The organism is Streptomyces boetiae (genome assembly GCF_031845405.1).
Classification (GTDB): Bacteria; Actinomycetota; Actinomycetes; order Streptomycetales; family Streptomycetaceae; genus Streptomyces; species Streptomyces boetiae.
The window spans coordinates 1-57,671 of record NZ_JAVREN010000026.1 but is presented as its reverse complement, the minus strand read 5'-3'; the positions used below and the strand labels follow the sequence as shown (position 1 = coordinate 57,671).

General features: G+C 74.6%; 54 protein-coding genes (1 of these 54 running past the window's edge). 48 read left to right on the top strand and 6 right to left on the bottom strand.

From position 1 onward, the window contains the following. On the bottom strand, window positions 1-1,572 hold the 5' portion of the coding sequence (locus tag RM780_RS17830; protein WP_311631750.1) for a hypothetical protein. 105 nt of this gene lie to the left of the window's left edge; only the first 1,572 of its 1,677 coding nucleotides appear in the window; the start codon lies at window positions 1,570-1,572; the stop codon falls past the left edge of the window. 274 nt (window positions 1,573-1,846) lie between these two features. On the opposite strand from RM780_RS17830, the gene pgsA reads away from it, so the two are divergent. The 15 genes from pgsA to RM780_RS17755 all read left to right on the top strand — a co-directional run bounded on the left by pgsA (window position 1,847) and on the right by RM780_RS17755 (window position 17,841). Then, entirely contained in the window at window positions 1,847-2,581 is a 735-nt protein-coding gene (pgsA, locus tag RM780_RS17825; RefSeq protein ID WP_311631749.1) for a phosphatidylinositol phosphate synthase, read from the top strand. After that, window positions 2,578-3,504 (top strand): phosphatidylinositol mannoside acyltransferase, encoded by a 927-nt coding sequence (locus RM780_RS17820; RefSeq protein ID WP_311631748.1) that lies wholly within the window; start codon window positions 2,578-2,580, stop codon window positions 3,502-3,504. Before pgsA ends, RM780_RS17820 begins: the two co-directional genes overlap by 4 nt. After that, the gene (locus RM780_RS17815) at window positions 3,501-4,661 is read left to right on the top strand and encodes a glycosyltransferase family 4 protein (protein WP_311631747.1); all 1,161 of its coding nucleotides are present in this window, start codon (window positions 3,501-3,503) and stop codon (window positions 4,659-4,661) included. Before RM780_RS17820 ends, RM780_RS17815 begins: the two co-directional genes overlap by 4 nt. A 133-nt stretch (window positions 4,662-4,794) precedes the next feature. After that, window positions 4,795-5,355: a LemA family protein gene (locus RM780_RS17810; protein ID WP_311631745.1), complete on the top strand. Its 561-nt coding sequence runs from the start codon at window positions 4,795-4,797 to the stop codon at window positions 5,353-5,355. A gap of 292 nt (window positions 5,356-5,647) precedes the next feature. Continuing rightward, window positions 5,648-6,496, top strand: coding sequence for a pyridoxal 5'-phosphate synthase lyase subunit PdxS (pdxS, locus tag RM780_RS17805; protein WP_394813003.1), 849 nt, complete (start codon window positions 5,648-5,650; stop codon window positions 6,494-6,496). Continuing rightward, window positions 6,493-7,104: a pyridoxal 5'-phosphate synthase glutaminase subunit PdxT gene (gene pdxT, locus RM780_RS17800; protein ID WP_394813001.1), complete on the top strand. Its 612-nt coding sequence runs from the start codon at window positions 6,493-6,495 to the stop codon at window positions 7,102-7,104. The genes pdxS and pdxT overlap by 4 nt, the downstream gene beginning before the upstream one ends. 71 nt (window positions 7,105-7,175) lie before the next feature. Beyond that, window positions 7,176-7,928 carry a YebC/PmpR family DNA-binding transcriptional regulator gene (locus RM780_RS17795; protein ID WP_311631743.1) on the top strand — a complete coding sequence of 251 codons (753 nt, stop codon included), beginning with the start codon at window positions 7,176-7,178 and terminating at the stop codon, window positions 7,926-7,928. Between the two features lie 446 nt (window positions 7,929-8,374). Next, on the top strand, window positions 8,375-8,908 hold the full coding sequence (gene ruvC, locus RM780_RS17790) for a crossover junction endodeoxyribonuclease RuvC (protein WP_311631778.1): 534 nt from the start codon (window positions 8,375-8,377) through the stop codon (window positions 8,906-8,908). Continuing rightward, window positions 8,905-9,513 carry a Holliday junction branch migration protein RuvA gene (gene ruvA, locus RM780_RS17785; RefSeq protein ID WP_311631742.1) on the top strand — a complete coding sequence of 203 codons (609 nt, stop codon included), beginning with the start codon at window positions 8,905-8,907 and terminating at the stop codon, window positions 9,511-9,513. The genes ruvC and ruvA overlap by 4 nt, the downstream gene beginning before the upstream one ends. A 207-nt stretch (window positions 9,514-9,720) precedes the next feature. Next, window positions 9,721-10,779 carry a Holliday junction branch migration DNA helicase RuvB gene (gene ruvB / locus RM780_RS17780; RefSeq protein WP_311631741.1) on the top strand — a complete coding sequence of 353 codons (1,059 nt, stop codon included), beginning with the start codon at window positions 9,721-9,723 and terminating at the stop codon, window positions 10,777-10,779. A 197-nt stretch (window positions 10,780-10,976) separates the two neighbouring features. Beyond that, window positions 10,977-11,456, top strand: a complete 480-nt coding sequence (yajC, locus tag RM780_RS17775; RefSeq protein ID WP_311631740.1) for a preprotein translocase subunit YajC — start codon at window positions 10,977-10,979, stop codon at window positions 11,454-11,456. Window positions 11,457-11,547: 91 nt separating this feature from the next. Further along, the gene (gene secD, locus RM780_RS17770) at window positions 11,548-13,446 is read left to right on the top strand and encodes a protein translocase subunit SecD (RefSeq protein WP_311631739.1); all 1,899 of its coding nucleotides are present in this window, start codon (window positions 11,548-11,550) and stop codon (window positions 13,444-13,446) included. A gap of 1 nt (window position 13,447) precedes the next feature. Continuing rightward, a complete protein-coding gene (gene secF / locus RM780_RS17765) occupies window positions 13,448-14,614 on the top strand; it encodes a protein translocase subunit SecF (RefSeq protein WP_311631738.1) in 1,167 nt (388 codons plus the stop codon). Further along, the gene (locus RM780_RS17760) at window positions 14,611-15,174 is read left to right on the top strand and encodes an adenine phosphoribosyltransferase (protein ID WP_311631737.1); all 564 of its coding nucleotides are present in this window, start codon (window positions 14,611-14,613) and stop codon (window positions 15,172-15,174) included. The genes secF and RM780_RS17760 overlap by 4 nt, the downstream gene beginning before the upstream one ends. A gap of 216 nt (window positions 15,175-15,390) precedes the next feature. Further along, entirely contained in the window at window positions 15,391-17,841 is a 2,451-nt protein-coding gene (locus RM780_RS17755) for a RelA/SpoT family protein (RefSeq protein WP_311631736.1), read from the top strand. Between the two features lie 51 nt (window positions 17,842-17,892). On the opposite strand, the gene RM780_RS17750 is transcribed toward RM780_RS17755, so the two are convergent. Continuing rightward, a complete protein-coding gene (locus RM780_RS17750; protein WP_311631735.1) occupies window positions 17,893-19,122 on the bottom strand; it encodes a DUF349 domain-containing protein in 1,230 nt (409 codons plus the stop codon). A gap of 222 nt (window positions 19,123-19,344) precedes the next feature. After that, complete coding sequence (locus RM780_RS17745; protein ID WP_311631734.1) at window positions 19,345-20,193, bottom strand: peptidylprolyl isomerase; 849 nt, start codon at window positions 20,191-20,193, stop codon at window positions 19,345-19,347. A 191-nt stretch (window positions 20,194-20,384) separates the two neighbouring features. Between RM780_RS17745 and RM780_RS17740 the strand changes: the two genes are divergently transcribed. The 4 genes from RM780_RS17740 (at window position 20,385) to RM780_RS17725 (ending at window position 24,579) form a co-directional block, all read left to right on the top strand. Next, window positions 20,385-21,098, top strand: a complete 714-nt coding sequence (locus tag RM780_RS17740; protein WP_311631733.1) for an MBL fold metallo-hydrolase — start codon at window positions 20,385-20,387, stop codon at window positions 21,096-21,098. An 11-nt stretch (window positions 21,099-21,109) separates the two neighbouring features. Then, complete coding sequence (hisS, locus tag RM780_RS17735) at window positions 21,110-22,372, top strand: histidine--tRNA ligase (protein WP_311631732.1); 1,263 nt, start codon at window positions 21,110-21,112, stop codon at window positions 22,370-22,372. Between the two features lie 101 nt (window positions 22,373-22,473). Next, complete coding sequence (locus tag RM780_RS17730; RefSeq protein WP_311631731.1) at window positions 22,474-23,115, top strand: vitamin K epoxide reductase family protein; 642 nt, start codon at window positions 22,474-22,476, stop codon at window positions 23,113-23,115. Between the two features lie 93 nt (window positions 23,116-23,208). After that, window positions 23,209-24,579, top strand: a complete 1,371-nt coding sequence (locus RM780_RS17725) for a replication-associated recombination protein A (RefSeq protein ID WP_311631730.1) — start codon at window positions 23,209-23,211, stop codon at window positions 24,577-24,579. A 49-nt stretch (window positions 24,580-24,628) separates the two neighbouring features. On the opposite strand, the gene RM780_RS17720 is transcribed toward RM780_RS17725, so the two are convergent. Then, a complete protein-coding gene (locus RM780_RS17720; protein ID WP_311631729.1) occupies window positions 24,629-25,420 on the bottom strand; it encodes a DUF2470 domain-containing protein in 792 nt (263 codons plus the stop codon). A 56-nt stretch (window positions 25,421-25,476) separates the two neighbouring features. On the opposite strand from RM780_RS17720, the gene rpsD reads away from it, so the two are divergent. Continuing rightward, the gene (gene rpsD / locus RM780_RS17715) at window positions 25,477-26,088 is read left to right on the top strand and encodes a 30S ribosomal protein S4 (RefSeq protein ID WP_311631728.1); all 612 of its coding nucleotides are present in this window, start codon (window positions 25,477-25,479) and stop codon (window positions 26,086-26,088) included. Here the strand turns inward: rpsD and RM780_RS17710 are convergent. Further along, a complete protein-coding gene (locus RM780_RS17710; protein WP_311631727.1) occupies window positions 26,076-28,325 on the bottom strand; it encodes an ATP-binding protein in 2,250 nt (749 codons plus the stop codon). The genes rpsD and RM780_RS17710 overlap by 13 nt on opposite strands. A 219-nt stretch (window positions 28,326-28,544) precedes the next feature. On the opposite strand from RM780_RS17710, the gene RM780_RS17705 reads away from it, so the two are divergent. The 14 genes from RM780_RS17705 to nusB all read left to right on the top strand — a co-directional run bounded on the left by RM780_RS17705 (window position 28,545) and on the right by nusB (window position 41,799). Beyond that, window positions 28,545-28,994, top strand: coding sequence for a DUF948 domain-containing protein (locus tag RM780_RS17705; protein WP_311631726.1), 450 nt, complete (start codon window positions 28,545-28,547; stop codon window positions 28,992-28,994). A 7-nt stretch (window positions 28,995-29,001) separates the two neighbouring features. Beyond that, window positions 29,002-29,376, top strand: a complete 375-nt coding sequence (locus tag RM780_RS17700; protein ID WP_311631725.1) for a DUF6167 family protein — start codon at window positions 29,002-29,004, stop codon at window positions 29,374-29,376. Further along, window positions 29,363-32,032, top strand: coding sequence for an alanine--tRNA ligase (gene alaS, locus RM780_RS17695; RefSeq protein WP_311631724.1), 2,670 nt, complete (start codon window positions 29,363-29,365; stop codon window positions 32,030-32,032). Before RM780_RS17700 ends, alaS begins: the two co-directional genes overlap by 14 nt. Further along, window positions 32,032-32,496, top strand: coding sequence for a Holliday junction resolvase RuvX (gene ruvX / locus RM780_RS17690; protein ID WP_311631723.1), 465 nt, complete (start codon window positions 32,032-32,034; stop codon window positions 32,494-32,496). Before alaS ends, ruvX begins: the two co-directional genes overlap by 1 nt. A gap of 87 nt (window positions 32,497-32,583) precedes the next feature. Further along, complete coding sequence (gene mltG / locus RM780_RS17685; RefSeq protein ID WP_311631722.1) at window positions 32,584-34,308, top strand: endolytic transglycosylase MltG; 1,725 nt, start codon at window positions 32,584-32,586, stop codon at window positions 34,306-34,308. Next, the gene (locus RM780_RS17680) at window positions 34,305-35,138 is read left to right on the top strand and encodes a shikimate dehydrogenase (protein ID WP_311631721.1); all 834 of its coding nucleotides are present in this window, start codon (window positions 34,305-34,307) and stop codon (window positions 35,136-35,138) included. The genes mltG and RM780_RS17680 overlap by 4 nt, the downstream gene beginning before the upstream one ends. Before the next feature lie 147 nt (window positions 35,139-35,285). Then, window positions 35,286-36,473, top strand: coding sequence for a chorismate synthase (gene aroC / locus RM780_RS17675; protein ID WP_311631720.1), 1,188 nt, complete (start codon window positions 35,286-35,288; stop codon window positions 36,471-36,473). After that, on the top strand, window positions 36,470-36,997 hold the full coding sequence (locus tag RM780_RS17670; RefSeq protein ID WP_311631719.1) for a shikimate kinase: 528 nt from the start codon (window positions 36,470-36,472) through the stop codon (window positions 36,995-36,997). Before aroC ends, RM780_RS17670 begins: the two co-directional genes overlap by 4 nt. Continuing rightward, a complete protein-coding gene (gene aroB / locus RM780_RS17665; protein ID WP_311631718.1) occupies window positions 36,994-38,106 on the top strand; it encodes a 3-dehydroquinate synthase in 1,113 nt (370 codons plus the stop codon). Before RM780_RS17670 ends, aroB begins: the two co-directional genes overlap by 4 nt. A gap of 112 nt (window positions 38,107-38,218) precedes the next feature. Then, the gene (gene aroQ, locus RM780_RS17660; protein WP_311631717.1) at window positions 38,219-38,671 is read left to right on the top strand and encodes a type II 3-dehydroquinate dehydratase; all 453 of its coding nucleotides are present in this window, start codon (window positions 38,219-38,221) and stop codon (window positions 38,669-38,671) included. A gap of 172 nt (window positions 38,672-38,843) precedes the next feature. After that, window positions 38,844-39,542: an AAA family ATPase gene (locus RM780_RS17655; RefSeq protein ID WP_311631716.1), complete on the top strand. Its 699-nt coding sequence runs from the start codon at window positions 38,844-38,846 to the stop codon at window positions 39,540-39,542. A gap of 77 nt (window positions 39,543-39,619) precedes the next feature. Next, window positions 39,620-40,738: an aminopeptidase P family protein gene (locus RM780_RS17650; protein WP_311631715.1), complete on the top strand. Its 1,119-nt coding sequence runs from the start codon at window positions 39,620-39,622 to the stop codon at window positions 40,736-40,738. 66 nt (window positions 40,739-40,804) lie between these two features. Further along, window positions 40,805-41,371, top strand: coding sequence for an elongation factor P (gene efp / locus RM780_RS17645; protein ID WP_311631714.1), 567 nt, complete (start codon window positions 40,805-40,807; stop codon window positions 41,369-41,371). Window positions 41,372-41,373: 2 nt separating this feature from the next. After that, window positions 41,374-41,799 (top strand): transcription antitermination factor NusB, encoded by a 426-nt coding sequence (nusB, locus tag RM780_RS17640; protein ID WP_311631713.1) that lies wholly within the window; start codon window positions 41,374-41,376, stop codon window positions 41,797-41,799. 75 nt (window positions 41,800-41,874) lie between these two features. Here nusB and bldD read toward each other — a convergent pair whose 3' ends face one another. Beyond that, window positions 41,875-42,375: a transcriptional regulator BldD gene (gene bldD, locus RM780_RS17635; protein ID WP_077062573.1), complete on the bottom strand. Its 501-nt coding sequence runs from the start codon at window positions 42,373-42,375 to the stop codon at window positions 41,875-41,877. A gap of 196 nt (window positions 42,376-42,571) precedes the next feature. On the opposite strand from bldD, the gene pyrR reads away from it, so the two are divergent. The 14 genes from pyrR to RM780_RS17565 form a co-directional block, all read left to right on the top strand. Then, on the top strand, window positions 42,572-43,147 hold the full coding sequence (gene pyrR / locus RM780_RS17630; RefSeq protein ID WP_311631712.1) for a bifunctional pyr operon transcriptional regulator/uracil phosphoribosyltransferase PyrR: 576 nt from the start codon (window positions 42,572-42,574) through the stop codon (window positions 43,145-43,147). Between the two features lie 72 nt (window positions 43,148-43,219). Then, a complete protein-coding gene (locus tag RM780_RS17625; RefSeq protein ID WP_311631711.1) occupies window positions 43,220-44,212 on the top strand; it encodes an aspartate carbamoyltransferase catalytic subunit in 993 nt (330 codons plus the stop codon). Continuing rightward, a complete protein-coding gene (locus tag RM780_RS17620; protein ID WP_311631710.1) occupies window positions 44,209-45,513 on the top strand; it encodes a dihydroorotase in 1,305 nt (434 codons plus the stop codon). The genes RM780_RS17625 and RM780_RS17620 overlap by 4 nt, the downstream gene beginning before the upstream one ends. Window positions 45,514-45,649: 136 nt before the next feature. Further along, complete coding sequence (locus tag RM780_RS17615) at window positions 45,650-46,264, top strand: PH-like domain-containing protein (RefSeq protein ID WP_394813000.1); 615 nt, start codon at window positions 45,650-45,652, stop codon at window positions 46,262-46,264. After that, complete coding sequence (carA, locus tag RM780_RS17610) at window positions 46,261-47,424, top strand: glutamine-hydrolyzing carbamoyl-phosphate synthase small subunit (protein WP_311631709.1); 1,164 nt, start codon at window positions 46,261-46,263, stop codon at window positions 47,422-47,424. The genes RM780_RS17615 and carA overlap by 4 nt, the downstream gene beginning before the upstream one ends. After that, entirely contained in the window at window positions 47,417-50,740 is a 3,324-nt protein-coding gene (gene carB / locus RM780_RS17605; RefSeq protein WP_311631708.1) for a carbamoyl-phosphate synthase large subunit, read from the top strand. The genes carA and carB overlap by 8 nt, the downstream gene beginning before the upstream one ends. Further along, on the top strand, window positions 50,737-51,915 hold the full coding sequence (locus RM780_RS17600) for a quinone-dependent dihydroorotate dehydrogenase (RefSeq protein WP_311631707.1): 1,179 nt from the start codon (window positions 50,737-50,739) through the stop codon (window positions 51,913-51,915). The genes carB and RM780_RS17600 overlap by 4 nt, the downstream gene beginning before the upstream one ends. A 38-nt stretch (window positions 51,916-51,953) precedes the next feature. Further along, window positions 51,954-52,757, top strand: coding sequence for an orotidine-5'-phosphate decarboxylase (gene pyrF, locus RM780_RS17595; RefSeq protein ID WP_394813002.1), 804 nt, complete (start codon window positions 51,954-51,956; stop codon window positions 52,755-52,757). Between the two features lie 229 nt (window positions 52,758-52,986). Next, window positions 52,987-53,310 (top strand): integration host factor, encoded by a 324-nt coding sequence (locus RM780_RS17590; RefSeq protein ID WP_311631704.1) that lies wholly within the window; start codon window positions 52,987-52,989, stop codon window positions 53,308-53,310. 71 nt (window positions 53,311-53,381) lie between these two features. Next, entirely contained in the window at window positions 53,382-53,933 is a 552-nt protein-coding gene (gene gmk / locus RM780_RS17585) for a guanylate kinase (protein WP_311631703.1), read from the top strand. A 45-nt stretch (window positions 53,934-53,978) separates the two neighbouring features. Continuing rightward, window positions 53,979-54,251: a DNA-directed RNA polymerase subunit omega gene (gene rpoZ, locus RM780_RS17580; protein WP_311631702.1), complete on the top strand. Its 273-nt coding sequence runs from the start codon at window positions 53,979-53,981 to the stop codon at window positions 54,249-54,251. A gap of 132 nt (window positions 54,252-54,383) precedes the next feature. Next, complete coding sequence (gene coaBC / locus RM780_RS17575; RefSeq protein WP_311631701.1) at window positions 54,384-55,604, top strand: bifunctional phosphopantothenoylcysteine decarboxylase/phosphopantothenate--cysteine ligase CoaBC; 1,221 nt, start codon at window positions 54,384-54,386, stop codon at window positions 55,602-55,604. Between the two features lie 217 nt (window positions 55,605-55,821). Further along, complete coding sequence (metK, locus tag RM780_RS17570) at window positions 55,822-57,045, top strand: methionine adenosyltransferase (protein WP_311631700.1); 1,224 nt, start codon at window positions 55,822-55,824, stop codon at window positions 57,043-57,045. Between the two features lie 121 nt (window positions 57,046-57,166). Next, the coding region (locus RM780_RS17565) for a primosomal protein N' family DNA-binding protein (RefSeq protein WP_449657201.1) at window positions 57,167-57,671 on the top strand (505 nt) is incomplete at its 3' end.

Below are 57,671 nucleotides of genomic sequence, written 5' to 3'. Positions count from 1 at the left end.
CAGCACCCGCACCGCCGCCGCGTGCGCCACCCGCAGCACGGGCGTCGCCGTGCGCAGCACGTCGTCCACCATGAAGCGGTTGCGCCAGGGCGTCGTGGCCCACGTGTGCCGCAGCCCGAACGGCTCGGGCAGGGAGAGCGTTCCCCCCAGCTTGTCCAGCCGCCCGGGGAACCAGGTCAGCGGCGCCCGCGCGGCCAGCCGCACGACCTCCTGCGGGGTGACCAGCGGCAGCTCCTGCTCCTCCTTCCTCCAGGGCCGCAGCGGGTTGCGCACCTCGCGCTTCTTGGCCTCCGGGCCCTTGCGGAAGAAGCCGTGCACCGGGCCCAGCGCGTGCGCCGTGACCTCGATGCGCAGCGTGCGGTGCAGCACGGTCACCGTGATCATCATCGTGATCACCAGCTCGCCGTCCCACTGCACGAACTGCACGCCCAGGTAGTGCCGGTCGCCGCTGCCGAACTGCTGCTCGTTGCAGATCCGCTGCACCTCGATGTTGGAGAAGCTGTACCCGTCGGCGGTCGGGCCCTCCGGGCGCGCCACCTCCGAGGCGCCCTCGCCGACGTGCCGGACCACCCAGTGCGTTATCGAGGGCTGGGAGAAGCCGCCGGTGTGCAGCGGGCCGCGCTCCAGCAGCCGGAGCTGGTCGTGCATGGCGCGCGCCACGTCCCAGCTGCGGAAGGGGTCGATGTCCCGCCCCTCGTCCTTGGGCCGCAGCTCCTCCGCCAGCTGCCAGCTCGCCCAGCGCACGCCCATGCCCAGTATCCCCTTGGGGCCGGCGTAGTAGACGAGGTTGCTGCGCTGCTCGGCCGCCAGCCGGGCCAGGCCCACCCGCAGCCGCTCGGCCTCCGCGTCGTTCGGGTTGCGCGGGACCGCCTCGGGGATGACCGCGCCCGCCCCGCCCCCGCCGACCAGCGACTTCCACTGCCCGCGCAACTGCTTGGCGGTGCGCTCGCAGATCTCCCGGGCCAGGAACCAGCCGATGACCGGCGCCGGCAGCATGCTCCAGACGTAGATCCGCAGCACGCCGTCCACCGGCAGCCGCAGCGCCCCGAAGATGATCAGCGCCGTGAGCAGCACGAGCAGCGCCATCCCCAGCACGCCCGCGCGCCGGTCCTGGGACCCGGCGATCGTGCGCCGCAGCTGGAAGAGGCCCAGCCAGATCAGCACGCCCGGCAGGAAGAGCACCCCGCACACCAGCATGATCACCGTCAGCCGCCGGTCCCGCAGGCGCCGGATGCGCTTGGCCGCCAGCGCGTGCTCCACCACGGTCTGCGGCTCCGCGCCGAAGGACTGGATCAGCGGCTTGCGCTTCTCCCCGAGCATCCGCGTCTCCACGGCCCGGGTGAACGCCTCCCCGAGGTTGGGCTCCAACAGCGAGAAGCGGCCCTCCTTCACCGAGGCGCCGTCGTTCGGCTCGCATATGTCCTTCGGGTCGCCGTCCCGGTAGGCGACCGAGGCGATGGCGTGGCTCACCCCGGTCCGCCCGCTGTCCGCGCCGGACAGCGGAACCTGCGCGCCGGGCGCGAAGTCGAACTCCACCCCCGCCGCATTCCTCAGGTCGTCCAGCCCCGCCATCGGGACACCCCCAGCTCCTCGAACGCCATCCGCGCCGGCCGTCGAACGCCAGCCGCCCTCAGGGCAGTTCCCCTTCGGCGGGCGCGGCACACCTGCCCTCCGATCAGCCTAACGCCGCCACCCGTCCGGGCGCCCCCACCCCGGAGAACGCCGGCCCCCGGCGGCGGGACCCGCCCCCCGTCCCGCCCGGCGCCGCCGGTCTCCCGGCGTGATTACGATGGGGCCCTACGGAGGCCGCCCCTCGCGCGGCCCCGCTGCGACCCCTGGGAAGGACATGCTCAACAAGTACGCGCGTGCTTTCTTCACGCGTGTCCTCACGCCGTTCGCCGCCCTGCTGCTGAGGCTGCGGGTGACCCCGGACGCGGTGACGCTCATCGGGACGGCCGGGGTGATGGCCGGAGCGCTGGCCTGGTACCCGCGCGGCGAGTTCTTCTGGGGCACCGTCGTCATCACGCTCTTCGTCTTCTCCGACCTCGTCGACGGCAACATGGCCCGCCAGATCGGGACCTCCAGCCGCTGGGGGGCGTTCCTCGACTCCACCCTCGACCGGCTCGCCGACGCCGCGATCTTCTCCGGCATCGCCCTGTGGTACGCGGGCGGGGGCGACAACCTGGCGCTGTGCGCCGTCACGCTGTTCTGCCTGGCCAGCGGCCAGGTCGTCTCCTACACCAAGGCCCGCGGCGAGAGCATCGGCCTGCCGGTGAAGGTCAACGGCCTCGTGGAACGCGCCGAGCGCCTGGTCATCACGCTCGTCCTGGGCGGCCTGGCCGGCTTCGAGCGGACCTTCGACGTCCCCCACATCGGGATCCTGCTGCCCGTCGCCCTGTGGATCGTGGCCGCCGGCAGCCTCATCACGCTCGTCCAGCGCGTGGTCACCGTCCGCCGCGAGTCCGCCGAGGCCGACGCCGAGGCCCGCCCCGCCGGGACCGGCACCGCCGAGAGCCGCACCTCCGAGGCCGCGCCGCAGCGGGGCGTTGCCGCGCACCGGCGGCGAGGCGGCCCCGCGTGACGGCCCGCGACCGCGCCACCGAGGCGCTGTACGGCCTGGGCTGGACGGCCGTCAAACGCCTGCCCGAGCCCGCCGCCCGCGCCCTGGGCCGCGGCGTGGCCGACCGCGCCTGGCGCCGCCGCGGCGCCGGGGTCCGGCGCCTGGAGGCCAACCTCGCCCGGGTCGTTCCCCATGCCTCCCCCGAGGAGCTGCGGGAGCTCTCGCGCGAGGGGATGCGCAGCTACCTGCGGTACTGGATGGAGTTCTTCCGCCTGCCCACCTGGAGCCGGGAGCGGGTGCGCGACTCCTTCGCGGGCGAGGGCATGCACCACCTCACCGAGGGCCTGGACTCCGGGCGCGGTGTCGTCGTCGCCCTGCCGCACATGGGCAACTGGGACCTGGCGGGCGCCTGGCTCGGCGTCGGCCTGGGCGTGCCGTTCACCACCGTCGCGGAGCGCCTCAGGCCCGAGGGGCTCTACGACCGGTTCGTCGCCTACCGCGAGGGCCTGGGCATGGAGGTTCTGCCGCACACCGGCGGCGCCTCCTTCGGGCGGCTCGCCCGGCGGCTGCGCGCCGGCGGCCTGGTGGCGCTGGTGGCCGACCGCGACCTGTCCGCGAGCGGGACCGAGGTGACGTTCTTCGGCGAAACGGCCCGGATGCCCGCCGGGCCTGCCATGCTGGCCGTGCAGACCGGCGCCCTGCTGATGCCCGCCACCCTGTGGTACGACGAGTCGCCGGTCATGAAGGGGCGCGTCCACGCGCCCGTCCCGGTCCCCGAGACCGGCACCCGGGCCGAGAAGTGCGTCGCGATGACCCAGGCCGTGGCCGACACCTTCGCCGCCGGCATCTCCGCGCACCCGCGGGACTGGCACATGCTCCAGCGGCTCTGGGTCAGCGACACCGCCCCCGCCACGGAGGCGGCCGAGGGAGGGAGAGCGGCATGAGGGTCGGCATCGTCTGCCCGTACTCGTGGGACGTGCCAGGGGGCGTGCAGTTCCACGTGCGCGACCTGGCCGAGCACCTCATCCGGCAGGGGCACTCCGTCTCCGTCCTGGCGCCCGCCGACGACGACACCCCGCTGCCCGCTTACGTGGTCTCCGCGGGCCGCGCCGTCCCCGTTCCCTACAACGGCTCGGTCGCCCGCCTCAACTTCGGCTTCCTCTCCGCGGCCCGCGTCCGCCGCTGGGTCCACGAGGGCGACTTCGACGTCCTCCACATCCACGAGCCGGCCGCCCCCTCGCTCGCCCTGCTGACCTGCTGGGCCGCCCGCGGCCCGATCGTCGCCACCTTCCACACCTCCAACCCGCGCTCCCGGGCGATGATCGCCGCCTACCCGATCCTCCAGCCCGCCCTGGAGAAGATCAGCGCCCGCATCGCGGTCAGCGAGTACGCCCGGCGCACCCTGGTGGAGCACCTCGGCGGCGACGCGGTGGTCATCCCCAACGGCGTGGACGTGCGTTTCTTCGCCGAGGCCGAGCCCAAGGCCGAGTGGCAGGGGCAGACCATCGGCTTCGTCGGCCGCATCGACGAGCCCCGCAAGGGGCTGCCCGTGCTGATGCGGGCCCTGCCCGCGATCCTCGCGGCCCGGCCGGACACCCGGCTGCTGGTGGCCGGGCGCGGCGACCAGCGGGAGGCCGTGGCCGACCTGCCCGAGGCGATGCGCGAGCGCGTGCACTTCCTCGGGATGGTCAGCGACGAGGACAAGGCCCGCCTGCTGCGCAGCGTCGACCTCTACGTCGCGCCCAACACCGGCGGCGAGAGCTTCGGCATCATCCTGGTCGAGGCGATGTCGGCGGGCGCGCCCGTGCTGGCCAGCGACCTGGACGCCTTCGCCCAGGTGCTGGACGGGGGCGCGGCGGGGGAGCTGTTCCCCAACGAGAACGCCGAGGCGCTGGCCGCCGCGGCGGTCCGGCTGCTGGGCGACCCGGCCCGGCTGGCGGAGCTGCGCGAGCGGGGCAGCCGGCACGTGCGCCGCTTCGACTGGTCCACGGTGGGCAACGACATCCTCGCCGTCTACGAGACGGTCAGGGACGGCGCGGGGGCGGTGGCCACCGACGACCGCGCCGGCCTCCTGGGCCGCCTGGGCTTCGCCCGGGACTGAAGGCCGGGGCCGCACGTCCCGCGCCGCCGCGGGCGTTCGCACCTGGTGGACGTGTCCGGGACCTGTCCGGCCGGACGCCCGGGCAGGCCGCCGCGGGCGGAGCGGCCGTGTGGCCGGGGTAGGGTGACGCGGCGTGACCACCGTCATCTGGATCGCCGCCGTCGCGCTGCTGATCGGCCTCTACCTCAGCTGGACCGCGGGCCGCCTCGACCGGCTGCACGCCCGGATCGACGCCGCCCGCGCCGCCCTCGACGCGCAGCTCCTGCGGCGCGCCTCCATCGCCCAGGAGCTGGCCACCGCCGGGGTGTTCGACCCGGCCGCCTCCATGGTGCTCTACCAGGCCGCGCACGCCGCCCGGCTGGCCCGGGACGAGCAGCGCGAGGTCGCCGAGAGCGAGCTGAGCCAGGCGCTGCGCGCCGTCCTCGCCGAGCCCGCCCAGCTACGCGCCGTCCGCGACGCCCCCGGCGGGCAGGCCAGCGCCGAGGAGCTGGTCGCGGCCGTCCGCCGGGTGCCGATGGCCCGCCGCTTCCACAACGACGCCGTGCGCGCCGCGCGGGCCGTGCGCCGCCACCGCACCGTCCGCTGGCTCCGCCTGGCCGGGCACGCGCCGTTCCCCCTGGCGTTCGAGATGGACGACGAGCCGCCCGCCGCCCTGGCCGAGTACGCGAACGGGGCTGCGGAAGCGGGCCACTGAGCGGCGATTGGCCCTGTTCCCGTCGGGCCACTGTCCGGTTTCCTGCCTGGTGTGGCATTCGCCACCGCGGTCCCCCGGCCTTCGTTCCCCGGCCGGGGCCGGGCCTACGATGGGACGAGTCGCCCTGCCGACGTGACGACATGACGGCCCGGCGCCGTCCGGCCCTCCGCGGTGACGGACCGCCGACGTGTCGTCCCGAGCGCCCCGAGTGAGGTCAGATCCCGTGTCCACCGCGTCCGCAAGCCCCGCCCCCGCCCCCGCCGAGACCGGCACCGCGCGCGTCAAGCGCGGCATGGCCGAGCAGCTCAAGGGCGGCGTCATCATGGACGTCGTCACCCCCGAGCAGGCGAAGATCGCCGAGGACGCGGGCGCGGTGGCCGTCATGGCCCTGGAGCGGGTCCCCGCGGACATCCGCAAGGACGGTGGCGTGGCCCGGATGTCCGACCCGGACATGATCGACGGCATCATCGAGGCCGTCTCCATCCCGGTGATGGCCAAGTCCCGCATCGGCCACCTCGTGGAGGCCCAGGTGCTCCAGGCCCTCGGCGTCGACTACATCGACGAGTCCGAGGTCCTCACCCCCGCCGACGAGGTCAACCACACCGACAAGTGGGCCTTCACCACCCCCTTCGTCTGCGGCGCCACCAACCTCGGCGAGGCCCTGCGGCGCATCGCCGAGGGCGCCGCCATGATCCGCTCCAAGGGCGAGGCCGGCACCGGCAACGTCGTGGAGGCCGTCCGCCACCTGCGGCAGATCCGCGGCGACATCTCCCGCCTCAGGGGCCTGGACGGCGGCGAGCTGTTCGCCGCGGCCAAGGAGCTGCGCGCCCCCTACGAGCTGGTCCGCGAGGTCGCGGACCTGGGCCGGCTGCCCGTCGTGCTGTTCTCCGCCGGCGGCGTGGCCACCCCCGCCGACGCCGCCCTGATGCGGCAGCTCGGCGCCGAGGGCGTCTTCGTCGGCTCCGGCATCTTCAAGTCGGGCGACCCCGCCAAGCGCGCCGCGGCCATCGTCAAGGCGACCACCTTCTACGACGACCCCAAGGTCATCGCGGACGTCTCCCGCGGCCTGGGCGAGGCCATGGTCGGCATCAACATCGACACCCTGCCCGAGGGCGAGCGTTACGCCGCCCGCGGCTGGTGAGCGGGACGACCGCGCCCGTGCTCGGCCCCGTCATCGGCGTCCTCGCCCTCCAGGGCGACGTCCGCGAGCACCTCGCCGCGCTCGCCGGGGCCGGCGCCCGGACCCTTCCGGTGCGCCGCCCCGAGGAGCTGGCGGCCGTGGAGGGGCTGGTGATCCCCGGCGGGGAGTCCACCGCGATCTCCAAGCTGGCCGCCGCCTTCGGCGTGCTGGAGCCCCTGCGCGAGCGCGTGCGGGACGGCATGCCGGCCTACGGCTCCTGCGCGGGCATGATCATGCTCGCCGACAAGATCCTCGAGCCGCGCTCCGGGCAGGAGACCATCGGCGGCATCGACATGATCGTGCGGCGTAACGCTTTCGGGCGGCAGAACGAGAGCTTCGAGGCCGCCGTCGAGGTGGCCGGCGTGGAGGGCGGACCGGTCGAGGGCGTCTTCATCCGCGCCCCCTGGGTGGAGTCCATCGGCGCCCGGGCCCGGTCCCTGGCCGAGTACGGGGGCCGCAGCGTGGCCGTGCGCCAGGGGAACCTGCTGGCAACCGCCTTCCACCCGGAGCTGACCGGGGACCACCGCATCCACGCCCTGTTCGCCGAAATGGTGCGCGCGGCGGCCTAGGCCACTGCCGGTAGGATCACCACGTCGGTTGAAGTTCCGGTGACATCGGGTGACATCTAAGGAGCAGCGCTGTGTCCGGCCACTCCAAGTGGGCAACCACCAAGCACAAGAAGGCCGTGATCGATGCCAAGCGCGGCAAGCTGTTCGCGAAGCTGATCAAGAACATCGAGGTGGCGGCGCGGACCGGCGGCGGTGACCCGGACGGCAACCCCACCCTCTTCGACGCCATCCAGAAGGCGAAGAAGAGCAGTGTTCCCAACACCAACATCGAGCGGGCCGTCAAGCGCGGCGCGGGCCTGGAGGCCGGCGGCGCCGACTACCAGACGATCATGTACGAGGGCTACGGCCCCAACGGCGTCGCCGTCCTGATCGAGTGCCTCACCGACAACCGCAACCGCGCCGCCTCCGACGTGCGCGTCGCCATGACCCGCAACGGCGGCTCCATGGCCGACCCGGGCTCGGTCTCCTACCTCTTCCACCGCAAGGGCGTCGTCATCGTCCCGAAGAACGGGCTGGCCGAGGACGACGTGCTCGGCGCCGTGCTGGACGCGGGCGCGGAGGAGGTCAACGACCTGGGCGAGTCCTTCGAGGTGGTCAGCGAGGCCGGCGACCTGGTTGCGGTCCGCACCGCCCTCCAGGAGGCCGGCATCGACTACGACTCGGCGGACGCGGCCTTCGTCCCCACGATGCAGGTCGAGCTGGACGAGGACGGCGCCCGCAAGATCTTCCGCCTCATCGACGCGCTGGAGGACAGCGACGACGTGCAGAACGTCTTCGCGAACTTCGACGTGGCCGACGAGATCATGGCGAAGGTCGACGCGTAGGGCTTGCCGCCCGGGCTTGACCCGCCTCCTGGGGCCGGCGCCCCCGGGAACCCTCCGGGGCTGCTCCCCGGGCCCGCTGCGCGGGAGCGCGACCGCGGGGCCGGCGCCTTCGGCGGCTGCGCCGCAACGCCCTCCTGGGCTGCGCCCCGGGCGCCTTCGAGGGTTGCGCCCCCCGTCCGCTGCGTCTGGGCGTGGCCCGGGAACTCGCGCTCCGGGTGCCTTGCCCGCGGGCGGCGTCCCGCGAGCAATTCCGGGGCGGTGCGGCCCCTGCGCTTTCCGGGTGCCGGCGCCTCCCGGCTCCCCGGGGGCCGCGCCGCCGCCCGTCTCCCGGTCCTCCGGGGCGGGGTTCTGGCCCCGAGCGGCGCTGCCGGGAGGCGCCGCTTCCCGGGGTTGTCGGTGCGGGCCGGTAGCCTGCCGGGGTGGTTGGACTAGGGCGGGAGGGCCGGGTGCGGGTGCTGGGGGTTGATCCGGGGCTGACGCGGTGCGGTGTCGGGGTCGTGGACGGGGCGCCGGGGCGGGCGCTGGCCATGGTCGGCGTCGGCGTGCTGCGGACCTCTGCCGAGGAGGAGACGCCGCGGCGCCTGGTCCTCATCGAGCGCGGCATCGACGCCTGGCTGGACGAGCACCGCCCGCAGGCCGTCGCCGTCGAGCGCGTCTTCAGCCAGCACAACGTCCGCACCGTCATGGGCACCGCCCAGGCCAGCGCCGTCGCCATGCTCTGTGCCGCCCGCCGCGGCCTGCCCGTCGCCCTGCACACCCCCAGCGAGGTCAAGGCCGCCGTCACCGGCAGCGGCCGGGCCGACAAGACGCAGGTCGGCGCCATGGTCGCCCGCCTGCTGCGGCTCGACGGCCCCCCCCGCCCCGCCGACGCCGCCGACGCCCTCGCCCTGGCGATCTGCCACATCTGGCGCGCCCCCGCCCAGGACAGGCTCCGCCGGGCCGCCGCCGCGCTCCGCCCGGAAGGCACCACCGCACCGTGATCGCGTTCGTCTCGGGCACCGTCACCGCCCTGGCCCCCGACACGGCCGTCGTCGAGGTCGGCGGCGTCGGCCTCGCCGTCCGCTGCACGCCCGGCACCCTGGCCGGGCTGCGCGTCGGGCAGCCCGCCCGGCTCGCCACCGCCCTCGTCGTCCGCGAGGACTCCCTCACCCTCTACGGCTTCGCCGACGAGGACGAACGCCAGGTGTTCGAGCTGCTCCAGACCGCCAGCGGCGTCGGCCCGAGGCTCGCTCAGGCCATGCTCGCCGTGCACACCCCCGACGGCCTGCGCCTCGCGGTCGCCACCGGCGACGAGAAGGCCCTCACCGCCGTCCCCGGCATCGGCAAGAAGGGCGCCCAGAAGCTCCTCCTGGAGCTGAAGGACCGGCTCGGCGCGCCCCCCTCGGGCCCCGCCGCCCGGCCCGCCGCCGCGCCCGCGCCGGCCGGCTGGCGCGAGCAGCTGCACGAGGCCCTCACCGGCCTGGGGTACGCCCCCCGCGACGCCGACCGGGCCGTCGAGGCCGTCGCCCCGCCCGCCGGGGACGGCCCGCCCGACGTCGCCCGCCTCCTGCGCGCCGCCCTCCAGACCCTGAACCGCACGCGGTGACGCGTCCCCGCCCCGGAAGGGAGCCCAGCATGCCGCCGCAGGCCGCAGCCGCGAGGAGGCGTTCCCGGTGAGCGACGCTCCCCCGCGTGGGGGTCCCCCCGGGCGAAGCCTGGGGGCGGGAGGTACCCCCAGCGCGGCTGCCGGTCCGCGGGCGAGGACGATGGCCGCGCTGTGGCGCGCGGGCGGAGAAGCTTACGGGGAGGCACGGTGAGCCCCGGCGACGGTCAGGAGGAGGAGCGCCTGGTCGCCACCGCGGCCGACCGCGAGGACCAGGCGGTCGAGGCGGCCCTGCGCCCGCGCGACCTGGGCGAGTTCATCGGGCAGAGCCGCGTCCGCGAGCAGCTCGACCTCGTGCTGCGGGCCGCCCGCGCCCGCGGCGCCACGGCCGACCACGTGCTGCTCTCCGGCGCCCCCGGCCTCGGCAAGACCACCCTTTCGATGATCATCGCCGCCGAGATGGGCGCCCCCATCCGCGTCACCTCCGGCCCGGCCATCCAGCACGCCGGGGACCTGGCCGCGATCCTCTCCTCCCTCGGCGAGGGAGAGGTCCTGTTCCTGGACGAGATCCACCGGATGTCCCGGCCCGCCGAGGAGATGCTCTACATGGCCATGGAGGACTTCCGGGTGGACGTCGTCGTCGGCAAGGGCCCCGGCGCCACCGCCATCCCGCTGGAGCTGCCCCCCTTCACCCTCGTCGGCGCCACCACCCGCGCCGGCCTGCTGCCGCCGCCCCTGCGCGACCGCTTCGGCTTCACCGGGCACATGGAGTACTACGAGCCCGCCGAGCTGCAGCGCGTCGTCCACCGCTCCGCCGGGCTGCTCGGCGTGGAGGTCACCGCCGAGGGCGCCGCCGAGATCGCCGGCCGCTCGCGCGGCACCCCCCGCATCGCCAACCGGCTGCTGCGCCGGGTCCGCGACTGGGCCCAGGTCCGCGGGGACGGCGTCGTCACCCACGAGGCCGCCGTCAGCGCCCTGGCGGTGTACGAGGTGGACGAACGCGGCCTGGACCGGCTGGACCGCGCGGTGCTCGGCGCGCTGCTGCGCCTCTTCGGCGGCGGCCCGGTGGGCGTGGCCACTCTCGCCGTCGCGGTGGGGGAGGAGCGGGAGACCGTGGAGGAGGTGGCCGAGCCCTTCCTCGTGCGGGAGGGGCTGCTGGCCCGCACCCCGCGCGGCCGGGTGGCCACCCCCGCCGCCTGGCGGCACCTGGGCCTCACGCCCCCCGCACAGGCCCCGGGCGCCGGGCAGGACGGCCTCTTCGAGGGCTGAACGGCCTGCGCCCCCGACGTTGCCCCCTGCGCCCGCGGGCGAATTACCCTCGCGCGGAACTCCGATAGCATCTCGGACGTTGTTCCCCAGGCGTGGCCTCGCCTAGACTCCGCCGATGCCGTCCGCATCGAAGGAAGGCATGCTCGTCCCCCATACCCCGGCCGCGCCAGCAGCCAAACAAAGGAATCCCCTCCGCCGTGGACCCAACGATTCTCTTTCCGCTCGTCCTCCTCATCGGTGTCTTCTTCCTCATGAGCCGCTCCGCCCGGAACAGGCAGCGCCAGGCCATGCAGATGCGGGAGGCGATCGAGCCGGGAGCCGGCGTCCGCACGATCGGCGGCATGTACGCCGAGGTCAAGGAGGTCCGTGACGACACGGTCCTGCTGGAGATCGAGCCGGGGGTGCACGCGGTCTACGCGAAGAACGCCATCCACGCCGTGCTGGACCACGACGAGTACCGCCGCATCGTCAGCGGCGAGTCCGCCTTCCCGGACGAGGAGACCCCGGACGTTCCGGACGACGCCTCCTCGCTGACCGGCGACGCGGATCTTCCGGGGGAGGAGGCCGCCCCGGAGGCGAAGGACGGCAAGGCCGGCGGCAAGGACAGCGGCGAGGACGGCCGCGTCGAGCTGGGCAAGCCCGGCGAGGACGAGGGCGAGGACGGCCCCAGGTCCTGAGCCGGGCGGCTCGGCCCCCGATCGGACACACCCCTTCAGGCGCGCGGCGCTCACCGGGCGCGGGTCGTTAAGGACAGGAAGAGACGAGAAGGTGGCGACACCGAAGAAGGACCTCAGGTCCTCACGGAAGAGGACCATCGGGTCCCGGCGCGCCCAGGGCGGGAGACCGGGGCGCGCGCTGCTGCTGATCCTGCTCATCATGGGCGGGCTGACAGCCGGGATGTTCGCCTCGGGGCACACCCAGCCCCGCCTGGGCATCGACCTCGCGGGGGGCACCAGCATCACGCTCTCCGCGGTCGCCGAGGAGGGTGAAGAGGACGCGATCAACCCGACGAACCTCAACACCGCGGTCAACATCATCGAGCGCCGGGTGAACGGCCTGGGCGTCTCCGAGGCCGAGGTGCAGACCCAGGGCGACCGGAACATCATCGTCAACATCCCCGAGGGCACCGACGAGCAGCAGGCGCGCGAACAGGTCGGCACCACCGCCGAACTGGGCTTCCGCCCCGTGCTCACCATGGCCGCCGGGACCCCGGCCGAGGACACCGGCGGCGAGGGCGAGGAGGAGCAGCCCTCCGAGGAGCCCACCGACGAGCCGACGGACGAGCCCACCGGCGAGGCCACGGAGGAGCCGACGGAGGAGCCCTCGGACGAGCCCTCGGACGAGCCCACCGGCGACGAGGGCGCGGACAGCCAGAGCCTGCCTGCCCCCGGCGCGGCCGGCGACTCCGCCTCCACCGCCTCCTACGCCTCGTACACCTCCGAGACGGAGGCCCCGGCGACCGAGGAGCCCACCGAGGAGCCCACGGACGACTCCACCGAGGAGCCCGCCGAGGACTCCGGCGACGAGGGCACCGAGGAGGAGGACGCCGAGCAGCAGGCCGCCGACCTCCAGGCGCGGTTCGACGCGCTGGACTGCTCCAGCGAGGAGTCCCGGCTGGAGGCCGGCCGCGCCGCGGCCCAGGCGAGCGCCGAGGACACCGTCCCCGTCTGCTCCTCCGACGGCACCGTGAAGTACATGGTCGGCCCCGTCGCCGTCCCCGGCACCGACGTCAGCGACGCCAGCGCCGTCTACGACAGCCAGACCGGCCAGGGCTGGGTCGTGCAGATGGAGTTCAACAACTCCGGCGCCGACCGCTTCGCCGACATCACCGCCGAGCTGGCCACCCAGGTCGACCCGCAGAACAGGTTCGCCATCGTCCTGGACGGCGAGGCCGTCTCCGCCCCCTCCGTCTCGGAGCGCCTGGGCGGCGGCCGGGCCGAGATCTCCGGCAGCTTCTCCCAGGAGTCGGCCGAGGACCTGGCCAACATCCTGCGCTACGGCGCCCTGCCGCTGAGCTTCGAGGAGGCCAGCGTCTCCACGGTCTCCCCGACCCTGGGCGGCGAGCAGCTGCGGGCCGGCCTGATCGCGGGCGCCATCGGCCTGGCCCTGGTCGTGATCTACATGCTGACCTACTACCGCGGCCTGTCCCTGATCGCGGTGGCCAGCCTCCTGGTCTCGGCCGTGCTGACCTACACGATCATGTCGCTGCTGGGCCCGGCCATCGGCTTCGCCCTCAACCTCCCGGCCGTCTGCGGCGCGATCGTCGCCATCGGCATCACGGCCGACTCCTTCATCGTCTACTTCGAACGCATCCGGGACGAGGTGCGCGAGGGCCGCACGCTGCGGCCCGCCGTGGAGCGGGCCTGGCCCCGCGCCCGGCGCACCATCCTGGTCTCGGACTTCGTGTCCTTCCTCGCTGCGGCCGTGCTCTTCGTGGTCACCGTCGGCAAGGTGCAGGGCTTCGCGTTCACGCTCGGCCTGACGACCGCCCTCGACGTGGTGGTGGTCTTCCTGTTCACCAAGCCGCTGATGACGCTGCTGGCCCGCAGGAAGTTCTTCGCCGGCGGCCATCCCTGGTCGGGGCTCGACCCCAAGCGGCTGGGCGCCCGCCCGCTGCTGCGGACGCGGCGCCCCGCCCCCGTTCCCCCCGACCCGAAGGAGGCCTGAGATGTCGCGGCTCGGCGATCTCGGAGCCAGGCTCTACCGCGGCGAGGTCGGCTTCGACTTCGTGGGACGGCGGAAGTTCTGGTACGGCGTCTCGGTCCTGATCACCATCCTGGCCTTCGCCGGCCTCGGGGTGCGCGGCCTGCACATGGGCGTGGAGTTCGAGGGCGGCGCCGTCTTCACCACTCCGCCCACCGAGGTCTCCGTCGAGGAGGCCCGCGAGGTGGCGGAGGACGCCTCCGGCAGCCAGGCGCTGGTGCAGACCCTCGGCGACGACGGCACGATGCGCATCCAGGTCAGCGGCCTGGACACCGACCAGTCGAACGCCACGCGCGCGGCTCTCGCCGAGGAGCTGGGCATCCCCACCGAGGAGCTCAACGCCGAGGTGATCGGCCCCAGCTGGGGCGAGCAGATCGCCAACCGCGCCTGGCAGGGCCTGGGGATCTTTCTCGTGCTGGTGGTGCTCTACCTCGCTGTCGCCTTCGAGTGGCGGATGGCCCTTGCGGCACTGATCGCGCTGGTCCACGACATCACCATCACCGTCGGCGTCTACGCCCTGGTCGGCTTCGAGGTCACCCCGGGCACGGTCATCGGCCTGCTGACGATCCTGGGCTATTCGCTGTACGACACCGTCGTCGTCTTCGACGGCCTCAAGGAGCAGACGAAGAACTACACGCGCCAGACCCGGTTCACGTACGCCGAGCTGGCCAACCGCTCCCTCAACGGCACCCTGGTCCGCTCGATCAACACCTCCGTGGTGGCCCTCCTGCCGGTCGCCGCCCTGCTGTTCATCGGCGGCGGCGCGCTGGGCGGCGGCATGCTCAACGACATCGCGCTCTCGCTCTTCGTGGGCCTGACCGCCGGCGCGTACTCCTCGATCATGATCGCCACTCCGCTGGTCGCCGACCTCAAGGGCCGGGAGGCGGAGATCAAGGCCCAGGACCGCAAGGTGCTGGCCAAGCGCGCCAAGCGCGAGGAGGAGGACGGCGAGCCCGAGGGCGCCGCCGGGGGCGGTACGGACGAGCGCGAGCCCGCCGCCGCGGAGGAGGCCGCGGAGACCGGCCCCGCCGCCGGGGTGGGCGCCGCCGCGGGCGGCGGGGTCCGGGCTCCCCGCCGCCAGCCGCCCGCCCGCGGGCGGGGACGCGGCCGGCCGCAGGGCAGGCGCCGGTGAGCGCCCCGGCGCCGGGGGCGCCCGCGGCCCTGGCCGAGCTGCTGCTCAGCCGGATCCGCGAGGTTCCCGACCACCCGCAGCCGGGCGTTCGCTTCAAGGACATCACGCCCCTGCTCGCCGACCCGGCGGCCTTCACGGCCCTCACCGACGCGCTGGCGGCGTTCTGCTCCGAGCACGGCGCCACCAAGGTCGTCGGCCTGGAGGCCCGTGGGTTCATCCTGGCCGCGCCCGTGGCCGTCCGCGCCGGGGTCGGCTTCGTCCCCGTGCGCAAGGCGGGCAAGCTCCCCGGCGCCACGCTCTCCCAGTCCTACGAGCTGGAGTACGGCAGCGCCGAGATGGAGATCCACGCCGAGGACCTGGCGGCCGGGGACCGGGTCCTGGTGATCGACGACGTGCTGGCCACCGGAGGCACCGCGGAGGCCGCCCTGCGGCTGATCCGCCGCTCCGGGGCCCGCGTGGCCGGGCTGGCCGTGCTGATGGAGCTCGGATTTCTCCCGGGCCGTGAGCGCGTCCTCCCCGCCCTGGACGGCGCCCCCTACCAGGCACTGCTCACGGTCTGACGCCGCCCGCACACGCCCCGGGCGCCCGCGCACCGGCGGGCGCCGGGGAGCGTGTGCCCGCTTGGGCGCGTGAGCCGGGCGCGGGCTCGTTACCATGGCAGTCCGATCGATTCCCGGCCGGACTTCTCCTCGGCCGCCCGCGGCCCCGGAGGAGGCGCCCCTCCCGGCCGCGCGTGCCGTCCCGGGGCCGGAGAGGTCTTCTGACAGGGAGTGCCCTTGCCCGACGACGCCCAGCCGCTCACCTCCGCCCAGCGGAAGAGTCCCTCGCCCTCCACGGCCCTCGGCCGCCGCGAGGGCGAGGACCGGCGTGCCCAGGCTCCCGCCGCCCCGCCCTCCGCCCCGGCCGTCTCCGGGGTCTCGGGCCGCTCCGGCTCCTCGAACCGGGTCCGCGCCCGGCTCGCCCGGCTCGGCGTCCAGCGCTCCACGCCCTACAACCCCGTCCTGGAGCCCCTGCTGCGGGTCGTGCGGGCCAACGACCCCAAGGCCGACACCGCCGCCCTGCGCCGCATCGAGAGCGCCTACCAGGTCGCGGAACGCTGGCACCGCGGCCAGAAGCGCAAGAGCGGCGACCCGTACATCACGCACCCCCTCGCGGTGACGACCATCCTGGCCGAGCTCGGCATGGACGCGGCCACCCTCATGGCCGGGCTGCTGCACGACACGGTCGAGGACACCGAGTACGGGCTGGAGTCGCTGCGCCGCGACTTCGGGGACCAGGTCGCCCAGCTTGTGGACGGCGTCACCAAGCTGGACAAGGTCAAGTTCGGCGAGGCCGCCCAGGCCGAGACCGTCCGCAAGATGGTCGTGGCCATGGCCCGCGACCCCCGCGTCCTGGTGATCAAGCTCGCGGACCGCCTGCACAACATGCGCACCATGCGCTTCCTGAAGCGGGAGAAGCAGGAGCAGAAGGCCCGCGAGACCCTGGAGATCTACGCCCCGCTGGCCCACCGGCTGGGCATGAACACCATCAAGTGGGAGCTGGAGGACCTCTCTTTCGCGATCCTCTACCCCAAGATGTACGACGAGATCGTCCGCCTCGTCGCGGAGCGCGCCCCCAAGCGCGACGAGTACCTGGCCACCGTCATCGACGAGGTGCAGGCCGACCTGCGCGGCGCCCGGATCAAGGCCACGGTCACCGGCCGCCCCAAGCACTACTACAGCGTGTACCAGAAGATGATCGTGCGGGGCCGCGACTTCGCGGAGATCTACGACCTGGTGGGCATCCGGGTCCTGGTCGACACCGTCCGCGACTGCTACGCGGCGCTGGGCACCGTGCACGCCCGGTGGAATCCGGTCCCCGGCCGGTTCAAGGACTACATCGCGATGCCCAAGTTCAACATGTACCAGTCCCTGCACACCACGGTGATAGGCCCCGGCGGCAAGCCCGTCGAGCTGCAGATCCGCACCTTCGACATGCACCGCCGCGCCGAGTTCGGCATCGCCGCGCACTGGAAGTACAAGCAGCAGGCGGTCGCCGGCGCCTCCAAGGTCCGCTCCGACGCCCCGCGCCGCGAGCGCAAGGGCGCCGGCCACGCCACCGTGGACGACATGGCCTGGCTGCGGCAACTGCTGGACTGGCAGAAGGAGACCGAGGACCCCGGGGAGTTCCTGGAGTCGCTGCGCTTCGACCTCTCCCGCACCGAGGTCTTCGTCTTCACGCCCAAGGGCGACGTCATCGCGCTGCCCGCCGGAGCCACCCCCGTCGACTTCGCCTACGCCGTCCACACCGAGGTGGGCCACCGCACCATCGGCGCCAAGGTCAACGGCCGCCTGGTGCCGCTGGAGTCCACCCTGGACAACGGCGACACGGTCGAGATCTTCACCTCCAAGGCGGACGGCGCGGGCCCCTCCCGCGACTGGCTCGGCTTCGTCAAGTCCCCCCGCGCGCGCAACAAGATCCGCGGCTGGTTCTCCAAGGAGCGCCGCGACGAGGCCATCGAGCAGGGCAAGGACGCCATCGCGCGGGCCGTGCGCAAGCAGAACCTCCCCATCCAGCACGTGCTCAGCGGCGACTCCCTGGTCACGCTGGCGCACGAGATGCGCTACCCGGACATCTCCTCCCTCTACGCCGCCATCGGGGAGGGCCACGTCTCGGCGCAGAGCGTCGTGCAGAAGCTCGTCCAGGCCGTCGGCGGCGAGGAGGCGGCCGGCGAGGACATCGCGGAGTCCGCGCCCCCGGTGCCCGCCCGCGGCAAGCGCCGGGCAACGGCCGACCCGGGCGTGGTCGTCAAGGGCGTGGACGACGTGTGGGTCAAGCTGGCCCGCTGCTGCACGCCCGTCCCGGGCGACCCGGTCATCGGCTTCGTCACCCGCGGCAGCGGCGTCTCGGTGCACCGCGCGGACTGCGTCAACGTCGACTCCCTCTCCCGGGAGCCGGAGCGCATCCTGGAGGTCGAGTGGGCCCCCACCCAGTCCTCGGTCTTCCTGGTCGCCATCCAGGTGGAGGCGCTGGACCGCTCCCGGCTGCTCTCCGACGTCACGCGGGTGCTGTCGGACCAGCACGTGAACATCCTGTCCGCCGCCGTGCAGACCTCCCGCGACCGGGTCGCCACCTCGCGGTTCACCTTCGAGATGGGCGACCCCAAGCACCTGGGGCACGTCCTGAAGGCCGTGCGCGGCGTGGAGGGCGTCTACGACGTGTACCGCGTGACGTCGCGGCGGCCCTGACGGGCCCGGCCGCGCCCCCCGGCCCGGCGCTCCGGGGGGCGGCGCGGCCGTTCAGCCGCCGAATTCGGCCAGCCCCTTGAGGGCCTGGTCCAGCAGGGCCTGCCGCCCGGCCAGCTCCTGCTCCAGCTTCTCGGCCTTCGCGGTGTTCCCCGCCGCGCGCGCCTTCCCGGCCTGCTCGCGCAGCCGGTCCACGGCGTCCTGGAGCTGCCCGGTCAGCCCGGCGGCGCGCGCCCTGGCCTCCGGGTTGCTGCGGCGCCACTCGGCCTCCTCGGCCTCCGCCACCGCCCGCTCCACGGCCTGGATCCGTCCCTCGATGCCCGCCCGCGCGTCCCGCGGCACGTGCCCGATCGCCTCCCAGCGCTCCGCGATGGAGCGCAGTGCGAGCCGCGCCGCGCGCAGGTCGCCGATGGGCAGCAGCTTCTCCGCCTCGGTCGCCAGCTCCTCCTTGCGCGCGAGGTTGTCCCGCTGCTCGGCGTCCCGCTCGGAGAACGCCTCGCCGCGCGCCGCGAAGAACACGTCCTGCGCGGCCCGGAAGCGCGCCCACAGGTCGTCCTCCACGTCACGGTGCGCCCGCCCCGCGGCCTTCCACTCCTGCATCAGGTCGCGGTAGCGCGCCGCGGTGGCGGCCCAGTCGGTGGACTCCGACAGCGCCTCGGCCTCCGCGATCAGCTTCTCCTTGCGGCGCCGGGTCTCCTCCCGCTGGGCGTCCAGCGAGGCGAAGTGCGCCTTGCGGCGCTTGGAGAAGGCCGAGCGGGCCTGCGAGAAGCGGTGCCACAGCTCGTCGTCGGCCTTGCGGTCCAGGCGGGGCAGGCCCTTCCAGGTGTCGACCAGGCCGCGCAGCCGCTCCCCGGCCGAGCGCCACTGCTCGCTGGCGGCCAGCTCCTCGGCCTCCGCGACCAGCGCCTCCTTGGCCTCCCTGGCCTCCTCGCTCTGCCGGGCCCGCGCCGCCTTGCGCTCCTCGCGGCGGGCCTCCACGGCCGAGACCAGCCCGTCCAGGCGGGCCGCCAGCGCGGCCAGGTCGCCCACGGCGTTGCCCGCGTCGACCTGCTCGCGCAGGTGCCCGATCGCGGTCATCGCGTCCTTGGCGGACAGGTCGGTGGTCGCCAGCCGGCGCTCCAGCAGGCCGACCTCCACCACCAGGCCCTGGTACTTGCGCTCGAAGTAGGCCAGCGCCTCCTCGGGGGAGCCCGCCTGCCAGGAGCCCACGACCCTTTCGCCGTCGGCCGTCCGCACGTACACGGTCCCGGTCTCGTCAACGCGGCCCCACGGCTCGCTGCTCACAGCGCCTCCTCGTCTGATGCGCGCGACGGGGCATGACACCCCCGGCACCGTCCACACCTGCTGATCCGGGACTTCCTCGTCCGGTCCGGCCGGCGCGCTTTCCCCGCCCGGCCGGCGCAGGCACCCTGCACAACGCCAACATAGGGGACCACCCGCCCGGCTGTCCGCACCTTGCGGGGCAGAAACCGGCCCGGAACGGCCGCCCGCGCCCGGCGGCCCCCGCTACTCGGCCGGCACCGGCTCGACAACGGCCTCGTCGATCACCACGGTGGCGTTGGGGGCCGTGTTCCCCGTGGTGGGGTCGGCCGGGGCCGCGCCCGCCTCCGCGATCGTCTCCAGCACGTCCAGGCCCGCCGTGACCCGCCCGAAGGGCGTGTAGTCGGGCGGCAGCTCGCTGTCCTCGTAGACCAGGAAGAACTGGCTGCCGCCGGTGTCCCGGCCCTCGCCCGTGGCGGCGTTGTACTGGTTCGCCATCGCGACCGTGCCCGCCGGGTAGACGCCCCCGGCGATCTCCTCGGCGTCGAGGTTCTCGTCCGGGATCGTGAACCCGGGCCCGCCCATGCCGGTGCCCTGCGGGTCGCCGCACTGCAGCACGTGCAGGCCCTCGGTCACCAGCCGGTGGCAGGGGGAGTGGTCGAGGAAGCCCTCTCCGGCCAGGAAGGAGAAGGAGTTGACCGTGCGCGGCGTGGCCCCGGCGTCCATGGTGACCTCGATGTCGCCGCAGGTGGTGGCCAGCCGCATCACGTAGTCGCGGGTGTCGTCCACCGCCATCTCCGGCTCCTCCTCCCACTGCGCGGTGGAGGGCTCGCCCTCCGCGGGCTCGGCGCAGGGGTCCTCCACCGGCTCCTGGGTGGTCTCCTCGCCCGAGGGCGACGCGGAGGGGTCCTCGCCGCCGTCGTCGCGCAGGACCACCACCAGGCCGGTCACGCCGCCCGCGACCAGCACCACGGCCAGCACGGACAGCAGGACCCGGAGCCGTTGCGAGCGGCGCGCGCGGCCCGCCCTGCGCTGCTGCTGACGCTCCCACTTCGCCCGCGCGAGCTGCCTGCGCCGCTGATCCCTGGTGGCCACCGCGCCCCTCCCTGCCGTCTCGTCCGTTCCGTGACCGTCGCCGCCGCGCCCGCGTCGCCGCGCGCCCGGCCGGTGCCGCTCGTCACCGTATACGGGTTCGCTGTGGCCGTCGCGGCGCCGGTAGGCTTCCGTCCGGGCCGCGCGCCCGCGGCGTTCCGACCGCGCACCGCACGACGACCGAAGGACCACCGTTGCTCATCGCCGGCTTCCCCTCCGGGGCCTGGGGGACGAACTGCTACCTGGTCGCGCCCGCCGCCGGCGAGGAGTGCGTGATCATCGACCCCGGCCACCGGGCCGCCCCGGGCGTGGAGGAGACCATCGCCAAGCACCGGCTCAAGCCGGTGGCCGTCGTCCTCACCCACGGGCACCTGGACCACGTCGCCTCCGTGATCCCGGTCTGCGGCGCGCACGGCGTGCCCGCCTGGATCCACCCCGAGGACCGCGAGATGCTCTCCGACCCGGGCAAGGCGCTGGGCATCACCCTGGGGGAGCCGCTCCTCGGCGAGATCACCGCCGGGGAGCCGGACGACCTGCGGGAGCTGACGGACGGCAGCGAACTCGCCCTGGCCGGGCTGACGTTCAAGGTCGCGCACGCCCCCGGCCATACCAGGGGGTCGGTGACCTTCCGGCTGCCCGAGACGGCCGACATCCCCTCGGTGCTCTTCTCGGGCGACCTGCTGTTCGCCGGCTCCATCGGGCGCACCGACCTGCCCGGCGGCGACCACGCCGCGATCCTGCGGTCCCTGGCCTCCGTCTGCCTGCCGCTGGAGGACTCGACCGTGGTCCTCTCCGGGCACGGCCCGCAGACGACCATCGGCCGCGAGCGCGCCACCAACCCGTACCTGCGGGAGCTGGCAGCCGGCCGCGGGGGCGCGAACCCCGCGGCCCCCCGAACCGGAATGTGAAGATCCCACTCGTGAGCACCTTCTCCGCCCCCAAGGGCACGTACGACCTCCTGCCGCCCGACTCCGCCGCGTTCCTCGCGGTGCGCGAGGCCCTGGCCGCGCCCCTGCGGCGCGCCGGGTACGGGTACGCCGAGACGCCCGGCTTCGAGCACACCGCCCTGTTCGCCCGGGGCGTCGGCGAGTCGACCGACATCGTCACCAAGGAGATGTACACCCTCACCACCAAGGGCGGCACCAGCCTCGCGCTGCGCCCCGAGGGCACCGCCTCGGTCCTGCGCGCCGCCCTCCAGGCGAACCTCCACCGGGCGGGCGGCCTCCCGGTCAAGCTGTGGTACTCGGGCACCTACTACCGCTACGAACGCCCGCAGGCCGGCCGGTACCGGCACTTCTCGCAGGTCGGGGCCGAGGCCATCGGCGCCGAGGACCCGGCGCTGGACGCCGAGCTGATCATCCTGGCCGCCGACGCGCACCGCTCCCTGGGCCTGACCGGCGTCCGCCTGCTGCTGAACACCCTGGGCGACCGGGCCTGCCGCCCCGCCTACCGGGCCGCGCTGCAGGAGTTCCTGCGCGGCCTGGAGCTGGACGAGGAGACCCGCACCCGGATCGAGGTCAACCCGCTGCGGGTGCTGGACGACAAGCGGGAGAGCGTGCGGCGGCAGCTGGAGGGCGTTCCGCTGCTGCGCGACCACCTGTGCGAGGCGTGCAAGGAGTACCACGAGCGGGTGCGGGAGCTGCTGACGGCCGCGGGGGTCGCCTTCACGGACGACGACCGGCTCGTACGCGGACTGGATTACTACACCCGCACCACGTTCGAATTCGTCCACGACGGCCTGGGCGCGCAGTCCGCCGTCGGCGGCGGCGGGCGGTACGACGGGCTCTCCGAGCTGATCGGCGGGCCGCCGCTGCCCTCGGTCGGCTGGGCGCTCGGCGTGGACCGCACGCTGCTGGCGCTGCGCGCCGAGGGCCTGGCGCCCGCGGCGCCCGCGGCCACCGACGTCTACGCGGTGCCGCTGGGCGAGGAGGCCAGGAGGGTCCTGTTCGCCGTGGTCACGGGGCTGCGCCGGGCGGGCGTGGCGGCCGACTTCGCCTTCGGCGGGCGCGGCGTGAAGGCGGCGATGCGGGCGGCCAACCGCAGCGGCGCCCGCTACGCGCTGGTGGCCGGGGACCGGGACCTCGCGGAGGGCGTCGTGCAGCTGAAGGACCTCGCCAGCGGCGAGCAGCGCGCGGTGGCCCTGGACGCGGTGGAGCGGGAGCTGAGCGGCTTGCTCACCTGACGCACGATCCGGCCGGGCCCGGTTGACATCAGCGGCCCGTGAGCGTTGGGTCACTGGTGCACACTGGAGGAGCCGAACCCGGACGAGAGCGGATGGATCAGATGGCAGCAGCGGTGGTGGACGCGGTCCGGACCGGCGAGGACCCGGTGCCCGACGAGCGTGCGAGAGCGGTGGGCGCGGGGCGCGGCTTCGCGCTCCTGCTGGTGATCACCGGCTTCGCCGGACTGCTGGCGGCCTGGGTCATCACGCTGGACAAGTTCCACATCCTCGAGGACGAGAACTACACCCCGGCCTGCTCGCTGAACCCGGTCGTCTCCTGCGGCAGCATCATGGAGAGCGAGCAGGCGGAGGTCTTCGGCTTCCCCAACCCCATGCTCGGCATGGTGACCTACGGCGCGGTCATCGCCATCGGCATGGGGCTGCTGGCCGGCGCGCGGTACGGGCGGTGGTTCTGGCTGGGGCTCCAGGGGGGCACGCTCTTCGGCGTCGGCTTCTGCACCTGGCTCCAGTACCAGTCGCTGTACGAGATCCGCGCCCTGTGCCTGTGGTGCTGCCTGGCCTGGGTCGCCACCATCGTCATGTTCTGGTACACGACGCTCCACAACGTCCGCAACGGCTTCCTTCCGGCCCCGGCCGGGGTGCGCCGGACGCTGGAGGAGTTCCACTGGCTGATCCCCACCGTGCACGTCGCGATCATCGGGATGCTGATCCTGACCAACTGGTGGGACTTCTGGACGAGCTGACCCGCGCCCGGGCGCCCCTGCCCGGTCCGTGCCCCGCGCCCGGGTCGCGAGCGGGCCGCCCGGCTGTCGGTGGCGCCGTTTAGGCTCGGTGGCGTGGAAGCCGATCTGTTCACCGCCGCGGCCGAGGAGCGGGCCGAGAGGGACCCCTCCGCGCGGCCCCTGGCCGTCCGGATGCGCCCGCGCACGCTGGAGGAGCTGGTGGGCCAGGGGCACCTGCTGCGCCCCGGCTCGCCGCTGCGCCGCCTCGTCGGCGAGGGGGGCGGGGGCCCGGCCGGGCCCTCCTCCGTGATCCTCTGGGGCCCGCCCGGCACGGGGAAGACCACGCTGGCGTACGTCGTCAGCCAGGCCACGGACAAGCGGTTCACGGAGCTGTCGGCCATCACCGCCGGGGTGAAGGAGGTCCGCGCGGTCATCGAGGGCGCGCGCCGGGCCTCGGGCGCCTACGGCAAGGACACCGTCCTGTTCCTGGACGAGATCCACCGCTTCAGCAAGGCCCAGCAGGATTCGCTGCTCCCGGCGGTGGAGAACCGCTGGGTCACCCTGATCGCCGCCACCACGGAGAACCCCCACTTCTCCGTGATCTCCCCGCTGCTGTCCCGGTCCCTGCTGCTGACGCTGGAGCCGCTGGCCGAGGAGGACCTGCGGGCCCTGCTGCGCCGCGCGGTGGCCGACCCCCGGGGCCTGGGCGGGGCGGTGGAGCTGCCGCCGGAGGCCGAGGAGCACCTGCTGCGGATCGCCGGCGGGGACGCGCGGAGGGCGCTGACCGCGCTGGAGGCCGGGGCGGGCGCCGCGCTGGCCAAGGGCGAGAGCCTGCTGGGCCTGGCCACGCTGGAGGAGGCGGTGGACCGGGCCGCCGTCCGCTACGACCGGGACGGCGACCAGCACTACGACGTGGCCTCCGCGCTGATCAAGTCCATCCGCGGCTCGGACGTGGACGCCGCGCTGCACTACCTGGCCCGGATGATCGAGGCGGGGGAGGACCCGCGGTTCATCGCCCGCCGCCTGATGATCCTGGCCAGCGAGGACATCGGCATGGCCGACCCCACCGCGCTGCCCACGGCCGTGGCCGCCGCCCAGGCCGTGGCCCTGATCGGCTTCCCCGAGGCGGCGATCACCCTCAGCCACGCCACGATCGCGCTGGCCACGGCGCCGAAGTCGAACGCCGCGGTGGTCGCCATCGGCGAGGCGCGGGCCGACGTCCGGGCGGGCCTGGCCGGCCCGGTGCCGCCCCACCTGCGCGACGGCCACTACGCGGGCGCCGAACGCCTGGGCCACGGCCGCGGGTACCAGTACCCGCACGACCTGCCCGGCGGCATCGCGGCCCAGCAGTACGCCCCGGACGCGGTCCACGGCAAGCGGTACTACCGCCCCACCCGCCATGGCGCCGAGGCCCGCACCGCCGACGTCGTGGAGCGGGTCCGCGCGCGCCTCGCGGGCAGCGACGGCCCCCTGACGGGGGACTGAGGTCCGCCCCCGGTCACGCGCGGCTGCACACGAGCCGCGGCGGCGAGCGTTACGCCCCCGCCGCGTCGAAGAGGTGGCGGATGGCGGTGCGCAGGCCGGGGATGCCGGTGACGGGGTGGGGGAATTCGAAGCGGGCGTCGAAGCAGGCGTCCGCGGCGCAGAAGCGCACCCGCAGGCCGAAGCGGTCCAGGCCCAGCGGCACCACCCGCTGCCAGCCCGCACAGGCCCCCCGGTCGCCCACCAGCGCGCACAGGGACCGCAGTTGGCTCCCGTGGGAGGCGGCCAGGTGCTGGAGCAGCTCGGCCTCGTGCCGGGCCAGCGGGTCGGGCGCCGCCTCCGCGAAGTCCTCGGGCTCCACGTGCTCCGCGCCCCACAGGTCGTCCGTGTACGCCTCGCCGACCTCCAGGCGCAGCAGCGCCGCGCCCGGCCCCGGCTCGGGCAGCCCCGGCCGTTCGTCCGCCAACAGGGCCAGCGCCGCGGGCCGTTCGGCCTCGGGCACGTGCGTCAGCCAGCCGGCCACCCAGCCCCGGCCGCGGATGCGGTGGGGCACGGCCACGGGGGCGACGTCCGTGATCTCCATCACGGCCGTCACCTCGTCGGCGGTGGCGTGCGTGGCGGCGCGGGTGGCCGGCGAGCCGACGGGCAGCAGGAGGAGCACGTCGCCCGAGGGGGAGACGGCCCGCGCGTCGACCGTGGCCGGCGCCCGCTCGGAGCTTTCGCAGCCCGGAATGACCAGCACGGCGGACGCGTTGCCCGCCACGAGAGTGCGGACGCGCTCGGCGCCGCTCGGCTGCCGGGCGTCCTCGTCGGCGGCGGGCAGGGACCTTCCGGTTCGAAACATGGCGCGCTCCTCGGCTAAGGTAAGGCTCACCTAACTTACACGGAGGTCCGGTCCACGTGAACCAGTCGCGTCCCAAGGTCAAGAAGTCCCGGGCGCTGGGCATCGCGCTCACGCCCAAGGCGGTCAAGTACTTCGAGAAGCGCCCCTATCCGCCCGGCGAGCACGGACGCGGCCGGAAGCAGAACAGCGACTACAAGGTCCGCCTGCTGGAGAAGCAGCGGCTGCGCGCCCAGTACGACATCAGCGAGCGCCAGATGGCCCGCGCCTACGAGCGGGCCCGCAAGGTGGAGGGCAAGACCGGCGAGGCGCTCATCATCGAGCTGGAGCGCCGCCTGGACGCGCTCGTTCTGCGCTCCGGCCTGGCCCGCACGATCTACCAGGCGCGCCAGATGGTCGTTCACGGCCACATCGCGGTCAACGGCCGCAAGGTGGACAAGCCCTCCTACCGGCTGCGCCCCGAGGACGTGGTGAGCGTCCGCGAGCGCAGCCGCGAGAAGCACCCCTTCCTGGTGGCCCGCGAGGGCGGCTACGCGGGCGAGGGCGAGACCCCGCGCTACCTCCAGGTCAACCTGGAGGCGCTGGCGTTCCGCCTGGACCGGGACCCCAACCGCAGCGAGATCCCGGTCATCTGCGACGAGCAGCTGGTCGTGGAGTACTACGCCCGCTGACCCGCGCCCGGCTCCACGGCCTCCCCGCCGCCCTCGGGCGCGGCGGGGAGGGCCGCCCGCCCGGCCCCGCGGGCCGCGGGCAGCGCGAGGGGCTTCGCGGTGGACAGGCCCTCGAGGGCCCGCGCCACCGCGCCGTTGGTGTCCAGCCGCTCGCCCTCCCGGACGCACTCGGCGAACCGCGCCGGCCCCAGGCGCCGCCGCAGGTGCCGCTCGCACTGCACGTGGGGGGCGTTGAAGTAGTCCGAGCCGAACAGCGGCATCCCCACCGAACGCCAGAGCCGGGCCGCCGCGCCCTGGAGCACCGCCGCCTCGGCGGGGTCGTTCTCGCTCGCGGTGATCCCCGCCAGCACCTCGAGCGCCAGCACGGTGCCCACCAGGTCGCGGAAGGCGTGGTTCACCGGCAGGGACTCGGCCAGCAGCTCCCGGGCGGTGGCCGTGTCGCCCCGGCTCCAGGCGGCGAAGCCCAGGACGTAGAGGGCGTAGGAGCGGGCCCAGCGCTCCCCGTGCTCGTCGCAGGCCCGCCGCACCGCCTCGCACTGGTCCACCGCCTCGGCCAGGTCGCCCTGGAAGGCCACGGCCATCGCCAGCATCGCCCGGCACATCAGGACGTTGCTGTTCAGCTCGCCGATCTCCTCGTAGCGCGAGAGCGCGTCGCGGAAGAGCCGCTCGGCGCGGCCCATGTCGTCGTTGATCAGCGCCAGCGTCCCGGAGTGGTGGAGGCTGTAGGCCGCGGCGCGGGCGTTGCCGGTGCGCTCGGCGCCCTCGCGGCACTCGTGCAGCGCCGAGAGCGCCGCGACCGAGTCGCCCTGGAGCACGGCGACGTAGCCCAGCACCCACAGGGCCTTCAGGCGCGTCTCGTCGTGGTCGGTGCCCAGGGCCAGGGCGCGGTTGAGCCAGACGCGCCCCTCGGCCAGCCGCCCGCAGCCCACCCAGCAGAACCACAGGGTGGCCGCCAGGTAGGTCACCAGCCGCCCGTCGTCCTCGTCGTCCAGCGCGAACTCCAGCGCCGCGCGGAGGTTGGGCAGCTCGTCGTCGATCCGGCGCGCCACCTCCGCCTGCTGGGCGCTGAACCACTGCAGCTCGGAGAGGGTGACCATGCCCATGCACCAGTCCCGGTGCCGGCGCCGCATCCGCAGCGTGTCACCCATGGCCTCCAGCCAGTCGGCGCCGTAGGCCCGCAGCGTGTCGAGCATCCGGTAGCGCACGCCGGAGCGCGCGTCCTCGCGGGTCACCACCGACTGGGCGACCAGCTCGGTCAGCACGTCCAGCACCTCCTCCCGGCGCAGGTCGGGGCCCGAGCAGACGTACTCGGCCGCCTCCAGGTCGAAGTGGCCCGCGAAGACGGACAGCCGCGCCCACAGCAGGCGCTGCTCGGGCGTGCACAGCTCGTGGCTCAGGCCGATCGCGGTGCGCAGGGTCTGGTGGTGCGGCGGGGCGCCGTGCGTTCCGCCGATCAGCAGCCGGAAGCGGTCGTCCAGCCGGTGCAGGGTCTGCTCCAGCGACAGGGTCCGCAGCCGGCCCGCGGCCAGCTCCAGCGCCAGCGGGATGCCGTCGAGGCGGTGGCACAGCTCCGCGACCACGCGGTGGTTGTCGTCCGTCAGCTCGAAGCCGGGCAGAACGGCCGCCGCCCGGTCCGCGAACAGCCAGGCCGCCTCGCTGGGTTCGCCCGGCGGGCGGCGGTCCTCGGGGTCGGGCGGCTGCGGTGCCTCCAGCGGCGGCAGCGGGAACAGCCGCTCCCCGGCCACGCCCAGGGGGCGGCGGCCGGTGGCCAGCACCCGCAGGCCCGGGGCGCGGCGCAGCAGTTCGTGCACCAGCGCCGCGGTCGGCTCCACCAGGTGCTCGAAGCCGTCCAGCACCAGCAGCAGGCGGCGGTCCGCGAGCCGTTCGGTCAGCACCGTGCGCGGGGCGCGCCCGGTGTGGTCGGTCAGTCCGAGCGCCTCCACCACCGCGTGGTCCAGCAGTTCGGGGTCGCGCACCGTGGCCAGCTCGACCAGCCACACGCCGTCGCAGAAGCGTTCCTGCATCCCCCGGGCGGCGCTCAGCGCGCACCGCGACTTTCCGACCCCGCCCACCCCGGTCACCGTGACCAGCCGTGAGCGGCTCAACTGGCGCGTCAGCGCGCCCACTTCGACCTCGCGGCCGATGAACCTCGTCAGCTCCGCGGGGAGGTTGCCCGGCGGAGGCGCCGCACCCGGAATCTCCCGGGCTTCAGGCCCGGAACCCTGAAAGCCTCGCATGGGACACGCAGCGTACTCGGAGGTATGCAGAACGTACAATTGCCGCCCGCGGCCCTTGGCAGGAGCGGGGGAATGCGGTACGAGCGCGGGCGCACGGCGCGGTAGGGTCGGGACCTGCCGCCTCGCGCGCCAGGGGCCGCCCCGCGCGCCCGGCGGCCGGTCAGACAACCGTCGGACGAGCCGTCCGACGACAACCCGTCCGAGGGAAGCGGTGGATACGTGTCCGGTGGAGAAGTGGCCGGCCTCCTGGTGGCCGTCTTCTGGGCGATCCTGGTCTCCTTCCTCGCCGTCGCCCTGGTCCGGCTGGCCCAGACCCTCCGCGCCGCCACCGAGCTGCTGAACGGCGTCACCGAGCACGCCGTCCCGCTGCTGGGCGAGGCCTCCGAGACCGTCCGCTCCGCGCAGACCCAGCTGGAGCGCGTGGACACCATCGCCTCCGACGTCCAGGACGTCGCCGCCAACGCCTCGGCGCTCTCCGCCACTGTCGCCTCCGCCTTCGGCGGCCCGCTCGTCAAGGTCGCCGCCTTCGGCTACGGCGTGCGGCGCGCCCTGCGCCGCCGCGGCGCCGCCCCGGCCGCGGCGCCCGAGCCGCCGCCCCGGGCCGCCGGGCGGGTCGTCCTCGGCCGCACCGTCCCTGCCGCCCGGCGCCGCCGGCGGGGAAAGGACTGAACGCACCGTGTTCCGCCGCGCCCTCTGGTTCACCACCGGCGCCGCAGCGGGCGTCTGGGCCACCACCCGGGTCCAGCGCACGCTCCGCGCCCTCGCCCCCGAGAGCCTCGCCGTCCGCGCGGCCGACCGCGCCGCTGCGGCCGGCCGCCGGGTGAAGGTCTTCGCGCTCGACGTGCGCGAGGGCATGGCCGAGCGGGAGAACGAGCTGCACGACGCGCTCGGCCTCACCGGCGCGCCTCCCGCGCAGACCCGGGCCCTGCCTCCGCCCTCCCGCCGGGCCGCCCTGGCCCCGGCCCCCGGCCCGGACGACCCGAACGCCCCCACCGGTCCGGCCCACCCCGCCGCACCGACCGAGAAAGAGGATTCCGATGGAGTCGGCTGAAATCCGCCGCCGCTGGCTGAGCTTCTTCGAGAAGCGCGGGCACACCGTCGTGCCCTCGGCGTCGCTGATCGCGGACGACCCCACGCTGCTGCTCGTCCCCGCGGGGATGGTGCCCTTCAAGCCGTACTTCCTCGGCGAGGCCACCCCGCCCTACCGCCGGGCCGTCAGCGTGCAGAAGTGCGTGCGCACCCCGGACATCGAGGAGGTCGGCAAGACCACCCGGCACGGGACGTTCTTCCAGATGTGCGGCAACTTCAGCTTCGGGGACTACTTCAAGGAGGGCGCGATCTCCTACGCCTGGGAGCTGCTGACCTCCCCGGTGGCCGAGGGCGGCTACGGCCTGGACCCCGAACGGCTGTGGATCACCGTCTACGAGCAGGACGACGAGGCCGAGCGGATCTGGCGCGAGGTCGTGGGCGTTCCCGCCGAACGCATCCAGCGCCTCGGCATGGGCCCGAACTTCTGGTCGATGGGTGTCCCGGGCCCCTGCGGCCCCTGCTCGGAGATCAACTACGACCGCGGCCCCGAGTTCGGCCCCGAGGGCGGCCCCGCCGTCAACGACGAGCGCTACGTGGAGATCTGGAACCTGGTCTTCATGCAGTACGAGCGCGGCCCCGGCCAGGGCAAGGACGACTTCCCCATCCTCGGCGAGCTGCCCGCCCGGAACATCGACACCGGCCTGGGCCTGGAGCGCCTGGCGATGATCCTCCAGGGCGTCCGCAACATGTACGAGACGGACACCCTGCGCGTCGTCATCGACCGCGCCGGGGAGCTGACCGGCGTGCGCTACGGCGACGCCGAGGCCACCGACGTCTCCCTGCGCGTGGTCGCGGACCACATGCGCACCTCCGTCATGCTCATCGGGGACGGCGTCACCCCGGGTAACGAGGGCCGCGGCTACGTCCTGCGCCGCATCATGCGCCGCGCCATCCGCACCATGCGCCTGCTCGGCGCCACCGGCCCCGTCGTCGGGGACCTGGCCGCCGTCGTCCTGGAGACCATGGGGCAGCAGTACCCCGAACTCCTCACCGAGCGCCGCCGGATCGAGACCGTCGCCCTCGCCGAGGAGGCCGCGTTCCTCAAGACGCTGCGGGCCGGCACCGGCATCTTCGAGGCCGCCGCCGCCGAGACCCGCGACGCCGGCTCCACCGTCCTGCCGGGCGAGCGCGCCTTCCAGCTCCACGACACCTGGGGCTTCCCCATCGACCTCACCCTGGAGATGGCCGCCGAGCAGGGCCTGTCGGTGGACGAGGACGGCTTCCGCCGCCTGATGCGCGAGCAGCGCGAGCGCGCCAAGGCCGACGCCCGCGCCAAGAAGCAGGGCCACGCCGACCTCAGCGCCTACCGCGAGGTCGCGGACGCCGCCGGGCCCTCGGAGTTCATCGGCTACACCCACACCACCGGCGAGGCCACCGTCGTCGGCCTGCTCGTGGACGGCGTCTCCGCCCCCGCCGCCCAGGAGGGCGACGAGCTCGAACTCGTCCTGGACCGTACCCCGTTCTACGCCGAGGGCGGCGGCCAGCTCGCGGACACCGGCCGCATCCGGCTGGACAGCGGCGCCGTCGTGGAGATCCGCGACGTCCAGCAGCCCGTCCCCGGCGTCATCGTGCACAAGGGCGAGGTCCAGGTCGGCGAGGTCACGGTCGGCTCCGCCGTCCAGTGCCACATCGACATCGCCCGCCGCCGCGCCATCGCCCGCGCCCACAGCGCCACCCACCTCACCCACCAGGCGCTGCGCGACGCCCTGGGCCCCACCGCCGCCCAGGCCGGCTCGGAGAACTCCCCGGGCCGCTTCCGCTTCGACTTCGGCTCGCCCGCGGCCGTTCCCGGCTCGGTGCTGCTGGATGTCGAGCAGAAGATCAACGAGGTGCTGGCCCGCGAACTCGACGTCACCGCCGAGGTGATGTCCATGGAGGACGCCAGGAAGCAGGGCGCCATCGCGGAGTTCGGCGAGAAGTACGGCGACCGCGTCCGGGTGGTCACCATCGGGGACTACTCCAAGGAGCTGTGCGGCGGCACCCACGTGCACAACACCGCCCAGCTCGGCCTGGTCAAGCTGCTGGGCGAGTCCTCCATCGGCTCCGGCGTGCGCCGCGTCGAGGCCCTGGTCGGCGTCGACGCCTACCGCTTCCTCGCCCGCGAGCACACCGTCGTCGCGCAGCTCACCGAGCTGGTCAAGGGCCGCCCCGAGGAGCTGCCCGAGCGGATCTCCGGCGTGCTGACCCGGCTGCGGGACGCCGAGAAGGAGATCGAGCGCTTCCGCGCCGAGAAGGTGCTGCAGGCCGCCCGGCCGCTGGCCGAGGGCGCCCGGGACGTGGCCGGGGTCGCCCTGGCCTCCGGCCGTGTGCCCGACGGCACCACCGCCGAGGACCTGCGCCGCCTCGTCCTCGACGTGCGCGGCCGGATCGGCGGCGACCGTCCGGCCGTCGTCGCCCTGTTCACCGTCACCGGCGGCCGGCCCCTCACCGTGGTCGCCACCAACGACCGTGCCCGGGAGCGCGGCCTGCGCGCCGGGGACCTGGTCCGCGCCGCCGCCAAGGCCCTGGGCGGCGGCGGGGGCGGCAAGCCGGACGTCGCGCAGGGCGGCGGGCAGGACCCGGCCGCCATCGACGAGGCCCTGGCCGCCGTCGAACGCCAGGTCGCGGACGCCGCGTGATGCGGCGCGGCAGGCGGCTCGGCGTCGACGTCGGGGAGGCCAGGATCGGGGTCGCGGGCTGCGACCCCGACGGCCTCCTGGCCACCCCCGTGGAGACCGTGCCGGGCCGCGACCTGCCCGCCGCGCACCGCCGGCTGGCCGAGCTGGTCGCGGAGTACCAGCCGATCGAGGTCGTCGTCGGGCTGCCCCGCTCGCTCAGCGGGCGGGAGGGCCCGGCCGCCGCCAGGACCCGGGCGTTCGCGCAGGAGACCGCCCGCCGCCTCGCCCCCGTCGCCGTGCGCCTGGTGGACGAGCGCTTGTCCACCGTGGCCGCCGCCCGCGACATGCGCGCCGCCGGGGTCTCCGCGCGCAAGGGCCGCTCCCGCATCGACCAGGCCGCCGCCGTCGTCATCCTCCAGAACGCGCTGGACACCGAGCGCTCCTCGGGGCGTCCGCCGGGGGAGTGCATCCAGGTGGTTGTCTGATCGCGATACGGTAACGTTCCCGGCGACAGGGCAGCTCTTGCGACCTCGGGGAGAGTCCGGCTGCCGCCTTGCGTCACGAGGGGATCGATGACTGACTACGGCCGGGGGCCCGGTGGCGAACCGTGGCACCCCGACGACCCGCTGCCCGGCGACGGGGAGCGGCACTGGCCCGGCGGGTACGACGGCGCGGACGGAACGGCCGGCTCCTGGGACCCCTACGGCGCTCCGACCCCGCGGCCCTGGCCCCCGCAGGAGCCCTACCCGGGACAGCCGTACCCCCCGCAGGCCCCCCTCTCCCCGGAGCAGTGGCCCCCGCACTCCGCCGGGCCCGCCGCGCACGCCCCCTATCCGCAGCAGGGCGGCTGGGACTCCGGCGCCGCCTACCCTCAGGCCCCGTACGACCCGCAGGCTCCCGGCGCCGGGGCCCACCCCGCGCCCGCCCCGTACGACACCGGCGGCTACCCGGACCCGTACGGGGCGCAGGCGTACCCGCCGCAGAACGCCCCCCACCCGCCGCACGGCTACCCCGGGCCGGGCGAGGTCTACCCCGGCGACGCCTACCCCGACCCCGGCGCGCACCACCCGGACGCCGCCGCAGCCCCCCACGCGGCGCCCGCGGCGGACCCCGCCCCCGGGCCCGACCCCGAGACCGGCTGGGACCCCGGCCCCGACCGGGGCGAGAGCGACTTCTTCAGCCGCCGCGACGAGGACGAGGAGCCGGAGGAGCACCCCCGCTCCGGGGAGACCTCCCGCCGCTCGCGCCGTGGCGACCGGCCGAAGAAGCGCCGCGCCGGCTGCGGCTGCCTGGTGGCCGCCGCGCTCGTGGCCGGCGGCGTGGGCGGAGTCGCCTGGTACGGCTACCAGTTCTACCAGGACCGCTTCGGCCCGGCCCCCGACTGGGCGGGCGAGGGCAGCGGCGAGGTCCAGGTCGAGATCCCCGAGGGCGCCTCCCTCTCCGACATGGGCAACCTCCTGCGGGAGCTGGGCGTGGTGCGCAGCCACGACGCGTTCGTGGAGGCCGCCCAGTCCGGCGGCGGCGAGGCGATCCAGCCCGGCGTCTACACCCTCCGCTCCCAGATGTCCGCCGAGTCCGCCCTCACCCTGCTCCTCGACCCCTCGGCCGCCAACGTCCTCATCATCCCCGAGGGCCGCCGCGCCACCGAGATCTACGCGCTGGTCGACCAGGCCCTGGGCGAGCCCGAGGGCACCACCGAGGAGGTCGCCGCCAACGCCGACCTCGGCCTTCCCGACTGGGCCGGGGGCGACGTCGAGGGCTTCCTCTTCCCCTCCCGGTACTCCGTGGGCGAGGACACCACCCCCGAGGCGCTGCTCACGGAGATGGTCGACCGGGCCGAGGCCACCTTCACCGACCTCGACCTCGCCGGCCGCGCCGGGACCATCGACCGCTCCCCGCGCGAGGTCCTGGTCATCGCCTCCCTCATCGAGGCCGAGGCCCAGCAGGACGAGGAGTTCGGCCGCGTCTCCCGCGTGATCCACAACCGGCTCGCCCAGGACATGCGGCTGGAGTTCGACTCCACCATCAACTACGCGATGGGCCGCTCCACCCTGGAGACCTCCATCGAGGACACGCAGTACGCCTCGCCCTACAACACCTACGTCGAGTTCGGCCTGCCGCCCGGCCCCATCGACAACCCGGGCGAGCAGGCCATCGAGGCGGCCCTCAACCCCACCGACGGCGACTGGCTGTACTTCGTCACCGTCCGCGAGGGCGACACCCGCTTCACCGCCGACTACGACGAACACCTGCGCAACGTCGAGGCGTTCAACGAGGCCCAGGAGGCCGGCGAGTGACCGGCCCCGCCCCCCGCCGCGCCGCCGTGCTCGGCTCGCCCATCGCCCACTCCCTCTCCCCGGCCCTGCACCGCGCCGCCTACCAGGCCCTGGGCCTGACCGCGTGGAGCTACGACCGGTTCGAGGTGGACGAGGACGCGCTGCCCGGCTTCCTCGCGGGCCTGGGCCCCGAGTGGGCCGGGCTGTCCCTGACCATGCCCCTCAAGCGGGCCGTGTTGCCGCTGCTCGACGCCGTCAGCCCCGCCGCCGCGTCCGTGGCCGCCGTCAATACCGTCCTGTTCACCCCCGACGGCCGCCGCACCGGCGACAACACCGACATCCCCGGGATGGTGCGGGCCCTGCGCGAGCGCGGCACCACCACCGTCGAGCGCGCCACCGTCCTGGGCGCAGGAGCCACCGCCGCCTCGGCCCTGGCCGCGCTCGCCGAGGTGTGCTCCGGCGAGGTCACCGCCTGCGTCCGCTCGGCGGAGCGCGCCGCCGAGATGCGCTCCTGGGGCGAACGCCTGGGCGTCGCCGTCCGCACCGCACCCTGGTCCGAGGCCCCCCGGGCCCTGGCCGCGCCCCTGGTGATCGCCACCACGCCCGCGGGGGCCGCCGACGACCTGGCCCCGGCCGTTCCCGCCACCCCCGGCACGCTGTTCGACGTGGTCTACCACCCCTGGCCCACGCCGCTTGCCGCCGCCTGGTCCGCGCGCGGCGGCACCGTCCTGGGCGGGCTCGACCTGCTGGTCCACCAGGCCGTCCTCCAGGTGGAGGCGATGACCGGGCACGCGCCCGGCCCGCTGGCCGCCATGCGGGAGGCCGGGCAGGCCGCCCTCGCCGCCCACTGACCCCCCGCGAGACCTCGCGCCCGTCCCGGCTGCCGAACTCCTGCGGGCCGGCGGCCCCGGACGTGGCAGGATCGCGGGGGGAGACCCGAGGGCCGGCCACACGGCCCGAGGGCGTACCACATCGCGCACATCGTTGAAGGAGCACCGTTGAGCAGGCTGCGCTGGCTGACGGCGGGGGAGTCGCACGGCCCCGCACTGGTGGCGACGCTGGAGGGGCTGCCGGCCGGGGTGCCGGTCACCACCGGCATGGTGGCCGACGCGCTGGCCAGGCGCCGCCTCGGCTACGGCCGCGGAGCCCGGATGAAGTTCGAGCGGGACGAGGTCACCTTCCTCGGCGGCGTCCGCCACGGCCTCACCCTCGGCTCGCCCGTCGCCGTCATGGTCGGCAACACCGAGTGGCCCAAGTGGGAGCAGGTCATGGCCGCCGACCCGGTGGACCCGGAGGTCCTGGCCGGGCTGGCCCGCAACGCCCCCCTCACCCGCCCCCGCCCCGGCCACGCCGACCTGGCGGGCATGCAGAAGTACGGCTTCGACGAGGCCCGCCCCGTGCTGGAGCGCGCCTCCGCCCGCGAGACCGCCGCCCGCGTCGCCCTGGGCACCGTCGCCCGCTCCTACCTCAAGGAGACCGCCGGTATCGAGCTGGTCTCCCACGTCGTCGCCCTCGGCGCCGCCCGCGCCCCCGAGGGCGGGCCGCTGCCCGGCCCCGCCGACACCGCGCGGCTGGACGACGACCCGGTGCGCTGCTTCGACCCGGCCGCGAGCGAGGCGATGGTCGCGGAGATCGATCAGGCCCACAAGGACGGCGACACCCTCGGCGGCGTCGTGGAGGTCCTCGCCCATGGCGTCCCCGTCGGGCTGGGCTCCCACGTGCACTGGGACCGGCGCCTGGACGCCCGCCTCGCGGGCGCGCTGATGGGCATTCAGGCCATCAAGGGCGTGGAGGTCGGGGACGGCTTCGCGCTGGCCGGCGTCCCCGGCTCCCTGGCCCACGACGAGATCGTGCCCGGGCCCGGCGGACTGCGCCGCGCCTCCGGCCGCTCCGGAGGCACCGAGGGCGGCCTGTCCACCGGCGAACTCCTGCGCGTTCGCGCCGCGATGAAGCCCATCGCCACCGTGCCCCGGGCGCTGGCCACGGTGGACGTCACGACCGGCGAGCCCACCCGCGCGCACCACCAGCGTTCCGACGTCTGCGCCGTGCCCGCCGCCGGCATCGTCGCCGAGGCCATGGTCGCCCTGGTGCTGGCGGACGCCGTGGCCGAGAAGTTCGGCGGCGACAGCGTCACCGAGACCCGCCGCAACGTCCGCGGCTACCTGGACACCCTGGAGATCAGGTGACGGGCCCGGCCGTCGTGCTGGTGGGCCCGCCCGGCGCGGGCAAGTCCACCGTAGGCGCCCTGCTGGCCGAACGCCTGGGGCTGGCCGTCCGCGACACCGACGCCGACGTCGAGCGCGCCGCGGGGAAGACCATCGCCGACCTCTTCCTGGAGGAGGGCGAGGAGTACTTCCGCGACCTGGAGGCCGAGGCCGTGCGGCGGGCCCTGGCCGCCCACGAGGGCGTGCTCTCCCTGGGCGGCGGCGCCGTGCTGCGCCCGGAGACCCGCGCGCTGCTGGCCGGGCTGCCCGTCGTCTTCCTCGACGTCACCGACGCCGAGGCGGTGCGCCGGGTCGGCCTGGACGCCCCCCGCCCGCTGCTCGCCGTCAATCCCCGCCGCCACTGGCGGGAGCTGATGGAACGCCGCCGCCCGCTGTACGCGGAGGTGGCCCGCGCGGTCGTCCCGACCGCCGGACGCACCCCCCAGGACGTGGTCCTGGCGGTGTGCGAGGCGCTGGAACTCGATGTGGAGTGCGAAACGGAATGACCGCCAGCCAGGACCCGCAGGCCGCCGAGCCCACCCGGATCACGGTGCCCGGCAGCGCCGGGACCCAGCCCTACGACGTGCTGATCGGGCGCAGCCTCCTGGGCGAACTGCCCGCCCTCATCGGCACCGAGGCCCGCCGGGTCGCGGTGCTGCACCCCGAGGCGCTGGCCGGGACCGGCGAGCTGATCCGCGAGGACCTCGCCGCCCAGGGCTACGAGACCATCGCCGTGCAGGTGCCCAACGCCGAGGAGGCCAAGACCGCCTCGGTCGCCGCCTACTGCTGGAAGGCGCTGGGCCAGTCCGGCTTCACCCGCACCGACGTGGTCGTCGCCGTGGGCGGCGGCGCCACCACCGACCTCTCCGGCTTCGTCGCGGCGAGCTGGCTGCGCGGAGTGCGCTGGATCGCCGTGCCCACCACCGTGCTGGGCATGGTGGACGCCGCCGTGGGCGGCAAGACCGGCATCAACACCGCCGAGGGCAAGAACCTCGTCGGCGCCTTCCACCCCCCGGCCGGGGTGCTGTGCGACCTGGCCTCGCTGGACTCGCTCCCGGTGCACGACTACGTGTCGGGCCTCGCCGAGATCATCAAGGCCGGCTTCATCGCCGACCCCGCCATCCTGGCGCTGATCGAGGCCGACCCGCAGGCCGCCCGCGGCCCCGGCGGGCCGCACACCGCCGAGCTGCTGGAGCGCTCCATCCGCGTCAAGGCCCAGGTCGTCGCGGGCGACCTGCGCGAATCCGGCCCCCGCGAGATCCTCAACTACGGCCACACGCTGGCCCACGCCATCGAGAAGAACGAGCGCTACACCTGGCGCCACGGCGCCGCCGTCTCCGTCGGCATGGTCTTCGCCGCCGAACTCGGCCGGATCGCGGGCCGCCTGGACGACGCCACCGCCGACCGCCACCGGGCGGTGCTCTCCTCCGTCGGCCTGCCCGTCACCTACCGCGGCGACCAGTGGCCGCGGCTGCTGGAGACGATGCGGATCGACAAGAAGTCCCGCGGCGACCGGCTGCGGTTCATCGTCCTGGAGGGCCTGGCCCGCCCCGCCGTCCTGGAGGCGCCCGACCCGGGGATGCTGGTGGCCGCGCACGCGGAGATCGCCGCGTGAGCGACGGGCGCGCGACTGCCGGGCCGCGGACTCCGGCGATGGCCGCGCCTTGCCGCGCGGGTGGATACGGGAGCACACCCAGGCGGAGCCTGGGGGAGATCGAGGAGGCACGGTGAGCGCCCGCGTGCTCGTCCTCAACGGCCCCAACCTCGGCCGCCTCGGCTCCCGCGAGCCCGACGTCTACGGCTCCACCACCTACGCCGGCCTGGTCGAGCGCTGCACGGCCGCCGGCGCGGAACTGGGCCTGGCCGTGGAGGTGCGGGAGACCAACGACGAGGGCGAGCTGATCCGCTGGCTGCACGAGGCCGCGGACCAGCGCCTGCCCGTGGTCCTCAACCCCGGGGCGTTCACCCACTACTCCTACGGCCTGCGCGACGCCGCCGCCCAGCGCACCGCCCCGCTGATCGAGGTGCACATCTCCAACCCCTACGCCCGCGAGGAGTTCCGGCACACCTCGGTGATCGCGGCGGTGGCCAGCGGCACGATCGCCGGCTTCGGCATCGGCTCCTACGTGCTGGCGCTGCGCGCCCTCGCCGCGCAGGCGGGGGAGGGGCCGGCGGCCTGACCGGAGCCGGGAGCCAGGCGACCCGGGGTGCGCCCGCCGAAAGCGGCGGGATTCCCGGCGCCGGCCGGGCACCCCGGGGCCCCGCCGCCCGTTGCAGCCTGCGGGGACCTTCCGGGTACGGTGTCCCTCGGCGTGTTGTCGGCAGCGGACGAGGACGGAGAAGGGGAAGCGGATGCAGCAGCCCGGCGGGATGCCCGTGCCACCGCCGGCCCCGCCGGACGGCGGGACCTCCGGCTACCCCCTGCACCTGCCCCCCGGCGGCGGCGTGCCCGCGCCCACCCCGGCGCCGGGCGGGGCGTACCCCGAGGCCGCCCGCGCGGGCGTCGCGGTCCTGCTCATCGGCCCCGCGGGCGCGGGCAAGACCACCGTCGCCCGGTACTGGGCGGAGCGCCGCCCCGTGCCCACCGCGCACATCAGCCTGGACGACGTGCGCGAGTGGGTGCGTTCCGGCTTCGCCGACCCGCGCTCCGGCTGGGACGACCGCTCCGAGGCCCAGTACCGCCTCGCCCGCCGCACCTGCGGCTTCGCCGCCCGCAACTTCCTGGCCAACGGCATCTCCTGCATCCTGGACGACGCCGTCTTCCCCGACCGCCCGGCCATCGGGCTGGGCGGCTGGAAGCGGCACGTGGGCCCCGGCCTGATCCCCATCGTGCTGCTGCCCGGCCTGGAGGTCGTCCTGGAGCGGAACGCCGCGCGCACCGGCACCCGGCGCCTGTCCAGCGAGGAGGTGGCCACCATCCATGGCAGGATGGCCGGCTGGTACGGCTCGGGGCTGCCGATCATCGACAATTCCCGCCACGACGTGGCCACGACCGCCCGGATGCTGGACGACGCCGTGGCCCGCAGCCTGAGCACTCCGCCCGCCTGGTGACCGCCTCTGCGCCGGGCCCCCGCCCGACCGGCCCCCTCCGGGCGGCTGGGAACGGCGGCGCTGCGTAGGCTCGGGACATGTCCGAGGTACACGCGGCCCGGCGGTCACGGCTGCGCGCCCACTGCGCGAAAGAAGCGGGCGGCGCCGCCGCCCTGGTCTCCCGCCCGGCCAACGTCCGCTATCTGGCCGGCCGGGCCCCGGCCGGCGCGGTGCTGCTGGTCCCGCCCTCAGGCGGCGACGTCCTCTTCGGCCACTGGAACCCCGCCGCCGACCCGGCCGGGCCCCGGCCCGGGGAGGAGGACGGCGGGCTGCGTGCCGAGCCCCTGCCGGACGGCGCCGACCCCGCCGCGGCCGCCGCCGTGCTGGCCGCCGAGCGCGGCGCCGGGACCGTCGCCCTGGAGGAGCACCACCTGACCGTCGCCCGGCACCGGGCGCTCACGGCCCAGGCACCAGGGCTGGCCCTGGGCGACCTGGGCTGCGCCGTGGAACGGCAGCGGCTGGTGAAGGACGAGGAGGAGATCGCCGCCCTGCGGGTGGCCGCCGAGATCACCGACCGGGCGCTGGGGGAGCTGCTGGAGTCGATCCTGGTCGGCCGCACCGAGCGGCACCTGGCGCTGGAACTGGAACGCCGCCTGGTGGACCACGGCGCGGACGGCCCCGCGTTCCCCACCTCGGTCGCCACCGGCAGCCACTCGGGCCTGGCCGGGCACCGGCCCACCGACCGGCGGGTGGAGGAGGGCGACTTCCTCACCGTGCGGCTGGGCGCGCGCTTCCGCGGCTACCGCTGCCAGATCGGGCGGACCTTCGTCATCGGCACCAGCCCCGCGGACTGGCAGATCGAGCTGTACGAGGTCGTCTTCGCCGCCCAGCGGGCCGCCCGCGAGGCGCTGGCCCCCGGCGTGGAGTACCGGGCGGTGGACCGGGCGGCCCGCCAGGTGCTGGACGAGGCCGGGCACGGCGGCGCGCTGGGGCCGGTGACCGGGCACGGGGTCGGCCTGGAAATCGGGGAGGACCCTCGGTTGTCACCTGGCGCCATGGGTAGACTGGGCCCTTGCGTGCCGGTCACCGTCGAGCCGGGGGTGCATCTTCCGGGCCGGGGCGGTGTCCGGATCGACGACACGCTCGTCGTCCGCTCGACCGCGGACGGCGGACCCGAGCTACTCACCATCACGACCAAGGAGCTCCTCGCCCTGTAGCGCTGACGCGCGCGGCGGGGGGAGACCGCGGTCATCAGCAAGCTGTCTGTAGGAGATTCCGCGACCGTGGCGACCACGAACGACCTCAAGAACGGCATGGTGCTCAAGCTCGACGGGGGCCAGCTCTGGTCCGTTGTCGAGTTCCAGCACGTCAAGCCCGGCAAGGGCGGTGCCTTCGTGCGCACCAAGCTGAAGCACGTACTCTCCGGCAAGGTGGTCGACCGGACCTTCAACGCGGGCACCAAGGTGGAGACCGCCACCGTCGACCGGCGGGGCATGCAGTTCTCGTACAAGGACGGCCCGGACTACGTCTTCATGGACACCGAGACGTTCGAGCAGCTGCCGCTGACCCCCGAGACCGTCGGCCAGGCCGCCAACTACCTGCTGGAGGGCCAGGACTGCACGGTCGCCATCCACGAGGGCAACCCGCTGTTCGTGGAGCTTCCGGCCGCCGTCGAGCTGGTCATCGAGTACACCGAGCCGGGGGTGCAGGGCGACCGCTCCACCGGCGGCACCAAGCCCGCCCGCCTGGAGACGGGGTACGAGATCGGCGTGCCCCTCTTCATCACCACCGGCGAGAAGATCAAGGTCGACACCCGTTCCGGCGACTACCTCGGCCGGGTGAACAGCTAGCCGTGGCTGCCCGCAGCAAGGCCCGTAAACGCGCCCTGCAGATCCTCTTCGAGGCCGACCAGCGCGGAGCGGCCCCCACGGAGGTCCTCGCCGACTGGGTGCGGCTGGCGAAGGACGACCACCGGCAGCCGCCGGTCAGCGACTACGCCCGCGCGCTGGTCGAGGGCTACGCGGGCCACGCCGAGCGGATCGACGGCCTGCTCGCCCGGCACACCGTGGGCTGGCCCCTGGACCGGATGCCCGGCGTGGACCGGAACATCCTGCGGCTGGCCACCTTCGAGCTGCTGTGCCAGGAGGACATCCCGGACGCCGTGGTGCTCGACGAGGCCGTGCAGCTGGCCCGGGAGTTCTCCACGGACGACTCGCCGGCCTTCGTCAACGGCCTCCTCGGCCGCCTGAAGGACCTCAAGCCGACCCTGGACGGCTGAGACTCCCCCGGCCCGCCCGCGAGGGCGGCCCGGGGGACACACGGGGCGGGGGCCGCGCGGCCCCCGCCCCGTGTGTCAGCCCTCCTCGGCCTGCACGGCCCGGCGGGCGTCCGCGCCCAGCACGCCCCAGCTGATCAGCTGCTCCGTCAGCACGGACGGCGACTGATCGTAGATCACGGCGAGTGTGCGCAGGTCGTCCTGACGGATGGACAGCACCTTGCCGTTGTAGTCGCCGCGCTGGCTCTGGATCGTCGCGGTGTATCGCTGGAGCGGCCCGGCCTTCTCGCTGGGCACGTGCGCCAGGCGCTCCAGGTCGAGCACGAGCTTCGGCGGAGGCTCGGCGGCGCCGCCGGGCGTGGAGCCGGGCAGCAGCTCCTGCACCGGGACCCCGTAGAAGTCCGCCAGCTCCGCGAGGCGCTGCACGGTCACGGCCCGGTCGCCGCGCTCGTAGGAACCGACCACGACCGCCTTCCAGCGGCCCTGCGACTTCTCCTCGACCCCGTGAAGCGACAGACCCTGCTGGGTGCGGATGGCGCGGAGCTTCGCTCCGAGCTGTTTGGCGTATTCGCTGGACATGTATCTCCCCGGACGGCTACTTCGTAACTCACTGTGAGGTTACGCAGCGTAATGCAGCTCGTCAAGCGGGGAGGGGCCAGTCGGTCTCTGACCAGGGGCAATGCTGAGCGTGCCGGGGCCCCTGGTATGGTCGTGGCGTTCGGCCGACGTCCTTTAAGGCCCGTCCCGTGAGGCGGGGAAGGAGGTCCTTCACACGATGGACACCAGCATGCCCGCGGCCCCGCGCTCCGTACTGGAGCCCCCCGACATCGCCCGGGCCCTCACCCGCATCGCCCACGAGATCGTCGAACGCGCCAAGGGCGCGGGCGACGTGGTCCTGCTCGGCATCCCCACCCGCGGTGTCTTCCTGGCCCGCAGGCTCGCCGACCGGCTGCGCGAGATCACCGGAGGCCCCGTCCCGGTCGGCTCCCTGGACATCACGATGTACCGGGACGACCTGCGGCTGCGCCCGGCCCGCGCCCTGGCCGCCACCGACATCCCCGGCGACGGCATCGACGGCCGGCTCGTCGTCCTGGTGGACGACGTGCTCTTCTCCGGCCGCACCATCCGGGCCGCCCTGGACGCGCTCAACGACATCGGCCGCCCCCGCGCGGTGCAGCTGGCCGTCCTCGTCGACCGCGGCCACCGCGAACTGCCCATCCGCGCCGACTACGTCGGGAAGAACATCCCCACCTCCCTGCGGGAGACGGTCAGGGTCCTGCTCACCGAGGAGGACGGCCGGGACGGCGTGCTGCTCGGCGACGGCGAGCCCGCAGCGGCCCGCGAGCGGTAGCGCCCGCCCGCGCCGCCCGACGCCCCGGCACGACCGCAGCCCACGCTTGCCCTGACCCACGGAAGGCACCAGATGAAGCGCCACCTCATCTCGGCCACCGACCTCACCCGCGACGACGCGGTGCTGATCCTCGACACCGCCGAGGAGCTGGCCCGCGTCGCCGACCGGCCGATCAAGAAGCTCCCGACCCTGCGCGGGCGGACCGTCGTCAACCTCTTCTTCGAGGACTCCACCCGCACCCGCATCTCGTTCGAGGCCGCCGCCAAGCGGCTCTCGGCCGACGTCATCAACTTCTCCGCCAAGGGCTCCTCGGTCTCCAAGGGCGAGTCCCTGAAGGACACCGCGCTGACCCTGGAGGCCATGGGCGCCGACGCGGTGGTCATCCGCCACCACGACTCCGGCGCCCCCCACCGGCTGGCCACCTCCGCCTGGATCGGCGGCAGCGTGATCAACGCCGGGGACGGCACCCACGAGCACCCGACCCAGGCGCTGCTCGACGCGTTCACCCTGCGCCGCAGGCTCTCCGGCGGCGGGCCCGAGGGCGCTCGCGGCGCCGACCTCGCCGGGCGCCGCGTCACCATCGTCGGCGACATCCTGCACAGCCGGGTGGCCCGCTCCAACATCCACCTGCTCACCACCCTGGGCGCCGAGGTCACCGTCGTCGCCCCGCCCACCCTGCTGCCGGTGGGCATCGACCACTGGCCCTGCGCGGTCTCCTACGACCTGGACGCCGTGCTGCCCAAGTCCGACGCCGTGATGATGCTGCGCGTGCAGCGCGAGCGGATGAACGCCGCCTACTTCCCCACCGAGCGCGAGTACGCCCGGCGCTGGGGCCTGCACGGGGACCGGATGGCGCGGATGCCAGGACACGCCGTCGTCATGCACCCCGGTCCGATGAACCGCGGCATGGAGATCACCGCGGAGGTGGCCGACTCCCCGCGCTGCACCGCCGTGGAGCAGGTCTCCGGCGGCGTCAGCGTCCGGATGGCCGTGCTCTATCTCCTGCTCGGCGGCTCCGGCCCCGCCGTCACCACCCGCACCACTGAGGAGGCCCCCCAGCCATGAGCCCCACGAGCGAGAAGCGGCGGACCCTGATCCGCGGCGCGAGCCTGCTCGGCGGCCCGCCGACGGACGTGCTCATCGAGGGGGAGAGCGTCGCTGCCGCCGGCCCCGGCCTCACGGCCGAGGGCGCCGAGACGATCGACGCCGGCGGCCTGGTCCTCCTGCCGGGTCTGGTCGACCTCCACACCCACCTGCGCGAGCCCGGCCGGGAGGACTCCGAGACCGTCCTCACCGGCACCCGGGCCGCCGCGGCCGGCGGCTACACCGCCGTCCACGCCATGGCCAACACCTTCCCCGTCGCGGACACCGCCGGGGTCGTGGAGCAGGTCTGGCGCCTGGGCCGGGAGTCCGGGTACTGCGACGTGCAGCCCGTCGGCGCCGTCACCGTCGGCCTGGAGGGCAAGCAGCTCGCCGAGCTGGGCGCCATGCACGACTCGGCCGCCGGCGTGGTCGTCTTCTCCGACGACGGCCGCTGCGTGGACGACGCGGTGATCATGCGCCGCGCGCTGGAGTACGTGAAGGCGTTCGACGGGGTCATCGCCCAGCACGCCCAGGAGCCGCGCCTGACCGAGGGCGCCCAGATGAACGAGGGCGCCGTCTCCGCCGAGCTGGGCCTGGCCGGCTGGCCCGCCGCCGCCGAGGAGTCGATCATCGCCCGCGACGTCCTGCTGGCCGCCCACGTCGGCTCCCGCGTGCACGTCTGCCACCTCTCCACGGCCGGTTCGGTGGACCTGATCCGCTGGGCCAAGTCCAAGGGCTGGCAGGTCACCGCTGAGGTCACGCCCCACCACCTGCTGCTCACCGACGACCTGGTCCGCTCCTACGACCCGGTTTACAAGGTCAACCCGCCGCTGCGCACCGAGGCCGACGTCCGCGCGCTGCGCGAGGCCCTGGCCGACGGCACCATCGACTGCGTGGCCACCGACCACGCCCCGCACCCGCACGAGGACAAGGACTGCGAGTGGCCCGCCGCGGCCATGGGGATGATCGGGCTGGAGACCGCCCTGTCCGTCGTGCAGCACACCATGGTCGACACCGGCCTGCTGGACTGGGCGGGCCTGGCCGACCGGATGTCCGCCCGGCCCGCCGCCATCGGCCGCCTGGGCGGCCAGGGCCGGCCCGTCGCCCCCGGCGAGCCCGCCAACCTCACCCTCTACGACCCGGCGCACCGCGCGGTGGTCGACCCCTCCGGCTTCGCCTCCCGCAGCCGCAACAGCCCCTACCGCGGCCTGGAGCTGCCCGGCCGGGTCACGCACACCTTCCTGCGCGGCCGGGCCACCGTCCGGGACGGGGTGCCCACATGAGCGGCGCTCCCCCGCGTGGGGGTCCCCCCGGGCGAAGCCTGGGGGCGGGAGGTACCCCCAGCGCGGCTGCCGGGCCGCGGATTCCCGTGATGGCCGCGCCTTGCCGCGCGGGCGGAGAAGCGATCAAGGAGGCACAGTGAACGCCTCCGCGCTGCTGACCGCCGCGCTGGCGGCCGAGGGCGCCGAGCGCCGGTCCGCCGAGGTCACCGACTGGGCCGCCCGGATCGGCTGGGTGATCGGGCTGCTGCTGTTCATCGCCCTGGTCTACTGGCTGATGCGGGAGGGCTGGAAGTGGCGCGCCACCCTTCAGGGCGACCTCCCGCCCCTGCCGGCCCCGCCCGAGGAGCCGGGCGAGCCGCGCCTGCGGCTGACCGGCCGGTACCACGGCAGCACCACCGCCGGCCGCTGGCTGGACCGCATCGTCGCGCACGGCCTGGGCACCCGCAGCCGGGCCGAGATGACCCTCACCGCCGAGGGCGTGACCGTGCTGCGGCCGGGCGCCGCCGACTTCCACATCCCCTCCGGCAGCCTGCGCGGCGCGCGGCCGGAGAAGGGGATCGCCGGCAAGGTCCTCACCGAGGGCGGACTGCTCGTGATCACCTGGGAGCACGGCGGCCGGCTGCTCGACTCGGGTTTCCGCTCCGACCGCGCTGCCGAGCACGCCGCCTGGATCGACGCCCTCGGCGCCCCGCCCGCCCTCACGGCCCCCGGCACCCCGGACCGCACCACCCCCCAGGAGGGCAGACAGTGACTCCCCCGACCCCCGCGGCCGCCCCCGGCCGCGCCCCGCACGCCGCCGCCCCCGCCGTGCTCGTGCTGGAGGACGGCCGGTCCTTCCGCGGCCGGGCCTACGGCGCGGTCGGCGAGACCTTCGGGGAGGCCGTCTTCTCCACCGGCATGACCGGGTACCAGGAGACCCTGACCGACCCGTCCTACCACCGCCAGGTGGTCGTGATGACCGCCCCGCACATCGGCAACACCGGCGTCAACGACGAGGACCCCGAGTCCCGCCGCATCTGGGTGGCCGGGTACGTCGTGCGCGACCCCGCCCGCCTGCCCTCCAACTGGCGCGCCGTGCGCACCCTGGACGAGGAGCTGGCCGCCCAGGGCGTCGTCGGCATCAGCGGCGTGGACACCCGCGCGCTGACCCGCCACCTGCGCGAGCGCGGCGCCATGCGCGCCGGGATCTTCTCCGGCGCCGCACTGGCCGGCACCGAGGCCCTGCTGGAACGCGTGCGCTCCTCGCCCGGAATGGCCGGCGCCGACCTCGCCGCCGAGGTCGCCACCACCGAGCCCTACGTGGTCCCGGCGGTGGGGGAGAAGCGGCTGACCGTGGCCGCCGTCGACCTGGGCATCAAGGGCATGACCCCGCAGCGGATGGCCGAGCGCGGCATCGAGGTGCACGTGCTGCCCGCCACCGCGGGCCTGGAGGAGATCTACGCCCTCGCCCCCGACGGGGTGTTCTTCTCCAACGGCCCCGGGGACCCCGCGACCGCCGACCACGCCGTGAACGTCATGCGCGGCGTTCTCGACCGCGGCACCCCGCTGTTCGGGATCTGCTTCGGCAACCAGATCCTCGGACGCGCCCTGGGCTTCGGCACCTTCAAGCTGAAGTACGGCCACCGCGGCATCAACCAGCCGGTCAAGGACCTGGCCACCGGCCGGGTCGAGGTCACCGCGCACAACCACGGCTTCGCCGTGGACGCCCCCCTGGACCGGGTCTCGCAGACGCCCTTCGGCCGCGTCGAGGTCTCCCACGTCTGCCTCAACGACAACGTGGTGGAGGGCCTGCGCCTGCTCGACCGCCCTGCCTTCAGCGTCCAGTACCACCCCGAAGCGGCGGCCGGCCCGCACGACGCCGCCTACCTGTTCGACCGCTTCGTGAAGCTCATGGAGGACCGGCGTGCCTAAGCGCACCGACATCCGCTCCGTCCTGGTCATCGGATCCGGACCGATCGTCATCGGCCAGGCCGCCGAGTTCGACTACTCCGGCACGCAGGCCTGCCGCGTGCTGAAGGCCGAGGGCCTGCGGGTCATCCTGGTCAACTCCAACCCGGCCACGATCATGACCGACCCCGGGATCGCCGACGCCACCTACGTGGAGCCGATCACCCCCGAGTTCGTCGAGAAGATCATCGTCAAGGAGCGGCCCGACGCCCTCCTGCCCACCCTCGGCGGCCAGACCGCGCTCAACACCGCCGTGTCCCTGCACGAGTCCGGCACCCTGGCCGCCCACGGCGTCGAGCTGATCGGCGCCAACGTCGAGGCCATCCGCAAGGGCGAGGACCGCGACCGCTTCAAGGACGTGGTCGCCGCCGTCCGGGCCGCCACCGGGCACGGCGAGTCGGCGCGTTCCGTCATCTGCCACACCATGGACGAGGTCCTGGCCGGCGTCGCCGAGCTGGGCGGCTACCCCGTGGTGGTCCGGCCCTCCTTCACCATGGGCGGCGCCGGCTCCGGCTTCGCCCACGACGAGGAGGAGCTGCGCCGCATCGCCGGGCAGGGCCTGGCCCTCTCGCCCACCACCGAGGTGCTCCTGGAGGAGTCCATCCTCGGCTGGAAGGAGTACGAGCTGGAGCTGATGCGCGACCGGAACGACAACGTCGTCGTGGTCTGCTCCATCGAGAACCTCGACCCCATGGGCGTCCACACCGGCGACTCCATCACCGTCGCCCCCGCGATGACCCTCACCGACCGCGAGTACCAGATCCTGCGCAACGTCGGCATCGCCGTCATCCGCGAGGTCGGCGTCGACACCGGCGGCTGCAACATCCAGTTCGCCGTCAACCCCGACGACGGCCGGATCGTCGTCATCGAGATGAACCCCCGGGTCTCCCGCTCCTCCGCCCTCGCCTCCAAGGCCACCGGCTTCCCGATCGCCAAGATCGCCGCCCGGCTCGCCATCGGCTACACGCTGGACGAGATCCCCAACGACATCACCGAGAAGACGCCCGCCTCCTTCGAGCCGACGCTGGACTACGTCGTCGTCAAGGTGCCGCGGTTCGCCTTCGAGAAGTTCCCGGCCGCCGACGCCAGCCTCACCACCACCATGAAGTCGGTCGGCGAGGCCATGGCCATCGGCCGCAACTTCACCGAGGCCCTGAACAAGGCCCTGCGCTCGGTCGAGAAGAAGGACGCCCCCTTCGACTTCTCCGGCGACCCCGCCGCCCTCGGCGGCAAGGACGCCCTGCTCGCCGCCGCCCGCACCCCCACCGACGGCCGCCTGAACACCGTCATGAACGCCATCCGCGCCGGCGCCACCCCCCAGGAGGTCACCAACGCCACCCGCATCGACCCCTGGTTCGTCGACCAGCTCTTCCTGATCCACGAGATCGCCCAGGACCTGGCCGCCGCCCCCCAGCTCACCCCCGACCTCCTGGCCACCGCCAAGCGCCACGGCTTCTCCGACGCCCAGATCGCCGGCATCCGCGGCCTGCGCGAGGACGTGGTGCGCGAGGTCCGCCACGCCCTGGGCGTGCGCCCGGTGTACAAGACGGTGGACACCTGCGCGGCCGAGTTCGCCGCCCGCACCCCCTACCTCTACTCCTCCTACGACGAGGAGACCGAGGTCACCCCGCGCGAGAAGCCGGCCGTCATCATCCTCGGCTCCGGGCCCAACCGCATCGGCCAGGGCATCGAGTTCGACTACTCCTGCGTCCACGCCTGCTTCGCCCTCAGCGAGGCCGGCTACGAGACCGTGATGGTCAACTGCAACCCCGAGACCGTCTCCACCGACTACGACACCTCCGACCGGCTCTACTTCGAGCCGCTCACCCTGGAGGACGTCCTGGAGATCGTGCACGCCGAACAGCAGGCGGGCCCCGTCGCCGGGGTCCTGGTGCAGCTCGGCGGCCAGACTCCCCTCGGGCTCGCCCAGGCCCTGAAGGACAACGGCGTGCCCATCGCCGGCACCTCGCCCGAGGCCATCAACCTCGCCGAGGAGCGCGGCGCGTTCGGCCGCGTCCTGGCCGAGGCCGGGCTGCCCGCCCCGAAGTACGGCACCGCCTTCTCCTTCGAGGAGGCCGCCTCCATCGCCGCCGGCATCGGCTACCCCGTGATGGTCAGGCCCAGTTACGTCCTGGGCGGGCGCGGCATGCAGATCGTGTACGACGAGCCGGCGCTCGCGGAGTACCTGCGCCGCCACGCCGGCCTGATCTCCGAACACCCCGTCCTCATCGACCGGTTCCTCGACGACGCCATCGAGATCGACGTCGACGCCCTCTACGACGGACAGGAGCTGTACCTGGGTGGCGTGATGGAGCACATCGAGGAGGCCGGCATCCACTCCGGCGACTCCGCCTGCGCCCTGCCGCCCATCACGCTGGGCGGGCACGACATCAAGCGCCTGCGCGCCTCCACCGAGGCCATCGCCCGCGGCGTGGGCGTGCGCGGCCTGATCAACATCCAGTTCGCGCTGGCGGGGGACATCCTCTACGTCCTGGAGGCCAACCCCCGTGCCTCCCGCACCGTCCCCTTCACCTCCAAGGCCACGGCCGTTCCGCTGGCCAAGGCCGCCGCCCGGATCTCCCTGGGCGCCACCGTCGCCCAGCTCCGCGCGGAGGGCGTGCTCCCGGCCCGCGGGGACGGCGGCACCCTGCCGATGGACGCGCCGATCTCCGTCAAGGAGGCGGTCATGCCCTGGTCCCGCTTCCGGGATGTCCAGGGCCGCGGCGTGGACACCGTCCTGGGCCCCGAGATGCGCTCCACCGGCGAGGTCATGGGCATCGACGAGGTCTTCGGCACCGCCTACGCCAAGTCCCAGGCCGGCGCGTACGGGGCGCTGCCCACCAAGGGCCGGGCGTTCGTCTCGGTGGCCAACCGGGACAAGCGCGCGATGATCTTCCCCGCCCGCGCCCTGGTCGAGCACGGCTTCGAGCTGCTGGCCACCTCCGGCACCGCCGAGGTGCTGCGCCGCAACGGCATCGCCGCCACCGTCGTGCGCAAGCAGGGCGACGGCGAGGGCCCCGCGGGCGAGCCCACCATCGTGCAGCTCATCCACGACGGCAAGGTCGACCTCATCGTCAACACCCCCTACGGCACCGGCGGACGGCTGGACGGCTACGACATCCGCACCGCCGCCGTCGCCCGCGGCATCCCCTGCCTGACCACCGTGCAGGCCCTGGCCGCGGCCGTTCAGGGCATCGACGCCCTGGGGCGCGGCGAGGTCGGGGTGTGCTCCCTCCAGGAGCACGCCCGCCGCCTGACCGCCGCCCGCGACGGCCGGTGAGCGCGTTGACCGCCTACGACCTCTTCTTCCGCGCCGCCCTGTGCCGGATCGACCCCGAGCGGGCCCACGGCCTGGCCTCCGGCCTGATCCGCTCCGCCGCCCGGGTCCCCGCCCTGCGCGGGGCCGTGGCCGCGGCCTTCGCGCCCACCCCGCCCGAACTGCGGGTCAGCGCCCTGGGCCTGGACCTGCCCGGGCCGCTTGGCCTGGCGGCCGGCTTCGACAAGAACGCCACGGGAACGGCCGGCCTGGCGCTGCTCGGCTTCGGCCACGTCGAGATCGGCACCGTCACCGGCCGCGCCCAGCCCGGCAACCCGCGCCCGCGCCTCTTCCGGCTGCCCAAGGACCGGGCGCTGATCAACCGGATGGGCTTCAACAACGACGGCGCCGCCGTCGTCGCCGCCCGCCTGGCCCGGCGCCCGCGCCCCGGCCCGGTGGTCGGGGTCAACATCGGCCGCACCAAGGCCGTTCCCGAGGAGCGCGCCGTGGCCGACTACGTCGCGGGCACCGAACTCCTCGCCCCGCACGCCGACTACCTGGTCGTCAACGTCTCCTCGCCCAACACCCCCGGCCTGCGCGACCTCCAGGCCGCCGACCGGCTGCGCCCGCTGCTGACGGCCGTCCGCGAGGCGGCCGAACGCGCGGTGCCCGGGCGGCGGGTCCCGCTGCTGGTGAAGATCGCCCCCGACCTCGCCGACGAGGACGTGGACGCCGTCGCGGACCTCGCCCTGGAGCTGGGCCTGGAGGGCATCATCGCCACCAACACCACGATCTCCCGCGCCGATCTCGCCACCGCCGAGGGCGCGGTGCGGGCCGCGGGCGCCGGGGGCCTGTCCGGGGCGCCCGTGCGCGAGCGCGCGCTGGCCGTGCTGCGCCGCCTTTACCTGCGCGCCGGCGGGCGGCTGACCCTCATCGGGGTCGGCGGCGTCGAGACCGCCGAGGACGCCTGGCAGCGCATCCTGGCCGGCGCCACCCTGGTGCAGGGGTACACCGGCTTCATCTACGGCGGGCCGGGCTGGGCCCGCCGCGTCCACCGCGGCCTGGCCGAGCGGCTGGCCGCCAGCCCCTACGCCACCCTGGCCGAGGCGGTGGGCACCGCCGCGCACCGGGCGCCCGCCCCGTCCGCCGCCGCGACCCGCCCGCGGCGCGGCCCCGCATCCGAGAGGCAGGCCCCGTGACCGCCAGCGAGCCCTTCGGCGCCCGGCTGCGCCGCGCCATGGACCGGCGCGGCCCGCTGTGCGCCGGCATCGACCCGCACCCCGCGCTCCTCTCGGCCTGGGGCCTGCCCGACGACGTCGGCGGCCTGGAGCGCTTCTGCGCCACCGCCGTGGAGGCGCTGGCGGGGCAAGTGGCCGCGTTCAAGCCTCAGTCGGCCTTCTTCGAACGCTTCGGCTCGCGAGGGATCGCGGTGCTGGAGCGCACGGTGGCCGAGGCGCGCGCGGCCGGCGCGCTCGTGGTGCTCGACGTCAAGCGCGGGGACATCGGCTCCACCATGAGCGCCTATGCGAGTGCCTACCTGGACAAGGGCGCCCCGCTCTTCTCGGACGCCGTGACCCTCAGCCCCTACCTTGGGTTCGGCGCCCTGCGGCCCGCTCTGGACCTCGCCCGCGCGAGCGGCTGCGGCGTCTTCGTGCTCGCGCTCACCTCCAACCCCGAGGGCGCGGGGGTGCAGCGCGCCACCGGCGGGGACGGCCGGCAGGTCGCCCAGGCCGTGCTGGACGGTCTCGCGGCCGAGAACGCCGGTGCGGCACCGCTGGGTTCCTTCGGCGCGGTCGTCGGCGCCACGCTCGACGAGGCGGGCGCCGACCTCAACGTCAACGGCCCGCTCCTGGCGCCCGGTCTGGGCGCCCAGGGGGCCACCGCGGCGGACCTGCCACGGGTGTTCGGGGACGCGCTGGGCAACGTCCTGCCCGCCGTGGGCCGTGACCTGCTGCGGCACGGGCCCTCCCCGATGGCACTGCGTGCCGCCGCCGAGCGGGAGGCCGAAGCGTTCGCCCGAGCGTTCGCTACCGGAGCGTAACCAGTCGTCGCGATGCGGAGCCGGGCGTGGGGATATGCCTGATATGTCGTGCCGGGGTCGAGGCTGACCAGGACTTTTTGTCGATTCTCCCTGACTAATTGGCGCCGCTGCCGCTAGTCTCCGTCGAGAGCGGAGCCCCGGGCGCGTTGCTCGTTGCTCCATCGGTGCGGGACTACTAGGTTCCTCACCATTCCCTATCCGACAGTTCGACACCCGAGGTGACGTAGGCGTGGCTCTTCCGCCCCTAACCCCTGAACAGCGCGCAGCCGCGCTTGAGAAGGCCGCCGCGGCTCGCCGGGAGCGCGCCGAGGTCAAGAATCGGCTCAAGCACTCCGGCGCCTCGCTGCACGAGGTCATCAAGCAGGGCCAGGAGAACGATGTCATCGGCAAGATGAAGGTCAGTGCTCTGCTGGAGTCGATGCCCGGCGTCGGCAAGGTCCGTGCCCGCCAGATCATGGAGCGGCTCGGCATTTCCGAAAGCCGCCGGGTCCGCGGCCTCGGAACCAATCAAATCGCCGCTCTTGAGCGCGAGTTCGGCACCGGTGCCGCCTGAGGTCAACCCGGGCCTAACGGGCTCGTCGGCGCCCGTTTTCCCCCTGGCCGCGGGAACGGGATAATCACCGCATGACCGATCGTCCGCGGTTGACCGTGCTCTCCGGCCCGTCAGGGGTTGGCAAGAGCACGGTCGTCGCCCACATGCGCAAGGCCCACCCGGAGGTGTGGCTCTCCGTCTCCGCCACCACGCGGAAGCCACGCCCCGGAGAGCGGCACGGCGTGCACTACTTCTTCGTGGACGACGAGGAGTTCGACAAGCTCATCGCCAACGGCGAGCTGCTGGAGTGGGCCCGGTTCGCCGGGAACCGCTACGGGACCCCCCGCCGGGCCGTGCAGGACCGGCTCGCGGCGGGGGACCCCGTCCTCCTGGAGATCGACCTCCAGGGCGCCCGGCTGGTGCGCGCGTCGATGCCGGAGGCCCGCCTCGTCTTCCTCGCCCCGCCCAGCTGGGAGGAGCTGGTGCGCCGCCTCACGGGCCGGGGCACCGAGCCGCCCGAGGTGATCGAGCGGCGGCTGGCCGTGGCCAGGACGGAGCTGGCCGCCGAGCCGGAGTTCGACGTCACCCTCGTCAACACCTCCGTCGAGGCCGTCGCCGCCGAGCTGCTAGCCTTGGTCCGTTGACCAGCACATCCAGCACCACCCTGTAGCCGACGCGGAAGGCAGAGCGTGTCCTCCTCCATCACCACGCCCGAGGGCATCATCAACCCGCCGATCGACGAGCTGCTCGAGGCCACCGACTCGAAGTACAGCCTGGTGATCTACGCGGCCAAGCGGGCCCGGCAGATCAACGCGTACTACTCGCAGCTCGGCGAGGGCCTCCTGGAGTACGTCGGCCCGCTGGTGGACACCCACGTCCACGAGAAGCCGCTGTCCATCGCCCTGCGGGAGATCAACGCCGGCCTGCTGACCTCCGAGGCGGTCGAGGGCCCCGCCGACTAGGGCCTTCCCTCCGCCGCGGCGCTCCGCGCGCACCGGGCCCGGCGCCACCGCGGTGGCCGCCGGGCCCGTGGCCTGTCCGGGCCGCCGGAGGGCCCCGAGCCGACCGACCCTGAGCTGACCGAAAGGACCGGCATGGACCAGACCCGGGTGGTTCTCGGGGTGGGCGGCGGCATCGCCGCCTACAAGGCGTGCGAGCTGCTGCGGCTGTTCACCGAGTCCGGGCATCGCGTCCGGGTGGTGCCCACCGCCTCCGCGCTGCGCTTCGTCGGGGCGCCCACCTGGGCCGCCCTCTCCGGCGAGCCGGTGGCCACCGAGGTCTGGGACGAGGTCCACGAGGTCCCGCACGTGCGCATCGGCCGCGAGGCGGACCTGCTGGTCATCGCCCCGGCCACGGCGGACGTCCTCTCCCGCGCCGCCGGGGGCCGCGCCGACGACCTGCTGACCAACGTCCTGCTCACCGTCCGATGTCCCGTGGTGTTCGTCCCCGCCATGCACACCGAGATGTGGGAGCACCCCGCGACCCGGGCCAACGTCGCCACCCTCCGCGAGCGCGGCGCCGTGGTCGTCGAGCCCGCCGTGGGCCGGCTCACCGGCGCCGACACCGGCAAGGGCCGCCTCCCCGACCCCGACGCGATCTTCGAGCTGTGCCGCCGCGTCCTGGCCCGCGGAGCCGCGGCCGACGCCGCGGACCTGGCCGGGCGGCACGTCGTGATCAGCGCCGGCGGCACCCGCGAGCCGCTGGACCCCGTGCGGTACCTGGGCAACCGCTCCTCCGGCAAGCAGGGCTACGCCCTGGCACGCACCGCCGCCGCCCGCGGCGCCCGCGTCACCCTCGTCGCCGCCAACACCGCCCTGCCCGACCCGGCCGGCGCCGAGGTCGTCCCCGTGGGCACCGCCGAGGAGCTGCGCACCGCCGTGCTCAAGGCCGCCGCCGACGCCGACGCGGTCGTGATGGCCGCCGCCGTGGCCGACTTCCGCCCGGCCTCCCGCGCGGCGAACAAGATCAAGAAGCAGGAGGGCCGGGACCCCGAGCCCGTCGCCCTGGTCCGCAACCCCGACGTCCTCGCCGAGCTGTCGGCCGCCCGCCCGGCCCCCGGCCAGGTCGTCGTCGGCTTCGCCGCCGAGACGGACGACGTGCTGGCCAACGGCCGCGCCAAGCTGGCCCGCAAGGGCTGCGACCTGCTGGTGGTCAACCAGGTCGGCGAGGGCCTGGCGTTCGGCACCGAGGAGAACGAGGCGGTCGTCCTGGACGCCTCCGGCGGCGAGACCCACGTCCCCCGCGGCCCCAAGGAGGTCCTGGCCGACCGGATCTGGGACGCCGTGGCCGCCCGCTGGGCCTCCGCCGCGCACTGACCCGCCCGCGCGCCGGGGTGCCTCCGGCGGGCTGCCCACAGGGCGGACTTCCCCTCCCGCAACCGCCGCCCGCCCGCTACTGTAGGGAAACCCTGACCGGTGCCCCTGCGCCCCGGCGGGCGCGGTCCGGGCCGAGGGCTACACTGACGCCGACCGCGCCAGAGCCCGGGCCGGTCACCGAGCGTCAGTCAGCAGCCGCTGCAACCAAGGGAGCGATGTGTCCCGCCGTCTCTTCACCTCGGAGTCCGTGACCGAGGGTCACCCCGACAAGATCGCCGATCAGATCAGCGACACCATCCTGGACGCCCTCATCAAGGAGGACCCGACCTCCCGGGTGGCGGTGGAGACCCTCATCACCACCGGCCTGGTGCACGTGGCCGGCGAGGTCACCACCAAGGCGTACGCCCCCATCGCGTCCCTGGTGCGGAACAAGATCCTGGAGATCGGCTACGACTCCTCCAAGAAGGGCTTCGACGGCGCCTCCTGCGGCGTCTCCGTCTCCATCGGCGCCCAGTCGCCCGACATCGCGCAGGGCGTGGACGCCGCCTACGAGGCCCGCGTCGAGGGTGCCGCCGCAGGTGAGGACATTGACGAGCTGGACCGCCAGGGCGCGGGCGACCAGGGCCTGATGTTCGGCTACGCCTGCGACGAGACGCCCGAGCTGATGCCGCTCCCCATCCGCCTGGCGCACCGCCTCTCGCACCGGCTCTCCGAGGTCCGCAAGAACGGCACCATCCCCTACCTGCGGCCCGACGGCAAGACCCAGGTCACCATCGAGTACGACGGCGACAAGGCCGCCCGGCTGGACACCGTCGTCGTCTCCAGCCAGCACGCCGGCGACATCGACCTCGACTCGCTGCTCGCCCCCGACATCCGCGAGTTCGTCGTCGAGGCCGAGCTGAAGGCCCTGGTGGACGACGGCATCAAGCTCGACACCGAGGGCTACCGGCTGCTGGTCAACCCCACCGGCCGCTTCGAGGTGGGCGGCCCCATGGGCGACGCCGGCCTGACCGGGCGCAAGATCATCATCGACACCTACGGCGGCATGGCCCGCCACGGCGGCGGCGCGTTCTCCGGCAAGGACCCCTCCAAGGTGGACCGCTCCGCGGCCTACGCCATGCGCTGGGTCGCCAAGAACGTCGTCGCGGCCGGCCTCGCCGCCCGCTGCGAGGTCCAGGTCGCCTACGCCATCGGCAAGGCCGAGCCCGTCGGCCTGTTCGTGGAGACCTTCGGCACCGCCACCGTTCCCGCCGAGCGCATCGAGCACGCCATCGGCGAGGTCTTCGACCTGCGCCCGGCCGCCATCATCCGCGACCTCGACCTGCTGCGCCCGATCTACGCCCAGACCGCTGCCTACGGCCACTTCGGCCGCGAGCTGCCGGACTTCACCTGGGAGCGCACCGACCGCGTCGACGCGCTGCGGGCCGCCGCCGGCCTGTGACCGCCCGCCGCGCCCCGGGACCGCGCGTTCCCGGGCCGGCCGCGGACGTTTCCTCCGGCCCGGCCTCTCCCCGCCGCGGGAGAGGCCGGGCCTGTCCGTGCCGTCTGGTGTACTGACCTGCGTGGAGGCGACACCGGAGGACGGCGCGGGGGAGGGGACCGGCGGCGAGCAGCTCGCGCTGGTCCGCGGCCCCGCGCCCCGCGTGCCCCGCCCGCCCAGGGCCCGCCCCCGCACCTGGCGCGGCGCGCCGGTCGCCGAGCGGCTGCCCGTCGCCCGCGTCCTCGTCGACAAGGGTCTGGTCCACCTCGACCGCCTCTTCGACTACGCCGTCCCCGCCGCCATGGACGAGGAGGCCAGGCCCGGCGTCCGGGTCCGGGTCCGCTTCGGCGCCGGGCAGCGCGCCGGCCGCCGGGAGGGCGGCGGCCTGATCAACGGCTTCATCGTCGAGCGCCGCGCGGAGACCGACTTCCCCGGCGTCCTCGCCCCGCTCGCCCAGGTGCTCTCCACCGAGCCCGTCCTGAGCCCCGGACTGCTGCGGCTGTGCCGGGCCGTGGCCGACCGGTACGCCGGGGCGCTGGCCGACGTCGTGCAGCTGGCCGTTCCGCCCCGCATGGCCCGCGCCGAGC

What these genes read in the sequence shown, in the direction of transcription:
- pyrF (WP_394813002.1), top strand. Translation starts at nt 51,954, where the DNA reads ATGGACCGGCGCGGCCCGCTGTGCGCCGGCATCGACCCGCACCCCGCG.
- RM780_RS17625 (WP_311631711.1), top strand. Translation starts at nt 43,220, where the DNA reads ATGAAGCGCCACCTCATCTCGGCCACCGACCTCACCCGCGACGACGCG.
- RM780_RS17710 (WP_311631727.1), bottom strand. Translation starts at nt 28,325, where the DNA reads ATGCGAGGCTTTCAGGGTTCCGGGCCTGAAGCCCGGGAGATTCCGGGT.
- coaBC (WP_311631701.1), top strand. Translation starts at nt 54,384, where the DNA reads ATGGACCAGACCCGGGTGGTTCTCGGGGTGGGCGGCGGCATCGCCGCC.
- secF (WP_311631738.1), top strand. Translation starts at nt 13,448, where the DNA reads ATGTCGCGGCTCGGCGATCTCGGAGCCAGGCTCTACCGCGGCGAGGTC.
- ruvX (WP_311631723.1), top strand. Translation starts at nt 32,032, where the DNA reads ATGCGGCGCGGCAGGCGGCTCGGCGTCGACGTCGGGGAGGCCAGGATC.
- RM780_RS17730 (WP_311631731.1), top strand. Translation starts at nt 22,474, where the DNA reads ATGGCAGCAGCGGTGGTGGACGCGGTCCGGACCGGCGAGGACCCGGTG.
- gmk (WP_311631703.1), top strand. Translation starts at nt 53,382, where the DNA reads ATGACCGATCGTCCGCGGTTGACCGTGCTCTCCGGCCCGTCAGGGGTT.
- RM780_RS17720 (WP_311631729.1), bottom strand. Translation starts at nt 25,420, where the DNA reads ATGTTTCGAACCGGAAGGTCCCTGCCCGCCGCCGACGAGGACGCCCGG.
- pyrR (WP_311631712.1), top strand. Translation starts at nt 42,572, where the DNA reads ATGGACACCAGCATGCCCGCGGCCCCGCGCTCCGTACTGGAGCCCCCC.
- RM780_RS17655 (WP_311631716.1), top strand. Translation starts at nt 38,844, where the DNA reads ATGCAGCAGCCCGGCGGGATGCCCGTGCCACCGCCGGCCCCGCCGGAC.
- mltG (WP_311631722.1), top strand. Translation starts at nt 32,584, where the DNA reads ATGACTGACTACGGCCGGGGGCCCGGTGGCGAACCGTGGCACCCCGAC.
- aroB (WP_311631718.1), top strand. Translation starts at nt 36,994, where the DNA reads ATGACCGCCAGCCAGGACCCGCAGGCCGCCGAGCCCACCCGGATCACG.
- pgsA (WP_311631749.1), top strand. Translation starts at nt 1,847, where the DNA reads ATGCTCAACAAGTACGCGCGTGCTTTCTTCACGCGTGTCCTCACGCCG.
- RM780_RS17620 (WP_311631710.1), top strand. Translation starts at nt 44,209, where the DNA reads ATGAGCCCCACGAGCGAGAAGCGGCGGACCCTGATCCGCGGCGCGAGC.
- bldD (WP_077062573.1), bottom strand. Translation starts at nt 42,375, where the DNA reads ATGTCCAGCGAATACGCCAAACAGCTCGGAGCGAAGCTCCGCGCCATC.
- alaS (WP_311631724.1), top strand. Translation starts at nt 29,363, where the DNA reads ATGGAGTCGGCTGAAATCCGCCGCCGCTGGCTGAGCTTCTTCGAGAAG.
- RM780_RS17815 (WP_311631747.1), top strand. Translation starts at nt 3,501, where the DNA reads ATGAGGGTCGGCATCGTCTGCCCGTACTCGTGGGACGTGCCAGGGGGC.
- pdxS (WP_394813003.1), top strand. Translation starts at nt 5,648, where the DNA reads ATGGCCGAGCAGCTCAAGGGCGGCGTCATCATGGACGTCGTCACCCCC.
- RM780_RS17650 (WP_311631715.1), top strand. Translation starts at nt 39,620, where the DNA reads ATGTCCGAGGTACACGCGGCCCGGCGGTCACGGCTGCGCGCCCACTGC.